This is a genomic window from Priestia sp. JSM ZJ58 (genome assembly GCF_044383985.1).
GTDB lineage: Bacteria > Bacillota > Bacilli > Bacillales > Bacillaceae_H > Priestia > Priestia zanthoxyli.
Genome location: NZ_JBISEM010000001.1, coordinates 2,235,315 through 2,292,985, shown reverse-complemented (window position 1 = coordinate 2,292,985; position 57,671 = coordinate 2,235,315). Strand labels below are relative to the sequence as shown.

Below are 57,671 nucleotides of genomic sequence, written 5' to 3'. Positions count from 1 at the left end.
TTTAAAAGAGCTTCTTTTACATGATCTATACTTTCTAGCTGATGACTAATCTCTTCTTTGCTATAACGTTCAGTCAAGCGTAAATCCTCCTCATAAAACAAATTCCATTTTTACCATTATACCATGTATAATGCCCATAGAAAAATGAACAACACCGCGAAAATTGTCAGAAAAATTTTAAAATAATTACCATAATTCGTTAAAAAATCCTTGTTTTCGTGCTATTATATATAAGAATAGTAATAACAGGAAACGCATACAACATTTGTTTTCTATTGAGTTCATAAGAAAAAATGGGGTCTATGAACATCATTCCGCTTTACCTCATGTGTTGAATAAAGAAAAAAATATAAAAAATGGTGAGTATTCACTTTGGCAGATCGTCTTTTATAAGATGTTTGTATAAAATGAATGTATACATATTTTTATAGAAAAAACATATTGAGGTAAAGCCGAGATATGGGGGGATTCAATTACATGAAGAAAGTCTTAGGGGCGCTCTTGCTTGGCGCGACAATTGTTAGTGCGTTTATTGCGTACGGCATGTATACAAATCATTCCGCAAAGCAAACAGCTGCGATAGAACAAAAACAAGCGGCTAAAAAACCAGAAAAAAAGGCTGAGAAAAAGAAAAAGCCAGTCCTTAAAGTCGAAGAACTGACGTATCAGTTAAAAGATTCCCGTACAGGAGAAGTAATGAAAGAATTCAAGCCGGTTCATTACAAGGATAAAGGTGTATATGATCAAGAAATTAAACAGTTAGCGTCTGAGCTGGCAAAAGGGATCGATACACCTATGCAAAACATAAAAATAGATGAAAATGGATCGTTGACTGGCGGATCCAAGCAAATCATCTTAAAAGAAGCAGAACTTGTTAAAAATCTGCAGAACTTAAATACGAAACAATTGGAGGTAAAGGTTCCGATATACGAAACCGCTCCAAATGTCACGGCAGCATCTGCTCAAGGGATCGCCGATGTATCATTAGCTTCGTATTCTACACGTTTTCGTCCAAGTGATACAAGCAGAAATAGAAATGTTCAGCTATCAGCAGAAGCAATTAATAACGTTGTGTTAGGACCAGGAGATTCATTTTCTTATAATCAAACAGTTGGGGAGCGCACAGCAGAAAGAGGCTATCAGCCTGCTCCTGAAATTATCAATAAACAGCTGGTGATGGGAATTGGCGGAGGTATTTGTCAAACATCTTCTACGTTATTTAACGCGATTGACGGCGCTGGTCTTCAAGTGACAGCTAGGTCTCACCATTCAAAACATGTAGGTTATGTACCTGCGGGAAGAGATGCGACCGTATCGTGGGGAGGACCTGATTTTAAGTTCACAAACAACAAAGATTATCCTGTCATCATTAAAGCATATGCAAACGTAAATACAGGTGTTTTAACGGTAGATGTTCGTACTTCACAGCGTGCTATCTAATAAAAAAAGACGTATCCTAACAGATACGTCTTTTTTTCATTTATTATGCTTTTTGTTGCTCGCGTTCACGAAGTTCCACACGTCGAATTTTACCTGAATTAGTTTTTGGTAATTCATCAATAAATTCAATTACGCGAGGATACTTGTAAGGTGCAGTAAGAGTTTTTACGTGATTTTGCAGCTCTTTAATAAACCCTGCATCTGTTATTTTTGCATGATCGACAAGAACCACATACGCTTTTACAACATGGCCGCGATCAGCATCTGGGCTAGCTATAACGGCACATTCTTTCACCGCTGGATGCTTAATTAATGCATCTTCAACTTCAAATGGCCCAATTGTATAGCCGGAACTGATAATGATATCATCTCCGCGTCCTTGGAACCAGTAATAGTTATCTTCATCTTTAGAAGCGCGGTCGCCTGTTAAATAGTAGTTTCCTTTATACGTTTTCTCAGTGCGCTCCATGTCTTTATAGTAGTGCTTGAAAAGAGAAGGGAGGTCTCTACGAACGGCAATGTCTCCAACTTCTCCAGGCTTACAAGGCTCGCCGTCTTCATTAATGATTTCTACAAACCCTTCAAGCATCGGTTTACCCATTGAACCAATCTTCGTTTTTACACCTTTTAAGGTACCAATCAAAAGGGTATTTTCCGTTTGGCCGTATCCATCACGTACTTGGATATTAAAATATTTTTTAAACACATTAATTACTTCTTCATTTAGCGGTTCTCCGGCAGATACAGCGCTATGAAGGTGAGACAGGTCAAAACGTTCAAGCTCATCAATTTTAGCCATAAAGCGATACTCTGTTGGCGTGCAGCACAGTACGTTTACTTGTTCATCCTGTAAAATTTCTAAAAACTTTTTAGGTTCAAAACGTCCGTTATAAATAATGCCTGTTGCACCTTGTCCAAGTACAGATAAAAACGGAGTCCAAATCCATTTTTGCCAACCAGGACCTGCTGTTGCCCAGACCGTATCGCCTTTTTTAATATCTAACCATTCAGCAGCAGCGATACGAAGGTGAGCATAAGCCCATCCATGAGTATGAACAACGCCTTTTGGCTGTCCTGTTGTACCAGATGTATAAGGAAGGAATGCCGTATCATCCTTAGTTGTGTTAGCTGCTTGGAACTGTTCTGATGCATCCGCTGTAAGTGACTCTAAGCGCGTCCACGACGTAACATCAGCACCAAATGTAATTTTATGTTGTAGAGAAGTAGGGAAGTTTTCAATCTTATCGATCTCATTGCAGAAAGGATGGTAAGAAATAATCGCTTTTGCTTCAGCGTGATGTAAACGATATTGGATATCTTTTGCGCGTAATAGTTCTGAAGAAGGAATTACAATAATACCTGCTTTTAAGCATGCTAAGTAAATAGCATACGATTCAATAAGGCGAGGTGCGATAACCAACACGTGATCGCCTTTTGTTAATCCTAGCTCCGTTAGCCCGTTTGCCACCTTATTTGCTTTTGCTAACAGCTGGTTATATGTAATTTCCTCACGCACACCGTCAGCGTCCTGCCACTTTAGCGCAAGTTGATCGGATGCATGTTTTTCAATTTCCTCTGTTAAGTTGTAATGTTCACTTGGAACTAAATCTTTTAGTTGAATCATAAAAACGACTCCTTATATTATAGATATCAATGATTTTTTATCATTACTATTATTATATTACTAACTATTAGTACTTGCTACTAATTTGTTTTGGGTTTTAGTAAAAAAGCAAAAAAAGACCCGCTTGTCTTATTACGACAGCGGGTATAACATATGTTATTTAAATAAGCTCCATTTTGTATGAATAGGTACTAGCTCTTCTTCAGACTCGTCCTCTTCGTATAAACCACGTTCTTTTAAGTATTCCACAAAATATAAGTCTGCTTCCTTACGTTCATCATAAGGCTTAATCGATAAAACAAACCCTACTTTATGCTGATCTTCATTTTCAACGCCTGAGAGATACGCTTTTACATTATGCTGCAAGAATAGCTCTTTAGCGGGAATAATTAAGTCCTTGACAAACTTCGACAGTAATTCTAACTCAAAGTCGAAGGTGAACTTAGCAATTTTTTCTAGATCTGCAAATACCACGCCGATAAAACTCGTATTATGTATTTCGTAGTCTTTCGTTTTTTCATCCCATTCAATATGTCCGATTTCCTTTAAGTAATTAATAAAATACCCAATGCCTTCATCGCGGCCAAAAGGTTGTTTAGAAAGAACCAAACCGATCTTTTTGTACTTAGGCAGATACACGCATGAGATAGCGGCTTCAACTTTATGCTGTTGAAATAAGTGTGTTGCCCCTTGAAGCAAAGCATCTAAGACATGATGGGTAATTTTCATTTGTTTACGAGGAAAGTGATATTCGTTGCGTGCTAATTCATCTGTATCAGCAAACGTTGCTCCAATAAAGCCTGTGTTGGATAGGGTAGGAGGGAGCTTCTTTCTTTTTCTTTTTCGTACCGTCATTCAAAAACACTCCTTGTGATCATCAATACGATAAAAAATAAAACGAACATATGTTCTTATCTAATGATACAAAAAATGTGTCGAAAAGTAAAGAGGAGTTAACGGAGAATTTGAAATTTTATAATAAAAGTAGCTAATGATCTTAAAACGTAGCGGTCATTAAAAGATGGAAAAGAAGAGGGGGAGCAAAAAAAATAAAAGGCTGCAGATGAAAAGCATCCACAGCCTTTTATATATTCATTAACGAGCTTCTGTTAAAGCTACCATATCTTCATCATCTAAATCGATATCTACGTGACAATCCATTGTATGAATTGTTTTATCTTCATGATTTCCATAATAAATTGTAATGTTCATGAGTATCGCTCCTTTAAAACTGGATAATGACATCCAATTTATACCGTCATCTATTTGTTTAATATTATACCCGATGAAAAAGGAAACTACAACTAAAATCACTAAAAAGCTGATAGGAAAGGGGTTTGCTGTAATTTTAACACAGAATTTTATAGAATAAAAATACTAAATGATGTATTTTATTGCAGAAAATACGAGGTTTTGACTTTTATAAATGAATAAAAATCCATTTAATGCAAACATATGTACTAAATGAAAAATATACGTTCAGTAGCAAATAAATCCTTAAGATATTAAACGCAAACAGATTTCAACTTTTTGCAAAATGTTCATTGAGAATACGATGAGAAAAAATGAATGAGTGTAAAACTTAATTTCTATAAGTAAACTCATTCATTTTTCAAACTCTCTAATTATAATCTAAAAATCAATCGAACTGATCAATCCTAAAAATAAACTGGTGAAATTCATATGTATTTCTATAAAATCATATCTGCAATTGTTCAATTAGAACAAATCTTGATGCTAATTAGTTTAGTGAGTTAGATCATATAAATACGAACCCTATCTCATTTTTAAATCTTGTCTCACTATCATAAGTATACTTTTATAATGAGACAAGATTTGTGTTTTATCAATTGGTTCCTAGAATATATATTATGTAAACTAGAAAAAGAAATAAAATCATTGAGGTCTCCCTTACTCTTAGATCCTTAGAATACCTATCGTCTTTTACTTTTTCCTTAAAGTGTGTAAGTTCTCTTTCAAGTCAGCTAGTTTTTGCTTTTATAAGTTTAATTTGCTGGCTGTAAACAGAACTCTTAAAAATCGCCTAAATGACGAACTTTAAGTCAAATGAATTAAATTATGTACAAGCTATGGATTATATCTTAGAAGTGGTTAAAATGGCCGCTCACTTAATCGCAATTGCCTGAATACGCCAGTACGTATCATTTTATATGTAATTAAGGAATTTCCTTATGGTTTATCCTAGAACTTTACAATTTTGCATCACAAGTTTACAGTAGCTATGAATCAGTGTGATAGTAGTTGATTTAATGTAGAAGCGCAAAAAAAGGAAAAAGAATAACTTCTTCCCCTCCATCCGCTTGTCATACAAACTTTTCAAGTTGCTAGTTTCAAGGCTTCACTCACTAAGGTATGTTTCCCAATCGTAGTCATGAATTTTATCAAATTGCCCAAACTCATTTCTTTCGTAAGCACATAGCGGTGTTTCATTTATAAAAGCTAAAATTGAGTCATCAACATTTAAAACAACTCCTAGAGCTACAATTTGAAAATTATCTGGATTACTGTTGAACTCATCTTCTTCGTATCCGCTAAAGATAACCCATCCTGAATCATTCGGTTCATTTGGTTTATCCTTTAACAGGAAATTAAACTCGTTTCTTTCTAAAACATCATTGCTAACTGTTACGAGAGCATTAAAGTAATAGTCCATCTTTTCAGCGTCATCGTCTTCATATTCAGTATCACAAATATGTTCAGTGCCAAAATGCAGGATTTGACCAAGTTTTAAGCTCTTTAAATGATAAGGTTCATTATCAAGCTTTCCAACAAAGTTCTCTTTGTTTCTATCCGTAATTTCCACCCACATTCTTTCTCCTTTGTAACCATCTGTATCTGAATCACTAAAGAAAACTAACTTCACCAGGTCTCCCGCTTTTAATTTATCCGTCACCGCTTTGCTTGGCTTGTAAAATGTATAAGGAGATTCTTTGTTTCTTTTGTAAACGTTATCTAATTGCCAAGGTGTATTATCCTCAATTTTTTTATTGTTAGCATGTTTTTTGAACCAATTTTTCATACAATACATTACCTCTTTGATTTATATAATTTAAATTTCTTTAATTGGATACTGAATTAAAATGGATTCTAACCCTTGAATAAACGCATCTATGTAAGTTAAATCTGTTTCAAATTCAAACTTTAGTTCTGTTCCCCAGCCAGCGGGATACTGTATAAACCCATCTACACTAACATTTTTTTCTTCCATTCATAGTCAATGTGAAACCAAAATAGGGTTCAGTGGTTAGAAAAATAATTTTGTTCCATGGAAACTCCTTCGTTTTATAAATAAAATTTTTAGATAATCTAAACTTATGTTTTAATACTCTTTTGGGTTCATGATGGTGTAAACTTTTATGTTCTTTTCCTCAATCCCTATAAAATGAGCTTTTTGCCTTGTATCTAGCCCTCTAAGGGTTCCGCTTAACTTACCTATTTTTTTAAAACTACTCTCTCCTGCTTTCCAACTGTATAATGCTCCTCTCTTATTGTATGGACTGTAAAAATAGCTATATTCTCCTCTAATACTTATTGCTTGTGATCCATGTAACGTTTCAGGAGTTTGATGTACAATGAAGGAATTTTTCTCGGGATTTACTTGAATTAACTCAAAATCTGTATATGGATATAGCCAAAGTGTCATATTTTTACCTCTGCAAATTGCATAGCAATCTGCAATGGACGGAGCATCTGGTAAATGAGAATGATATTGAAAAGTTGGTGAACCTGTATTATCAAATAATACTAACCCTTCTGTTGATATCCCTTCACCAAAAACGCCTTCGTCAAAATAGCTGCACCATATTCCATCTTTACTAACAGCTATGTCTTGTACAGCATCTCCACAATAAAATGACCGAATGACTTCTCCAGCAATATTCATAATAAAAAGATTGTGCTCTTCTCCCTTGGTTCTGGCATTCATTATCAAAAAATGCTTATAATCAATCCATCTGACAAAAGGATAGTTTATTTTTAAACGTGGATAAAGTGTAGTACCGTTTACAGACAGTTCGAATTTATTATGACGTTTTTGAACTAAGACTAGTCCATATTTATCTCTATAATCTGCATCAATAATAGTTAAATAAGTGTCATCAGGTTCAATACTAAAAATAGTCGCCGCTTCAATGTTCAAACTTGGTCACTCCTTATATTATAAAAAAGAAAAGTAAATCTACTGTTTTTCTAACAAGTCTTCTAATTCTGTCAATAAATCATACGGCTCGACTTCTAACCCAATTAACTTGGCATTCCAGTTAACACCAACTAACAAATCGTCGTCATTCATTCCGTATAGCCAATTATCCATAAATTCCTCCAACGGTATAGATGCTGATTTATAATGTGACCATCCTTCTACTGCACATTGCTTTGCATATGCTTCATCCGACCAAAAAAGCATAACGACTGTCTGTTCATATTTATTCGATTCACATACGCACCAGCCATCTTCACTTTTTAATCCCCAGACCACAGTGCTTTCTGAAACTCTTTTAACAAAATTTGCGTAGCGTCTCTTCGAATTTACAGTTAGATCAAGTTCCATTGCTAATCTCCTCGTTTCCTTGTTATGTTTTTAAGCAATAAAATATCCCTGATAACTTTAATTACTTTCTGCTGCCACTGCCTCCTGCTTTAACTGAATAATCCTAACTAACTTTATTTAGGTGATTATGGTAATATAAGTCTATCATAGGTTATCACCAAAATAGGTTATTTACCTTTTAAAATAGCTGATTTATCTAATTACTAGATAGAAAGGAATTAAAAGCATGTCAAACAATGAAGATAAATATGAATACACAGAATCAGGGGATGTTTTATACACTCATAAAGGTTCAGGTAAGGATTTTGATCCAAATGTTGACATAGATGAAGAAGCAAGAGAGATTATGGAAGCTCATATTGAACGTTATTTTGGACCTATTTATATGGTCTATCATGAAATTATGTCTCATCTTGTACATGTAGATGTCTATCATATTGCACCTAGTGAAGAACGTCCTTACCATACGCTTATTACTCAAGGAATGAGTGATAAGGCAATGAATACTCCGCCAGAAGTCGAAGGTGGTCGTTATACTGAACTCCTTTGTTTTTTACCACCAGAATGGGACCTTTCAGAAGAAGGATTTAAGCAAGAAGAAATATATTGGCCAATTGAAAATTTAAAATTTTTAGCTCGCTTCCCCCATGAATTAGATACATGGGTAGGGTTTGGTCACACGATTCAAAATGACAACCCAATTAAACCATTTAGCTCTAATACAAAGCTTTGTGCTTCTCTTTTGCTCCCTCCACTAACTGAAGAAGAAGCCTGGAGCGTTCATATCCGTGAAGGAAAAGATGTTGAGTTCTATAATGTACTTCCTCTTTACGAAAGTGAAATGAACTATAAAATGAAGCGTGGAACTGATAAGCTACTTGATAAATTTGATAAACACGGCATCAGCCAAATATATGACATTCATCGTAAAAACGTATGTAAAAAAATGTGGTTCTAAAAAAGCCTACTTAGTCAAGTAGGCTTTTACCATGTTACCGTTGTTTATTATTTTTCAATTCTCTTTTTAGTTTTCATATCAAATTTGGCTAACACCTGTTTTTCTTGCTTGACAACTAAAACTCCATCTAAAAGTTGTAGTTCTAGCTTTTTTAACTGTTGGTCAGATGCTTTCAAAGGAGAAGCTTGCTCTTTATTAGTTGAACCTTTAAACCCTAAATCATAATTCAAAGTAAAATTTCCTTGTTCATTATATCTGAGAATGCTAGGAGACGAAAAACCATATCCCAGTCCAGACCTATCTTGATTATCATCAGGATTAAATACATTGAAGCCAACGCTCTCTTCTAGTGCATTTTTTAATGGTATATGAGGCTGAATTTCCATTTCAATTCCTTTGTCCGGATGTTCTTTCCCAACGCGTTTTTTACCTGTGTTTTTTAAGTCGATTTCGTAATATAAACTAGTAGGCACGAGCTCTTTTCCTTTGTCTTTTCCTTCTGTGATAATGGTTGAACCAACTAAACGTTTATCCGTAACAATCGATACATCCACTTTCACAAGTTCAAGGTGATTTCCTAACTCGTGAGCCTCTTTTTTACTTAGTCTGCTCGTTTTATCCACAGGTGGAGAGGGATTTTGGCAAGCGGTCGTGAGTAGAAAGAGAGCAAGCAGTGCGAATATATAACGTTTTTTCATCTGATTTCTCCTTTTGTGCATAATTTAGAAATATATTCTATGAAATTATACCTTAAAAAAGAAGCAACTCCCTTTTAGTTAGGAACGCTTCTTTTAATAAACCTTTTTTCTTTTTATTAGTAACCATCTACCGTAACATCAGTAATTGACCCATCACTAGGACTTACTTGATACCAACCTTGTGTAGCTGTATGTTCCTCTCCTGTATCTTCATTATCCACAACATTTTCATAAACATGGATAATATAGTTTCCTGAGTCGTCAAGGTGATCGTATTCTACAAGAAGAGGTGAATCTTCAGATATGCCTTGTTGGTCACGAACTAGCTGGATAGCTTGCTCTTGGGAAACTGTTTGTTCGGCTGGTTCCTCTTCCTCAAGGGTTTCTGTATCTTCTTCTTGCTCTGATTCTGATTCTGTTTGCGCCTCATCTTCCGAATCAGCCTGAGTTTCCTCTTCCTCTTGCTGTTTCTTCTCTTCTTCTGCTAAACGTTCTTCCTCCGCTTTGCGATCTGCTTCTGCCTGAGCTTCAGCTTCTGCATCAGCCTTGGCCTTGGCCTGCGCCTCTTCTTCTTTTTGTTTGTCTTCTTCTAGCTGCGCGTAGTAATCATCTAATTCTTTTTCCATTTGCTGCTGCTCAAGGTCTGATAATTGCTTTTGTTGTTCTTGTATTTGGTTTTGAAGCAAAGCAATTTGTTCTTCTGAAGCATTATCAACAAAATTGATGTTTTCTACATAATCACCACTGGCGTCAAAATTAACTTCCATCATACAAAAAACATTTTGCTCTTGATTAATCCCGTAGTAAATATACTGATTGTCACCTACTTGGATATACTGATAACCATTCATTACGTTTAATAAGTAATCGCGATCAGCTTCTTTAGAATTAACGGCTTTTTTAATGGTTGATGCTTTTGTTTGTAATGTATTTGGCGATGATTCTTTTACAGCCGTTTTGTTGCCGTTTTCTTTCGTATGAACCGCTGTTGATTTCTCTGCAGACTCTTCTTTTTGCGATACCGTTTCACTGGACTCATCACTACACCCTGCTAGCAATACGGCTAACAACGGAATGCCAAAAGCAACTTTCAACATTTTCATAGACTATTATCCCCTTTTTTTATCTTTTTTTAGGTTTTATATAATTCTAAAGAACTATAAAACCTTAGGGGTTATTATACCAAAATTAAGAAAATATAAGAATATTTTCTTGTTTGATTTATGGTATTTTTTTGAAAAGATTATCTTTTTATGCATAAAAAACACAAAGCCATGTACTTTTCATAACACGGCTTTGTGTTTTTGTAATCGCTGTTAATGATGAAATCCATTGTCGTATTTCGTGTCTTTAAGAACAGGTCTATCCAATGAGTTAAGAAATTCAACGGCTTGTTTGAAATTAACCATAAATAAATGAGCAAGGTCTCTTGAAAATCCATTTCTAACAACAATGCGCATGATTGTGATTTCTTCCATGTCTGCTGGGAGTGGATAAGCAGGCACTTGCCATCCATACGTGCGCAGTTGTCTAGACAGGTCATAAAGAGTCCAGTTTGGCGTGTATCCTTCTTTTAGTTTCCAAGCAAGAACCGGGATATCTGAACCATCGGCGATAATTTCGAATGCGTCCATTTCTCCAATTTCTTGGCTGAGAAACAGCGCGTTTTCTTGGGAGGTTTTTTGCACGGCATAATAGCCCTCTTTACCTAAACGTAAGAAATTGTAGTACTGTAAAAGGACTTGTGCTCCTGGTCTAGAGAAGTTAAGCGCAAAAGTTGGCATGTTGCCCCCTAAATAAGAAACGCGGAAAATAAGATCTTCAGGCAAGTCTTCTTTTTCTCTCCAAATCACCCACCCTAAACCAGGATAGACTAAACCGTACTTGTGTCCCGATACGTTAATGGACTTTACTCGCGGCAAGCGGAAATCCCAGATAAGGTCTGGTTGAAGAAACGGAGCGATAAAACCTCCAGAAGCAGCGTCTACGTGGATAGGAATATCTAATCCTGTCTTTTCCTGCAACTCATCCAATGCTTTTGCAATAGCAGCAATTGGTTCGTAAACTCCTGTATACGTCACTCCAAGAATCGGTACGACACCAATTGTATTTTCGTCAACCGCATTAATGACGCCTTCTGGATCTAAATAAGGATGATCTGCATTAATGTTCACATAACGAGGCTCTACGTCCCAATAGTTTGCGAACTTCTCCCACACCACTTGAACGGATGAACTAAATACAATGTTCGGCCGGTCTGTTGATAGCCCTTTACTTTTACGCAGTTTCTGCCACCGTCTTTTTAACGCCAGTCCACCAAGCATACAAGCTTCAGATGAACCTGTAGTAGAAACACCCATCGTTGTATCAGGATTAGGTGAATTCCACAAATCCGCTAAAATACGTACACATCTCTCTTCAATAGCCGCTGTCTGCGGATACTCGTCTTTATCAATCATATTTTTATCAAAAGACTCTCCATACAAACGCTTTGCATCAGGCTCCATCCACGTAGTAACAAACGTAGCTAAATTTAAGCGGGCATTCCCGTCTAAAGCAATTTCATCATGAATGATTTGATAAGCTGTTTCGGGAAGCATACCTTGATCACCAATACGCAGCCTTGGAATCGTCACTTCTCCTTGTCGAGAAAAAAGCGGATTAACAGGAAATTCATCAGGTAAATTTTTTTGTTCACGATGCGGATGCCATTGAGGCATAAAGTATCATCTCCTTATGTATATCTAACAAATTGCTTTACGTTCCACCTGGTGTTGTAACAAGCAGGTCTCCTTTACACATTATGAGCTTTGAAACCTATTTTCATTCTTTTCATTATTCGTAGCACGTAAGGACGAACTTTATTTAATAATACCCATGAAAATAGTCTTGCCAAACTCAAAAGGTGTAAGATATGGTAATATATTCTAAAGGAGGTTTTTAGATGGAGAAACAAGGAATTATTTTGCAAGACAAGTTTTTCGAATTAGGTGAATCTCCTATCTATAATGAATCACAAGACATTGTTGGAAATGTCGCATATAAGTTATCTATTGCTAATAAATTTGAGATTTTAAAAAACGAAGAGATCGTGTTTACAGGTAAATCTAAAATGTTTGCCCTTATGCCAAAGCTGATTATTTCAGATCACCACGGAAATGAAGTTGGAATGATTCAACGGAAATTCACTTTTTTTAAAAAGAAGTATCTTTATATTAGAAACGACGGCGATACATATGAAATTACGGGGAATATAACAGATCGTAAATTTGACGTTTTACGTTCCGGCGTTCCTGTCATTCAAGTCCGCACACTTTCTTCGTTTCTGTCGTTACGTCCGCACACGTTTGCTTTAGAATTTCTTGAACCTGATCTTGATAAGTGGGAAGGAATTGCGGTTGTACAAGGTGTAAGGATGATGGTGAAAGACGAAAACAGCAGTACAGCTACTGCTCCGGCTCAATAGTGGTTATGTGATATCAAAAAACGAACAAACTTTATATTGAAGTTTGTTCGTTTTTTGATTAAGGACCGAATACTAATGTACCGATGACATGGTAGCCAATTGGTACAAGAAACAAGATGATATTTAAAATAATCGCCCATAGACAGAGCTTGTCTTTTTTTATAAAAAAACCAATAATTGCAGGGACAATCATGAGCGGAACTAAAAAGATAGGTGCGATAATAGGAAGACCTTGAAGCTTTTCAGCCTCAACAAGTCCTGTAAAAAAGTTAAGGATCAATAAAGTATTAATGATAACATATAAAAGTGAAATTCCTCCAAGAACCCCACCTATTATCCCGCTTTTAGTTGTTTTAACAGTAGCATCCACGTTTCTATCACCTCATTTTTTAGAAATATAAGTAAACTATACTATAATGTGGTTTTTATTGTAAAGGTAAGGTATGGAGAAAAAACACTGTAGCAATTGCTACAGTGTTTTTTTATAAACAGTGCATTTTTTCTTCTGCTTCTTTCCAAGGAACCGTATATCCCTGTCCTTTGGCGCAAAAGACAGAGGATGAGCTGTATTCCGGATCTGCCTCTTTATTGTAGCGGATTCGTTCAATAACTTCTTCTTCATTATGACAACGTTCATACCCTCCGAATAATAGAGACATCGCTCCTTTTCCGTGCGTAAAAGATGCTAGCGTCGAACCGTAGTTCATAAAAGTAGCAACAGGAACTTTCCCTGTAATAATCGCTTTGTTTTCGGTTGTTACAGGAGAATCAAAGCGGCCGTGTGCGCTTTGAACATCAGCTAATACCCTCCCCATTTGATCAATATCCACTTTAATTTTAAAGTCATAATACGGTTCTAGCACAATATTTTTGGCTTTTTCTAACCCTTGTCGTAATGCTCGGTACGTTGCTTCTCTAAAATCTCCTCCGCTTGTATGCTTGTTGTGAGCTCGTCCGGTACACAACGTCACTTTTAGATCAGTAGTAGGCGACCCCGTTAGCAAACCGTGATGCGGCTTTTCAAATATATGCTGACGGACCAGATTTTGATACCCAACGGATAAATCATCGGCGTGACAAGCATTTTCAAAGGTAATTCCGCTGTTTTGTTTCGCTGCTTCTATTCTCAAGTGAACTTCTGCATAGTGTTTCAACGGTTCAAAATGCCCGTAGCCCATCACTGTATTTTCAATAGATTCTTTGTACAAAATTTCTGGTTCTTCAAACTGTACGTTTATATTAAAGCGTTCTTTTATCAGTTTTTCGAGAACTTCAAGCTGAATGGCTCCCATCACATGAATATGAAGCTCTTGAGTCCTTTCTTCCCACGTCACATGTAAAGAAGGATCTTCGGCATCTAATAGTTGAAAAAGTTTAATTCCTTCTTTTGGATGAACAGAAGGATCAAAAACAACTTTTGATTTTAACGTAGGCAAAAGTTCATAGGAGCGGCTTTCTTTTAACGTTCCAAGACCGTCTCCAACGGATGCGGAAGTCAATCCTGTAACTGCAAAAAGTTCGCCGGCTGAACCTTCATTTACGTTTTTGAATGTGCTTCCGTTATAAGCACGAATTTGAGTGATTTTTTCTTCGTATAGCTCTCCGTTTTTTTCATAAGCCACTTCATCACGCACTTGCAGTGTCCCGCTTAGAGCTTTGATAAACGTGATGCGCATGCCGTTTTCATCGTGCCGAATTTTATATACACGCCCTGAAAATGCTTCTTCCTGCGAGTAGTGAGTTTCTGTTAGCAAATCGAGCTTTTCTAAAAAACTTTCAATACCGATGTCTTGCAAAGCTGAGCCACAAGCACACGGGAAAATCTGATTGGCTTGAAAAAGCTTTTGCATAGCCGCTTTCCAATAAGCTTGATCATTCTTGCCTTCCATAAATGCATCTAAAAGCTCTTCATCTTTTTCAGCTGTAAATTCAATAAGTTCCTCACTTAACGAGCCGTCTATAAGCTCTGAAGTTATGTCAAAAACATCAGGGGTTAAGTTATGTTTAATATCATTTATAACACGTTCAGGATCTGCTCCTACACGATCGATTTTATTGATGAAAAAGAATACGGGCACACGATGTTTTTGAAGCAGCTGCCAAACCGTTTCTGTATGCCCTTCCACTCCCTCGACTGCGCTTAAGATAACAATCGCATAGTCCATCACTTGAATAGAACGTTCCATTTCAGGTGAAAAATCGACGTGGCCAGGTGTATCAATTAAATAATAAGTAGAACCGTTATATGAAAAAGTTCCTTGGTCAGCAAATACCGTAATGCCCCGTTCTTTCTCAATCGTATGAGTATCAAGAAACGAATCTTTGTGGTCAACTCTTCCTCGCTGTTTAATACTTTTTGTGTGGTAAAGAAGCTGCTCGGAAAACGTAGTCTTCCCTGCATCCACATGCGCTGCAATACCGATTGTTTTGTTGAATTGTTTCATTGTTAAATACCACCTTACTGCTGTATGTATAGCTGTTACTTTCTATTTTATAATAATCGTAAGAAAAAGTGGATGACAAAGGCCTAGAGCTGCTTACATCAAAAAAGAATGCGTGATTAAACATCGCATTCCTTTTTTTTACGGTGTTTGATATCTTTTTTGCCTTTTGCTATAAAAATAGCTGCTATAAGGCACCCAATTCCAGATAAATGCATGATGTTATTACCTGTTGCGCCTAGACTGTTACTGGTCAAACCAACTAAAATACTACCAAGTATAATCAATAAAACAGCAAGCATGAACTTCATTTTTTCACTCTCCGTTAGCGTTAGTAAGTTATTAAATATGATTTGCATATGAATCATATAAAACAGTAAGTAGTACTAGATATTCAATTGCGAATGTATTAATCAACATCTAGTTAACCATAATATTATTATGAAAATAATAGTGTGGATTCAAACGCTCATGGTACCATATTCTAATCGATTTATATGTTATCATACATAAATTGTTAAAAGTACATTTTTTCACCTTTCACTATCAAAAAAGCAGCCTCTTTACTAAGAGACTGCTTTTTTAATGACAACTGATAAATCCTGATTAAGAAGCTTTTTTTAATCGTTCTTTTTGTTTCTGTTGATAAGAAGAAAAATAAATAAGGCCTACAAATACAGCTCCACCTATCATATTTCCAATAAAGGTAGGGATAATATTTGTCATAAAATCAATCCATGTAAAATGACCTGCAAAAATAGCAGCGGGAATAATAAACATATTGGCTACAACGTGCTGAAAGCCAATCGCAACAAATGCCATAATCGGAAACCAAATACCAAGAATTTTCCCCGTAACGTCGTCAGCGCCGTATGAAAGCCAAATAGCTAAACATACAAGCCAGTTGCAGCCCACGGCAGAAATAAGCGTTTTAAAAAATGAGTCGTCAATTTTAGCTTGAGCAATTGCTACCGTTTTATCTAAAAAAGGCCCCGTTTCTGTTAACCCGACAATATGTCCAAAGAAATACGCAATAAATACGGCACCTAAAAAGTTAGCAAGCGTGACCCAAAACCAGTTATGAAACAAGTGACGAAGCGAAATTTTTCTTGCATACAGGGCAATGGAGACAGACATCATATTCCCCGTAATGAGCTCTGCTCCCCCAAGTACTACCAGCATAAGACCTACAGGAAAGACGGCTCCTCCTAAAAGATTTGATAAACTTCCCCATTCAGCTGGTAAATTACCAATGACGCGCACATCTAGTAAAAAACCAAGCGCAATAAACGCGCCTCCTAGAAACCCAAGCATAAGAATAGAAGAAAGGGATAACTTCGTCTTTGAAACCCCCGATTCTAAAGCGATGTTTAACATTTTATCCGGCTTGTGAAATGCCATAAAACTCCTCCTTAATTAAAAAAGGCAGCACTCAAAAACACCTTTTACACAAGGTTTTTGAATGCTGCCTAATAATCCTGCACTTTCTTTACAGTATATCAGTCATCATTATTTATAATAAAATCAAATAAAAAACAAGCAGATCCTACTTCTCTTTCATTTAATTAAATTATGTATTTTGCGTTGTTCTACTGAATATTAGTTTCAAACACAAACACAGAAACAGCAATATCTTCTTCCACTTTGATATCAGAAAATAAGTACTCCAGCTTAGCTCCTAACAAGTCTTCAAGCCCCTCTGGAGGAGATGAAGCATAAAGGTTTTGAATAAGCTTCGTTCTTGCCATATGTACCGTCTCTTTACCTTCGGTTGTTCTCGCGATAAATTGTTCAGCTGGCGTTAAGTTGCCGTACAAAGTTGAAATAGCCATGTTTTGAACGAATACAGTATGAATTCGTTCTGGACCTTTTCCAAAAAGTTTTTTGCGCAGCTTTCGGATAATATCATTAAAATCATGTATTTTTTTAGACACCGGTGTATGCCTCCGCTTATCTCGAGTATGTCTGTCCTGCTCATTCAAGTTTTCAACTAAGAATAAGTTACATTATACATGACGACGTTTACATTGTATACAATGTATCTGTTTTATTCTTATTAATCCAAACAATTGCAAAACTTTTACGGAATGAAAAAAAATCCTTCACTTATTAAAGTGAAGGATTACCTTTATATCTCTACTTAAAGGTTACAAATGAATTCTCAGTTATCAAAGAAATAACCAAGAACTTTGACAAGATAGCATGTCAAAATAGTCAAGTGGTATGTTTGTACCAGTACTTAATGCTATCACGTTAAAGTCATGGAATCCACTTAGTTTACTTTCATAATACTTTATTTAATTTAAATATTCTTTTTTGATAGGTAGCCCTTAATCTTCATCACGATCTGCTCTAAATTCATCATCAGATAATGAATTTAGTTGATGGCTAAGCTTTTCGTAGTTATCTTGTTTTTGATTTTGTTGTACATCATTAGATATAGGAGTTTTACTAGAAACAGTAGATTTTTTTCTAGTCTCTTCGCTTCCGCTAACTCCAAACCCGACATTGTTATCTGTCATCGGATTCACCTCTTTAACTGTTATTATGGAGAATTGCTCTAAAAAAATAACAGGAAACAAAAGGGACTCCGACTTAGCTAATAGCGGTCCAAGCTTCCTTATTTAACCTAAACCGTATTTAAATAAGAAAATGACCTGCTTTAACTCCATAGACAATACCGATAAAAAAACTTGCTATACCTAGTGTTTGACTTTTACATACATACTTTATAGTTAAGCCTGGAATCAGACCCCATATAATGATGAAAATAGCGAACGATACTATAATAGAAGACCATGCATCTTGCCCTGATATACTTATACCTTGCATAAACGTTTCTCCTTTCAGTACTTATATCGGGAGAACATAAATTTTTTATAGTATCTTACTGTACGAACTAAAAAATTCAGGTGACCTGTCCATATATGCTTTTACAGCGAATGGTGGTGTTCAAGCTCGATTGTTTTTGGTTTTTGCCATATTAATACCCCTGCCGCTACGTACATAAACGAAGTGATGTAAAAAAGGCTTCCGATTGTCAGAAAATCAATGATATACCCTGTTGCAATAACGGCCAAGGCTGCCCATATAGAGGTCCATAAATGATAGTGTCCTACTTGTTTTCCTGTGTGAGCACGATCTGTCTGCCTAGATAACGCTATTTTTTCTGCTGTTTTTTGAAGAGCTCCAAGCAGACCCATTATAATTTGAATGATATACACCTGTGTGATCGTTGTTAAAACAGGAATCACAATCATAACAACGGCCATCCCAAACGTATATAAAAGAAGCAAGCGCTTTTCTCCTACTCTGTCACTCCATGAACCGATCAACGGATGACTCAAAGCTGCGGTTAAAGCAAAAATTCCGTAAGCTAAGCCAAATTGTGAATAGCTATCGCCAAGATTTCGAAGCAGTAAAAGGTAAAAAGGAAACACAATACTGCTTGCGGTAATCATCAGGCTTTGTGAATGTAAGAGTTGTTTGTACGTCATTTTCCATACTCCTTATAAAATAAATTAACGAACGTTTCGTTCCGGTCATATTTTCTTTTCAAATTAAAAAAGGCGGTTGTATGAGGGTAAGCCTCTTCTAACTGCTTCTTGCTTGGGTAGCCGTAGTAAGGCAAGTAATAGCTTCCCTGATGCTGCAGCGTCACATCCACCATTTTTCGGACAACTCTTTGTGTATCAGAGATGCCTTGATTGTCTCTTTTCTGGTTAATAAGTAAAACAAGAGCAAACATATCGTCTTTTGCATAAGACATGACGGCTTTATTATCCTTCTCTACATAGCGAACGGTAATGTTCAATAAATTTAATTCCTCAGTTGATAACACTTGACGTAAATCCTCGATGTAAGAAGCAAATTCATCAACTGGAACAAAGTATTCTTGTAAAATTTCCGTCCGGCTAGCACTTTCGTATTCCATAAAATCACTTTCAGAACGCATAACATTATTTCTTGTTTCAAGCCGTCCATTTTGCTTTAAGAAATAAGCCTTTTGTGTTTCCCACAGCATATCTTTTCCCCAGTCGCTGTATCGAGACAGTCCTAGCATAAATTTAGGAAGCGCCACTATTTTTTCTGTTTTGAGCGGTTCGTTTACAGTAGAAGTATTTTGAGAAGATAAACGGTAGTTTGTGACGTACATATCTGTTAGCAATTGATTAGGAGAAACAGAAATACGCGCCATATGCATACGAACGTCAGGATTATGCTGTACGTAGTTTTTAAAATACGCTGTATACTGCCTATAATCTAAGCGAATAATTTCATCTTCGTACCATTCATCATCCGTTAAACGAAGCGTCACATCTAAAATGACCCCAAATAACCCGTAGCCTCCGTTTACTAAAGAAAACAGCTCGGGGTGTTTCGTCCGGCTAATTTCGATAATAGATCCGTCCGCCTGCAGGAGACGCATAGATTTGACAGTATCCATTAAAGAACCGTATCGAATATCTCTGCCGTGTACGTTCACGCTAATAGAACCTCCAACGGTAAAAATATTTTGTGATTGCATAACTTTAAGAGCAAGACCGTCTTTATGTATATATTGCTGAATATCATTCCACGTTGTCCCGCTTTGAACCGTAATTTCTTTTTGACGGGGCTTGTAATCTATAATTTTATTGTACTGCTTCATATCAAGTAAAATAGCATTAGGATAGTATGTCTGCCCTCCTTGGCTGTGCTGCATGCCTGAAATCGCTATTTTTTCATGATGCTGTGAAGCGGTTTTCACCCAATTTTTCAGCTGTTTTTCAGTGGTTCCATGCTTTATTTCTTTGACTTTTGTAGGAAGAAGCTGCGCAACATCCTCCGTTACAGGACGGGTTTGCTGCTGTTTATAGATATGATATGAGGTATACGAACCTACTAGATAAAAAGATAAAGAAGATCCTAACAACAGGTTTTTCTTCATCACAAACTGTAAGCTCCTTTCTTTATTTCTGTGAAATTATACCATACAAAAAGTGGAATAACACTAATATAGTGTATTTTTACACTATATTATAACTTATTTTGAGAAAGTATATGAAAAAATCTTGTAATTTAATGTATGTTAACCTTATTGAAACAAAAAAAGAAAAGACACTAGGTCTTTTCTTTTTTTGTTTTTTTATTTTTCAGCTTCGTATGCAACTAAAGCTACTCTTTTTCCCAACGTTTGTTGAAACTGCTCTTCTAGTTGTTTAAGCTTCGCATGCATATCATCGTTAATTGAAGCTGGCTCAAAGGTCATTTTTGTTTGCTCCATCAGATACTTTCACCTCTTTCGTGTGTGTATGTTCTACTTTTTCCAATATAAAAGAGGTCTATGACGATTTGACGAAAGTTTACAAATTAAATTTGCTAATGAGTGCTGTTAATTGTTCTGCCATTTGAGACAGAGATTGTGCGGAAACAGCAATTTCCTCCATTGAAGCCAGCTGCTCTTCAGTTGATGCAGCCACTTCTTCAGATGTAGCTGCATTTCCTTTAGCAAGGATTGCCATTTCACCCGCTGTACGAGCCACTTCTTCAACCGCTGCTGAAATTTGCTGAGCAGTCGCAGCCACTTCTTCTACTTGCGGAGTCGTTTCATTCATGCTGCTTAGAATTTGTTCGAATTTTTGAATAGCCGTTTGTGATATCGTTCGTCCTTCTTCAACTTTGTTTGTAACTTGCTCCATTGTATGTACAGATTCCTGAGTGTCTTGTTGAATAGCTTGAATAAGCTCAGAAATTTGAGACGCGGACACTTGTGATTGTTCTGCCAGCTTTCTTACTTCTGCTGCTACAACGGAAAACCCTTTTCCATGTTCTCCAGCTCGTGCCGCTTCGATTGCAGCATTTAAGGCTAGTAAATTTGTTTGAGCAGCAATGCCGCTGATTACTTCTAAAATGGTTCCAACTTCTTTTGAACGTTGAAACAAAGTACGAATCGTTGTATTAGATAGCTCGACGGACTGAGAAATGGATTCCATTTGTTCGACCGTTTCTCTCACGGCTTTTCCACCTTCTACCGCTTCAGACGTTGTGTGATTTGATAGCTGAGAAACAGTTTCTGTACGCTTGGCAATGGTATAAACTCCTTGTACAATCTCATCTAAAGAAGCTGCATTTTGGTCAATAACAGACGTTTGTTTTTCTGCACTGGAAGCCACTTCTTGTATCGCAACCGATACTTGTTCAGTCGCAGCGCTCGTTTGCTGTGAACTGGCCGTTAGCTCTTCTGAAGAAGCAGCCACTTGTTCTGCACTCATTTCAACATTTTGAATTAATGTACGAAGGTTGTTTTGCATCTGACTAAAAGCATACCCTAACTCGCCGATTTCATCCTTTGAACTGACGGTAATCGCTGTTGTCAAATCTCCTTCACTAACGCTCAGAGCCTGATTCTTAAGCTGTTTGAGCGGTTTAATAATCGATTGTAACACCACAAAAATGGTAAGACTCCCGATTATCAGACAAACTACAATAATAAATAGTGTTTTGTAAAAAATAGGATGTGCTGCTTCACTCACTTCTGATGAATACATAGTGCCTGCAACTTTCCAGTTCGTTGTTTTATTTGTCGTAAAGACCATCTTTTTTTCATCACCGTTAAAGGTATATTCAAAGAATCCGGATCTCTTTGCATAAAGCTTGTCAAAAAGAGAATCTGTTGCTTTTGTACCTGCTTTTTCCGTAGGGTGAACAATATATTTTCTTTCTCCATCTAAAAGAAATGGATATCCTTTTTCTCCGATTTTCACTTTGCTGACAGCTTTATTGATGCGGCTTATATCTAAATTTAAAGCAATAACCCCTGTGCCATCAGCCGTTGTTTTTGCTACAGTAATAACGGTTTGACCTGTAGAGGCTGAGGGATAAGGTTCAGTGACAACTGTTTTCCCTTTGTTTTGCATGGCTAGCTTGTACCAATCTCGTTTTCTGGGATCATAGCCTGCTTGTGTCACTTTTTTAGGCGCTTGAATAAACTTCCCCTGCTGATTTCCTGTAAAAATGCTGACGGCTTCTGGATGAAGCGAAGCATATAAGTTAAAATCTTTGCTTAAAGTAGCCATATCTTTTTCATTGTAGCGCTCGTTGTTTACCACTGATGCAAAAAACTCTACATCATGAATTTTGGGTCCAATGGTATCGTCAATCACTGAATTAATGGACTGTACATTTTGCTGTGCTGTGTTAATAATTTGGTTTTCAATTTCATGTTTCGCTGTTATGTAAGCTGATACACCTATCGTAACAGATGGCACTAATAAGATCGCTGCAAATGCTAGCCCTAGCTTTATCTTGAAGTTATTAAGGGACCTTTTTTTTCTTACTCTCTCCATGCTATGTAGCCTCTCTCTCCGTAGTTAAAAGTAATCGTGCACTTCCTTTCTATCGGCAAGACTTCATATTCCTTTAGTCATCGAGTGTATACATAATTAACAATGGGAGTGAAAAGATAAGAGTACGATAAAAAAAGTAGGTGATTTTAATGGAAGAAAGTAAAAACAGCAAGTCTTTTTCAATGTTTGAAACAGAAAAGGTTCAGCGCGGAGAAGAAAAAGATATTTTTAATATCTATAAAGAAGGAGTAAAAATTGCGGAAGTAAGAGGAACGGATCCTCAAACTCAGCAGGTTATTCCGATGCATGACTTAAACGACTATGAAGAAAATAAGCTTCACGAATATATCGCTCATTTAGACCACACAACGTAAACGTAAAAGTGCTAAAACAAGAGTCCCCTCTTGTTTTAGTCTTTAGAATCATAAAAAACATGTTCAAAGTGCAGCGTGTCTTTTTGTATGTACAGCAGTCCAAACGAAAATTGCTTTTGACGCCGCTTGTCAGTAGCAGAACCTGGATTAAACAATGTAATATCACCAATTTGTTTATGAACAGGAATATGAGAATGACCAAAAATTACTGCATCGACTTGTTGATGTTCAAATGCCAAAAGTGCACGTTTTTCAGTCGTCTTTTCTTTTCCATGACCGTGGACTACGCCAATCATAACATCATCAAACGGAAGAAGTAATGAAGTTGGAAGTACTTGCTGAAGCTCTTCACTGTCTACATTTCCAATCACACCGTGTACAGGAGCAAAAACGCGCAGTTCATTGTAGACATCTATCGTTTGAAAATCTCCGGTATGAATCATCGCATCAGCTGTTTTCAGTTCGGCTAGGAGTCTTTTTGGAAAATGTTTCGCTCTTTTGGGGATATGAGTGTCACCTAAAATAACGATCTTCATTTATGATACGCTCCTTTTTCATTCAATATGGTGTAGTGTAGCGTATTATGTTGTAATGAAGCAACTCTATACGGAGCGTCAGGCAAAAAATTTCTCTTTTTCGTTTAAGTTTGCGAAAATACTTTACATACTAAGTTACAGAATGGAGTTTTCGAAATGGAAGTAAAAATTAATCGAAACGCAGCAAAAGTATTAAAAAATGCCTTGGCTAGCCCAGAAGGTCAAGGAAAAATGATCCGTGTATATGTAACTATCGACCACGGTGATCATGCGCATTATGATTGGAAATTCGATACGCCGACTGAACATGATGAAATCGTAAAAACAGATAAAGATATCGATATCATTTTAGATAAACGCGAGAAATTTTTAGAAGGCGTATGGATTCAATATTTCCACGTTCCAGAGCCTGAATTTGTGATTAGCAGCCTTCACCACGCGCATCACCATCATTAATACAAAAAACACACCTTGTTTTATAGGTGTGTTTTTTCGTTTGTGCAACAGGCAAAAATTTTATTGATGAAAGAAGAGATAAAATTTTGTTGAAGCAATAAAAATGAGCTATAGTGGAATTACGGATGAAAGAAAAGAGGTTAGCGTATGAAAGTAAGTGTGTTAGTAAGGTCTATTTTAGTTGTTATTTTATATAATTTATTCGTTCTGTACATCGGATGGAACGCTTGGGTGTGGCTTCACACAATGTTTGAAGTGGAAAACAAATGGATTCTTACGGTGATCGTTGTGTTTTTTGCTTATTCCTTTATCATCAGTCGCGCGTTTCAACAAGTGAGCATGTTTAAAATTGTAGGATCGTATTGGTTAGGATTTATTCAATATTCAGTTCTTTTGCTTCCTATAAGTAATCTAGCCGTATATATTCTCACTTTTCTAGGCGCTTCGCTTTCTACAGCTATCGATTCAATCGGACTTTTCATGATTGTTGCTTTTTTATTCATTTTTGCTTACGGTACGTATAATGCTTACAGTCCTGTAGTAAGAAAATATACAATTTCGCTTCCTAAAAAGACGAATCGGAAAAACCTTCGCATTGCCGTAGCATCTGATATGCACTTTGGCACATTGTCCGGCAAAAAACATTTACAGCGGCTAATCACTCATGTACAAAAGATACAGCCAGATCTTATTTTACTTCCTGGAGATATTATTGACGATGACCCCCACGTATTTTTTAAAAAAGAAATGGATTATATGATGAAGCAGCTCAAAGCTCCTTTAGGCACATATGGAATCTTGGGAAACCATGAGTATTACGGCGGGAAGATCCCTCAGTTTGTGGAAAGAATGAAAGAAATGAACATTCCTATTTTAATGGATGAAGTGTTAAACATAGGCGATAGCTTGTACTTAATTGGAAGAAAAGATAAGACGGATAAAAATCGAGACAGCTTTTTCGATTTAGCGAGTGAAACGGATCGTTCTCTTCCGGTCATTGCGATGGATCATCAGCCGCTTTCTTTAAAAGAAGCGGAACAAGCAGGCGTAGATTTACTTCTATGCGGTCATACTCACAGAGGACAAATGGCACCTAATCATTTGATCACAAAGCGGTTATTTGAAATTGATTGGGGCTACAAACAAACAAATCAGCTGCATACCATTGTCTCTTCAGGATTTGGCTTTTGGGGTCCTCCTCTTCGAATCGGAAGCCGGTCAGAAATTATTCAAATTGATATTTCATTTACAAAATAGAGAAAGCCTTAGGGCTTTCTCTATTTTAATGTACGCAGCAACTTCGGAAGTTCTGCGTAAATAGCCACTACTTCATCTATTTTCATCCGAACGAGCCCGCTTGAAGACGGGGCAACAAAATCCATTATTCCTGATACCATCGATTCTTCTTGTTTGCCCCACTTTACTTGCTTGCGTCCACTGTACTGCTGATAGACACCTTTTCCAACAAAACAAACGATTTTAGGCGTGTATGTAGCGATTTTTTTCTTTAGGATTTCTCTGCCTTCTGCATATTCTTCTTTTGTAATCTCATCAGCTGCCTTTGTAGGACGCTCCACAATATTTGTTAAACCGTATCCTAGCTGTAACAGCGAGTGATCTTCCTCGGGATGGTATTTACGATCTGTTAAACCTGCTTTATGAAGAATCGTCCAGAAACGATTGGTTGGATTAGCAAAATGATGACCCGTTTCACCGGAACGGATGCTTGGGTTAAAACCGACAAATAAAATATCTAAGTTGGGCTGTATATGATCAAAAATAGAGTTCATAGTCATACGCTCCTTACAATGTAAAAAGAAAACATCCAAATTGGATGTTTTCTTTTTACTATACCCTATTAAATACGAACTACGCGTCCGTTGAATTTTTGTTTCCAGTAGCCGCTGCTCATGTTTGCAATTGCAACACCTGTTGAGCTTTGAGCACCGATGAATTTGCCGCCGCCTACATAAATACCAACGTGTCCGTCTTTTTTATATGTATCGAAGAAAACAAGATCTCCAGGCTGCATTTGACTAGAAGACACTTGCGTTCCAGCATGCTTTAACGTTTCTGTACTTACAGATCCAAGAGGCCCAAGGTTAACACCAACTTGAGAATATGCCCAGTGTACAAATGACGAGCAGTCAAATAAACCGTGGTTAATATCAGACTGGCTGCGTCCTCCGCCAAATACGTAAGCAGAGTTTCCAATCCAGCGGTTTCCTACCGTTACAACATTGCTAGCTTTTGGAGCCGGAGCGCTTGTAGGTGCAACATCATTGCTGCTTGCTTTTGGTGCTGCTTTAGGAGAAGGCGAATCAGCTTTTTCAGCTGGTTCCGCCGCTGCTTTTTGAGCTTGTTCGGCTGCTTTCTTAGCTGCCTCTTTAGCTGCTTGTTCAGCTGCTTTTCTTGCTGCTTCTTCCGCCGCTTTTTGATCTTTAATATTTTGTTCAAGCGTAGACTGTTCATTCGCAAGAGAGCTGTCTTTTGATTGTAGAGAAGCTTTTAGTTCTTCATTTTTTGCTTCTTTATCTTTTAGTTCTTTTGCCAACGCATCTTTTTGTTTCTTTTGAGCTGCTAGCTGGACAGTCATTTCATCCAGTTCTGCCTTCATATCTTCTAAGCTGGCAAGCTTAGATTTAACATCTGCTTGTTTTGTTTTTAGTTCGTCTTGCATATTTTTAGTTTCTTTTAAAATACCGCGGTCTGCATCTACAATAGTCGAAACAGCTAGCGCGCGGTCTACAAAATCACCAAAACTTGAAGAACCGAGTAAAACTTGTAAATACTCTACGTTACCGCCGCTTTCTTGCATGGAACGTGCACGATCTTTTAAAATATCATTTCGCTTTTCAAGTTTTTCTTGAAGCAGCTTAATTTCTTTTTCAAGCTGGTCTACTTGTTTAGACGTTTCTTTAATATCCGCTTCTGTTTTTTGGGCTTTTTTATTATTTTCTTCTTCTGCTAATGTTAATCGCTCAAGCTGTGCTTTCATTTGATCTTGTTCTGCTTGAAGGCGTGTTAATTCATCAGAAGCTGCTTTGATGTTAGATTGCACATCTTGGCGTTGATTTTGAATTTGAGATTTTTGTGATTCCATATCCTGAATGGTAGAGGCATACGCTGGAGTTGATAAAACTCCTCCTAGGCCTAATAAAACCGTTGTGTTAAGTAAAAGCATTTTCTTTTTCAATATGAATTCCTCCGCTTTCTCGCTCTGTTAAACTAGTAATTTCTAATTATGTATCAATATGTATAAAATTCTGACAATTTATGTAAAGTTCACTGTATTTGTCGATAAATAGCTAAATATGCTAATGAAAATCTACGAAAATTATACCACGATAAACGTTCAAAAAAAGAATAACAATATTACAATTGTATTTCAGTAATGTAACATTTAACGCTTGTGTATACATTCCCTTCTTGCCTGCAAAAATATACCTTTATTTCCCCATACAAGCGAAAAATCTATCAAGCTTCAAACAGCAGTGCTTTTAGCGTTATAAAGTAGATAATTATTATTGTTTAAGCTGTTTAGATTTAAGATATTTCTAAAAGAAACGTAACAACTCTTTAACATATTCGTCTATTTTTACCCTTTATCTACCATTTTTACAATATTTGAAAATGATTTTCTGGAATAACAATGAATTTATTTCTATTCGATGTTTGAAGAAGTTCAAAAAGAGGACAATAGGCAATTTTCAAACAATATTCGACAACGCTTGGATGAAGCCATACAAAAAACCTTCTCGCCATGAGGCGAGAAGGTTTTTTTAATCACGCTGCTGATAATAGTGTTCTAAAGCTACAATTGCGCTTCCCATTCTTTCTTGGTCAGGAATAACAATACGATCTACTCCTTCTTCTTTTAAAGCAGCAGCGGTTACTTTCCCAACGGCCACAGCTACTACAGAGCTTTCAAAGAGTTCTCGAATGTGATCAGCTTGTCCGTGTTCTTTTGCAAACGAAAATAAAAAGCGGGCTTGGGGAGCGCTTGTGAAATTAACAGCATCGACTTTCCCGCTTGTTAATTCGTTTATAAGCTGTTCCATGACTTCCGCTTTTGGAGGAATATGCTGATACGGTAAAATCTCTTTAAATTGGGCTTTTTGATTCGAAAGAAAATCAATCAATTTTGGTGCAGGATCTCCGTGAAGCTGAAGCGCTACATGCTTTCCTTCAAAAGAAAACGAATGAAGCGCTCTGACTAGGCCCGCTGTACTTCCATCATCATCTCGAACGGTTGGAGTAACACCGAGCTTTTTTAACATATTTACGGTTTTATACCCACGTGCAGCAATATTAGCTGCTTGTAAAGAAGAAAGGAATTCATCAGCTAGTCCTAGCTTATCTGCTGTTTTATATAAAATTTCCGTCCCGACGCCTGTCGTAAAAATAAACCAATCATAATTTCCTTTTACCAGTTCTTTAATATCTGCTTCTAAGTGTGTGTCATCTAAAAAGATGGTTCCTTGTGCAGGTCGTACAAGCGGGGTCCCGCCAAGGTTTTCAACAATTTTGCTGATTTCTTCTACTTTGCGCTGACCTACGAGTGCGACTGTTTTACCTTCTAATCGTTTCAATGGTTTACCTCCATTTTTCTATGTATGCTACTTTAATGAACCTTGATAACCGAGTTTTTCAGAAATTAGGCTCGCCGCTTCTGTTACTTTTTGAATAATGAACGGCAGTCTGTCTCCTTGAAATCTCGCTTCAATTCCCGCTACGCTAATGCCTGCAACCACTTCATTTTGATGATTTACAATCGGCGCGCTCACGGATGTTGTAAAGTTTTCTAATTCAGAGGTGCTAATGGTATACCCTTTTTCTTTTGCTTCTTTTAATACATTTCTTAGTTTCTTTTGATCTGTAATGGTTCCAATACCTATTGGAGTTAGCTCCGTTTGAGTAATATATGCCTCTTGTTCTTTTTCGGATAAATGCGCCAAAATAATGCGTGAACAAGCTCCTGCATAAAGAGGCGAACGCCTTCCAATTGATGTATAAAGACGCACTGGATGAAGCGTATCTACTTTTTCAATATACATGGCTTCATCCCCATCTCGTACAATTAAATTCACCGCTTCTTCCACTTCATCTCGGAGCGTTTCCATTACGGGCTTTGCGATATTTCTAATATCTAAGCGATTAGCCACTAGCTGACCAAATTGCAAGAATAAAAGTCCTAGCGAATAGTATCCTTGCTCATCTTTTGTTAAAAATCCCATCTCTTCAAGCGAACCAACCATTCGATGCAAAGAAGTTTTCGGAACGCCTGAATATTCCATCATTTCTGTGAAGGTCAGCTTAGGGTGGTTGATAAAAAGCGTGAGAATCTGCATGGATTTAACGACTGTTTTATTGTTAGCTTGCATAAAACCTTCTCCCTTATTTGTGCGAATACATGTATTTGATAGAAGTATAGCTTACTAGCTAATCATATGTTCTTTTTATTATACATGAAGAAAAAAAGGAAAGCACTCCCTTATAAGAGCACTTTCCTTTCTTACACCGTTTCTAGTTCTTTAATTGAAATAGGGTTACTTTCTAGAAATTTGGTTGTAAAATCCCCTTCTTTAAAAGAAGGATGATTCAGTAATTCTAAATGAAAAGGAATAGTTGTGTGAATACCTATAATGATAAATTCTTCTAGCGCACGTTTCATTCGTTGAATCGCTTCATTTCGATCTCTCCCCGTTACAATTAATTTCGCCACCATTGAATCATAAAATGGAGAAATTTCATAGCCTGGGTAAACCGCGCTGTCTACACGAACGCCGTAGCCGCCGGGAGGTAAATACATCTCGACTTTTCCAGGAGAAGGCATAAAGTTTTTAGCCGGATTTTCTGCATTGATTCGACATTCAATTGCCCATCCCTTTAACTGAACATCCCGCTGAGCAAATGATAGCGGGTAGCCTGCTGCTACTGAAATTTGTTCTTTAATTAAGTCGATATTTGTTACAAGTTCTGTAACAGGGTGTTCAACTTGAATCCGTGTGTTCATTTCCATAAAGTAAAAATGTCCGTGTTTATCTAACAGAAACTCCACCGTTCCCACACCTGTATAATCGACTGCTTTAGCTGCCGAGACTGCCGCCTTGCCCATTTTCGCACGAAGATTTTCATCTACTGCAGGAGACGGAGCTTCTTCTACTAATTTTTGATGACGTCGCTGAATCGAACAATCTCGTTCACCTAAATGAACTACATTACCTTCCTCATCAGCAATAATTTGAATTTCGATATGTTTCGGTTCTTCTAAATATTTTTCAAGGTATACTCCGCCGTTTCCAAAAGCTGTTTCTGCTTCGTGCTGAGCTTGACGAATCGCTTTTTCTAGCTCCTCTTCGCTATGAGCTAGCCGCATTCCTTTTCCGCCGCCGCCCGCTGTAGCTTTTACAATGATTGGATAGCCTATTTCTCTTGCTACTGGAATAGCGGTGCTGCTATCTTCAATCAGTCCTTCCGTGCCAGGTACAATAGGCACACCGGCTTGTTTCATTGTTTCTCTTGCTACAGCTTTTGCTCCCATTTTACGGATGGCTTCCGCTTTTGGACCAATAAAGGTAATATCATAGGATTCACACATCTCAGCAAAATCAGCATTTTCAGCTAAAAATCCGTATCCGGGATGAACAGCGTCTGCCTTGGTTACTTGTGCTACGGTAAGCAAATTCCGAATATTTAAGTAGCTTTCTTTAGAAGATGTTTTACCAATACAAAATGACTCATCTGCTAGCTTTACGTGAAGTGCATCTTTGTCTGCTTCTGAATACACGGCCACGGTTGCAATTCCCATCTCTTTACAAGCTCGAATGATACGAACTGCAATCTCACCGCGGTTTGCGATTAAAACTTTTTTGAACATAGTGGCTCCTCCTGACAATATGTATACTTTAATATGATTTTACGGTAAATAGAGGCTGTCCAAACTCAACAACATCTCCGTCTTTCACAAGAATTTCAAGCACTTCTCCTTCCATTCCTGCATCTACTTCGTTAAACAGCTTCATCGCTTCAATTACACATACAACATCTTTACGTTCAATAGTTTGTCCTACTTGAACAAACGGATCAGCGTCTGCTTCTGGCTTGGCGTAAAAGGTTCCAACCATTGGTGATAAGATTTGTTTTTCATTATTCTCTGCTGCGTTTACAGACATAGAATCTTGAGGCGTTTGCTTAGCAGCAGCGGCTTTTACTTCCTCTGTTTTTACTTCTGTAACAGCTGTGTCTTCTAAAGGAATTCCCGCTTTATCAATGACAACTTTTGTTCCTTCATGTTCAATATGGAGCTTTTGAATACCAGATTCATTCATTAATGAAACAACTTCTTGCAATTCACGTACGTTTATCATTTCTTGTCACTCCCGTTTTATGTTATTTAGTTGACGCAAGGTTAATAGCAATCTTCAATTCTTGAAGCAGCTGTTCTTTTTCTAAATAGATTTTTTCTGCTTCATGAAGCGAAATGTGAGAAAAATAGATGGATTCTCCGGGCTTTACTTGAGCTAAAAGCGGTAAATCCGCTGTGATGACTTGAGCGATTTTAGGATATCCTCCTGTAGTTTGACGGTCTGCTAACAGGATAATGGGATTTCCATCTGGCGGGACTTGAACAGAACCTTGTGAGACGGCTTCAGACAATAGCTCTTTTTTTTCTTGAAGCTGAAGAGAAGGTCCATCCATTCGATAACCCATTCGATCTGATTGATTTGATACTTTAAAGGGTTCTTGAGTAAAATGACTTTGGCTTTCAGCTGTAAATAAATCAAATTGACCCCCATTTATAACACGGACACTTGGTTTCTTTGTAAAATGGACAAATTCTTTATAATTTACGGACCATGAAGAAGTATATACTCCGTTTATCAGTTCATTGGAAAGAAAAGCAGGCTTTGAAGCAGCAGGAACAGATAGAGGTAAAACGTCGTCTGTTTGTAATGCTCTTCCTTTATAGCCACCAATTTCGCCCCTCAAATACGTGCTTTTACTATTTAACACTTCATTAATAGAAAATCCTCCAGCTACAGATAGATAGGAACGACAACCAGTTCTACAAGGCCCAAATGATAAAGTGCCTCCTTTTGGAATAAATAAAGGTTTCCACATCGGGACTGGCTTTCCGTTGACCGAAGGAGTTAAATCTCCACCTGTGATCGCTACTAAACAATCACTTTCTATTTCAAGGGTAGGCCCCATTAGCGTAACTTCAAGTCCCGCTTCTTTTTCATCGTTACCAACTAGTAAATTAGCAATTCGGAGAGAATAAGAATCCATTGCACCGCTTACAATTACACCGTGCTGCTGAAATCCTTTTCTTCCTAAATCTTGAATGCTTGTTAATAACCCGGCTTTACTAACTCTTATACTCATTTTTCTCCCTCCTTTGCCTGTAGTTCTTGATACTCTTCTTTAGAGATAGGCTCAAATTTTACAATATCTCCAGCCTGCAGCAAACTTGGAGGATTTTGCTCCGGCAAAAACAGTTTAATCGGCGTTTGACCAATTAGCTGCCATCCTCCGGGAGTGGAAATAGGATACACTCCTGTTTGCATTCCTGCAATACCAACCGAACCTGCAGGAATAGAGGTGCGAGGAGACGAGCGGCGAGGCGTAGCAATTTTTTCAGATAGTCCTCCGAGAAACGGAAATCCAGGAGCAAATCCAATCATGTACGCTAAGTATTCGCCTTCAGAATGAATACTTATTACCTCTTCAGGTGTTAAGTTATGGTGACGAGCGACATATTCAAGATCAGGTCCATACTCTCCTCCGTAGCAAACTGGAATGGAAACCGTACGATGGTCTAACTCTTTTTCTGTCTGTTCGTTCTCTAATTTACTTTGAAGGATAGAAGACACTACTTCAAAAGGAGACACAAATTCTTTTTTCTCCTTCTTTTTCACGGCTGCTACCACTTCAAGAGGGTTATAAAAGATCGTAAGGTTCGTAAATGCCGGCACGCATTCAATAAACCCAGGGAAAGGATTTAATTCTATTGAATCTTTACACGTTTTGATTTGTTTATGAATGTCATACTGAATGCTATCTCCAAACGTTATAACAAGCGCTGAGTCGCCAAGCGGAGAAATAACAGCTGACGCTTTTGTTATGGTTTGATTCATATCTACACCTCTTTCTTTTATAAAACACCTAGTTTTTCATCTCGAATATCTGTAATAAACATATGTCCAGGAGCATGTGTAATCATAATAGAAGGTTTTGTTTCCATTGCTACTGCTTGAGGAGTTACACCACAAGCCCAAAATACGGGCACTTCTCCTTCCTTAATCGAAACAGCATCGCCAAAATCCGGAGAGTGAAGGTCTTCAATGCCTATTGCAGCGGGGTTTCCAATGTGAACAGGTCCTCCGTGCACAGCTGGAAAACGTGAAGTTACTTGCGCTGCCCGCACTACGTCTTGCTGAGGAATTGGGCGCATACTAACGACCGTCGAGCCGTGGAATATTCCCGCTTCAGCGCATGAAATATTTGTTTTATACATAGGAACATTACAGTTTTCTTCAATGTGACGAACAGGTATGCCGTTGTTTAAAAGTGCGTGTTCGAATGTAAAACTGCAGCCGATGAGAAAAGCTACCATATCTTCTGTCCAATAGTCTGTGATATCGGTTACTTCTTTTACCAGTTCCCCATTTTCATAGATTCGATACTTTGGAAGGTCTGTACGAATATCTCCGGACGGAGCCGCAAACTTTGAAACAGGAGATCCAACGTCCGTTACATCTAAAAGAGGACAAGATTTAGGATTACGCTGACAGAACAATAGAAAGTCAAAGGCTTGTTTCTTTGGTAAAATAGCTAAATTAGCTTGAGCATAGCCGTTTGCCATGCCTGCCGTTGGGTGAATAAGCTGGTTGTTACGGATTTGCTGACGAAGTTCAGCTGGAGTTAGTTGTGAAAGGTTTGTCATATTTCTATCTCCCATCATTGCCCGCACGCAACTTACGTGCGGGCACCTTGTTTTATTTAAATAATTGAGGAAGTTGATCCATTAACGTATAGCCACCCATTAAAGCCATCACAATAACGACAAGTACACCAGAAATGGTAAGCCATAAAGGATGCTTATATTCGCCAACGATACTTTTTTTGTACGCAGCAACTAGTAATGTTCCAAGGGCGATCGGAAGAATTAATCCATTAATTGCTCCAACTAACAGAAGAACTTTTACAGGTTTTCCAATTAAGACAAACGACAGAGTTGAAATAATAATAAATCCAATAATAATCCAGTTTGAGTTTTTATTAAGTTTTTCACTAAACGTTTGAATAAACGAAACGGATGTATAAGCAGCTCCCACTACAGACGTAATAGCGGCAGACCACATGACAATACCAAAGATTTTATAACCGACGTTTCCTGCTGCGAGCTGAAACACGGATGCTGGAGGATTGGCCGGATCAATTTGTAACCCTTTAGATACAACGCCAAGTACAGCTAAAAACAAAGCGATTCGCATAACGGAAGTGATAAGAATTCCTGTTACAGAACTTTTAGTTACTTGAGGTAAAGAATCGATGCCTTTTACCCCGGCATCTAAAAGACGATGTCCGCCTGCAAAGGTAATATAACCACCAACAGTACCTCCAACAAGCGTAACGATCGCAATGATGTCGATTTGATCAGGTTTAAAAGATTTCACTACAGCTTCTCCAACGGGAGGTGAAGTAGTAGCTGCTACATATAGCATTAGCCCAATCATGACAAAACCTGCAATTTGCGTGAAGCGATCCATTGCTTTTCCAGCTTCTTTTACAACGAAGATTAGCACGGCAATAACTGCACTAATTGCAGCTCCGGCTGTTGGAGAAATACCTGTAATCGCATTTAATCCAAGACCGGCACCGGCAATATTTCCAATATTAAATGCAAGTCCTCCAATTACAATTAAAATAGCGAGCACGTATCCTAATCCGGGAAATACCATATTGGCGATTTCTTGTCCGCGTTTTTCAGAAACGGCAATAATCCTCCATACGTTGGTTTGAGCAAAGATATCAAGAATAATTGAAATTAAAATAACGAATCCAAAGCTTGCGGCTAAATTTTGTGTAAATACGGTAGTTTGAGTTAAAAAGCCTGGTCCAATAGCCGATGTGGCCATTAAAAAAGCGGCTCCAAGCATTAACGTCCAGTTTACTTTAGGTGCAGCCGAAAGCTTTTGCTGAGGTGTTGATTTTTTTATTGGCTCCAATATCATCTTCCTCCTGATTGTATGTAGTTTTTATTGTGAAATAGCCTTAACTACCACTTCTGATGCTTGTAAAGAACGGTTGACATGACGAGCAAATTCAAGTGCGTGAGCCCCGTCTCCGTGAATACAAATCGTGTCTGCCTGCAATTCTACATCCTTGCCTTGCTGAGATTTGACTTTCCCTTCTTTCACCATTGTAATAACTTGAGAAACAGCTTCGTCGTCATTTTCAATTAAAGCATTTGGTTCTGTACGAGGCGTAAGAGAACCGTCTAACTGATAGGTACGGTCTGCAAATACTTCGTTGGCCGTTTTCAAACCAATTCTGTTACCTGCTTGAATCAGCTCACTTCCAGATAATCCAAACAAAATCAGCTCAGGATTTACGTTGTAAACAGCTTTTGCTATTGCTTCAGACAACGCTTTATTTTTAGCAGCCATGTTATATAGTGCACCGTGAGGTTTTACATGCTGCATTGATAACCCTTCTGCTTGCAAAAAACCGTTTAATGCACCAATTTGATAGACTACGATATCGTAGGCTTCCTGAGGTGAAATATTGATGTTTCTGCGTCCGAAACCGATAAGGTCCTGTAGACCAGGATGAGCACCAATTTGCACTTTTTTTTCAGCGGCCAATTTTACCGTTTTTCTCATGACGCTTGGATCCCCTGCATGAAATCCACAGGCTACGTTTACAGACGTCACGTGTTCTAAAATGGCTTCATCATTGCCAATGCGATAAGCACCAAAGCTTTCCCCTAAATCACAGTTTAAATCCACTCTACTCAATGCGTTCTTCCCCCTTAAAAACTTCATTGTAAGCGTAATCATTTGCAGATAGTAAATAAAATCCAAGCTGAATTATCTGCATCAATACTTCAAGTTCCGTTTTTCGGAACTGTAGTACCGTTTTTCAGTTATATTTGGATTTTAGCACGAGATGATGAATTGAACAACAACATTGTCAGAATATTTGACATAGTCATTATTTTCATTTGGATAATACTCCCTTATTTTATTGATGTTTTCTATCTATAGCCTTAATATAATGCAGCTTCTTAATGCCATTGGACACAGTAAATAACTAGGTTGTCAGAATAATTACTAGTTCAAAATAATCAAAATAAAATTTTCGTTGTAATCGTTTTCAAAGAGGTGCTATATTTCAATTGTAGTCAATTTATGCAAACGATTGCAAAAAAAGGGGATGAAACGATGAAAGGGAAAAAATGGACAGCTTTAGCTCTAACACTGCCGCTGGCTGCTAGCTTATCAACAGGCGTTCACGCCGAAACCGTACATAAAGGTAAATCTCCAGCTGCAGATAAAAACGGTGTATTTTATGAGGTGTATGTAAACTCTTTTTACGATGCAAATAAAGATGGACATGGTGATTTAAAAGGTCTTACACAAAAGCTGGACTATTTAAATGATGGCAATTCTCATACAAAGAATGATCTTCAAGTAAACGGGATTTGGATGATGCCGGTCAACCCTTCTCCTAGCTATCATAAATATGATGTAACGGACTATTATAACATTGATCCTCAGTACGGAAATCTGCAAGATTTTCGCAAACTGATGAAAGAAGCAGATAAACGAGATGTAAAAGTTATTATGGACCTCGTTGTGAATCATACGAGCAGCGAACACCCTTGGTTTCAAGCTGCGTTAAAAGATAAAAACAGCAAGTACAGAGATTACTATATTTGGGCTGATAAAGATACCGACTTGAATGAAAAAGGATCTTGGGGGCAGCAAGTATGGCATAAAGCTCCAAACGGAGAGTTTTTTTATGGAACGTTCTGGGAAGGAATGCCTGACTTAAATTACGATAACCCTGAAGTAAGAAAAGAAATGATTAATGTCGGAAAGTTTTGGCTAAAGCAAGGCGTTGACGGCTTCCGCTTAGATGCTGCGCTTCATATCTTTAAAGGTCAAACACCTGAAGGCGCTAAGAAAAATCTCCTGTGGTGGAATGAGTTTAGAGATGCAATGAAAAAAGAAAAACCTAACGTATATCTAACGGGTGAAGTATGGGATCAGCCGGAAGTAGTAGCTCCTTATTATCAGTCGCTTGATTCCCTATTTAACTTTGATTTAGCAGGAAAAATTGTCAGCTCTGTAAAAGCAGGAAATGATCAAGGAATCGCTACTGCAGCAGCGGCAACGGATGAGCTGTTCAAATCATACAATCCAAATAAAATTGACGGCATTTTCTTAACCAACCATGACCAAAATCGCGTCATGAGTGAGCTGAGCGGCGATGTCAATAAAGCAAAATCAGCTGCTTCTATCTTACTTACGCTTCCTGGCAACCCGTATATTTATTACGGTGAAGAAATCGGCATGACTGGTGAAAAGCCTGATGAGTTAATCCGTGAACCGTTCCGCTGGTACGAAGGAAACGGACTTGGACAAACTAGTTGGGAAACACCTGTATACAATACAGGTGGCAACGGCGTGTCTGTAGAAGCACAAACCAAACAAAAGGACTCTTTGTTAAATCATTACCGTGAAATGATTCGCGTGCGTCAGCAGCATGAAGAGTTAGTAAAAGGAACGCTTCAATCTATTTCAGTAGACAGTAAAGAAGTTGTTGCTTATAGCCGTACGTACAAAGGCAACTCCATTAGTGTGTATCATAATATTTCAAATCAACCTGTAAAAGTATCTGTAGCAGCGAAAGGTAAATTGATTTTTGCTAGTGAAAAAGGTGCTAAAAAAGTCAAAAATCAGCTTGTAATTCCGGCGAATACAACGGTTTTGATAAAATAATTTAAAAAACCTCTAAGTGATTACCAGGTAGTCACTTAGAGGTTTTTTTACCTAGAAGGAATAAAAAAGCGTAACAATTTTTTTATTCCTTTCCACCTTACAACGTTCCCTATTCCAATAAATTAAAAATCCTTTGTCTATATAAGGCAAAGGATTCTTTTTATTTATCTATCAGTTAATATACAACGGGTTTCCTTCATTCGTTATCTCTTCAATTAATCGTTCATTGGTAATAAGGTAATCTTCTACTACCACGTACTGAGATTTTTTTTCTTTCGACAGTGATCGTAATATAAGTTTATAGCTACTTTAAAAAGCCATGATTTATATTTATCGGTATCAATCGATTCAAGATGAAGAAGTAGTTTACAAACAGCTTCTTGAACAATATCTTTAGCTGTTTCTTGGTTTGCACCTTGTTTAATTAAATATGAGTAAAGTTGATTCATTACAATTTTTAGTTGATCGTTTGATAACCGATTTTTCAAATGTTTTTCCTCCTTCCTGTCTTATAACGTCTGAACAGTGAAAAAGTATACAATTATTTCATATTTTTCTATAAAAAAAGAAAAGTAATTGCTTTTTAGGCAATTACTTTCTTAAACAAACAATCAATTTAGTTAATATAAAACAGAATATAGGTATCTACAAAAATAAAAAAGAAGATTATTGTAATCGACCTTGTATATAATTAGGGATCTATATTGAGCTCATTAACTGAAAAAAGTATTCAGACTTCTGAGTTTTATTTAAGCTATACCATGAATCTAATGTATTTGATGCGAATACATCTAATTTTTTTAATACGTCCCTCGCGAATTCTAGAGGTGCTATTCCTGAAGCAGTAATCATGTTATTATCGGATACTACAGGTCCACCCTCATACAACTTCTCCCCTTTATAGTTGGGACAGACCATTTTTGTATATTCTAAGTTATTAAGCGTATGCTTTCTAGAATCTAAGTATCCACTATTTGCAAGGGCATCAGTAGCACCACAAATTGCAGCTACAATAGTACCAAGCTCTAAAACTTCCCCAACTTTTTTCAATATAGGTTGATGAATCTCCTCACTCCATGTATTTCCTCCCGGTAGAATTAAAAGATCTTTATCCAAAAGAGTGCACTCATCAAGAGAAATATCCGGCTGTATACTCAGCCCCCCCATTGTTTTAATAATTTCTTTATTAACTCCTACCGTCATTACTTTTAAAGGGGCTAAACCTTGTCTAAAATATCTTCCTGAATTTAGTTCAGCAATTAAATATCCATACTCCCAATCTGACATTGTGTTAAATACATAAATATAAACTTTTTTAATTTGCATACTAAGCCTCCAGAACTGACGTTCTCTATATTATACCATTTCAAAGACATATATTTATAAAAAATTAAAATATTCAGAAAATAATTAAAAGGATTGAGAATCATTTGAAAGAAAACAAAATAGAAAAAGTCTTAATAGTAGGATTAACAACTCCACATTATGTATCAACTACTACTCCAATGAGTGATAATTTAGGATTTGAAACGTAGCTCGTATCAGATGCCACAGCTACATTTGCAATAAAAGGAGAAGATAATGCATATTATCCAGCTGAACAAATACATACTGTGTCATTAGCAACTTTAGATAATGAGTTTGCCAAAGTTTTAACAACTGAAGAATTGATCAAAAAGTTAAATTTGACTGAAGCAATACAATCATAAGATCTTTATTTTAACTGTATATCTTCTACAAGTGGAGTTACCATAATGTGACTTTTAGGAATAAAAAAAGAACCCTTGTAAAATTAGGGTTCTGATTAAGATTTATTATTTGTGGTATGCAGTCTTTTACAACCATATAGCTACTTAAGCCTAATTAATGGTTATTGTAAGTTACTTTTAACATGTAATAATAAATTTATAAATTCCCAAATCGCTAATACCACGCCTAATATCAACAAAAATAAACAAATTGAAGAGAAAAGTTGTTGTATCAATTTCACATCACTTTGCTCCTTTAATTAGATAAGTCCCGTATCACTTAGGTCTTTTATAAAACAAGTTTTTTCATGAGCAGTATGAAGTAGAAATAATATCACGACTCATTTTTATTTCTTTTCACCTTGTAGAAAATGAAGCATAAAAGGGGAATAGCGACTAATGGTAGTACGATAGACAAGTGTTGATGTAACCAAATTAACACTAATTTGATCCCAATTTTTTGGTTAAACTTATAAACCATAAAAGTCCAACCGCCCGAATATAAGGAAGATGCTAAAAAGTTAGCTAGCAAGTATTTTTTTATCGGAAACTTTAAAATTCCGGCTATATAATGAATAGGGTGTCGAACTCCAGGTACAAAAAAAGCTAACATAATCGCCCCAGCCCCAAAACGATCAAGTAGCTTTTCGGCTTTTTGTAACCATTTCTTCGCCATCCATTTTTCAATTAGAGGCACCTGTCTAAAGAATCTTCCTACTAGAAAGAACCATAGAAAAGCTATAAAGAGTGTAATCCAAGACGATATCCACACTACATAAGGGTTGATGCCCTTAGAAGCCCAGATACCGACTTGAGTTAGCATTAGAACATCATCAGAAATAGGCGTAAACATAATTTCTACTGATAGTCTAATTAGTTCATAAATCTTCATAAATGGTCTCTTTCTCCTTTATATCTTGGTGCAAAGGCAATGCAACATACATCGTTGTCTTGTTTTGCTCGCTTTCTGCCCATATTTCGCCTTGATGAAGTTCAACAATTCGTTTGGCAATGGAAAGGCCAATTCCCGACCCTACGACTTTGCTAGAGCGTGCTTTATCCATTCGATAAAACTTATCAAACAGATGGTTTAATTCCTCAGAAGCAATTTGATCAGTTGTATTAGAAATACGTGCAATGACTTGTTTTTCGTTAGTATAGAGGACTATCTCAATATCTCCACTTTCATGACTGTATTTTTCAGCATTCGAAAGTAAATTATCGAAAACGCGAATCATTTTCTCAATATCTATGGAGATAAAGACAGCATCATTGGGAATATCTACTTTTACAGAGAGCCCACGATTTTCAAACATAGGGGTATACTCTCCTACAAGCTGATATAACACCCCACTTAAATCGACTTCTTGAAATTGCATGTCTACGTCAGGTAGGGACAACTTCGTATATTCGAATAGTTCATCCAATAAATTTTTCAATTTGAATGAAATACCGTAGGTGGTTTGAATATATTGCTCCAGCTCTTCACTATTTTTATACTGTTTATCTTTCAAGAGTGTTAGATATCCAATAATAGAGGTCAATGGAGTTCGTAAATCATGCGAGAGATTTGTAATTAATTCATTTTTGGCTTGTTCCACTTTACGTTCTTTTTCAAAACGTTGCCTCATTTGTTCGGTCATCCAATTGATGTTTTTAGCTAAGAATGACAGTTCATTTTTTCCTTTCACCGGAATGGAATACGTCCAGTCCTTGTTCACAATCCTGTTGATTCCCTCTTCAATCTGCTTAATGTACCGTGTAATAGGCCTTGTCCATAATAAAAACAAGACAAAAAAGATGAGCACACTACCTCCAAGTCCCATATAGACTTGATAAATATATCTATTCGGACTGAAAATAGGATCAAAAGAAGGTCCTTCAATAACGAGGTATCCGATATCATCTTGAAGGGAAAGGAGCGATATAAAAGAAGAATAATGTGCATTAAATGATTGATTACCCGTAGATTCAGCTGCAAGCTTTTGTTTGAGTAAATACTTTATATTGGTACTTTTTATTTTTTTGTTATTTGAATGAAAAAGAACGTCTCCTTTGGCATTTGCTACTAAGAACCCTAAATTAGGATGAGCATCCGTTATAGGATTTAGCGTTGAAGCAATGTTATCTATATCATCTAAGCTCATGTGCTTCTCTTCGATTGAATGAGTGAGCTGAACAAGGAGCTTTCTAATCGTCTCTTCCTCTTTTTGTTGCTCTATTTGTTGGTTACGGATATCCCCAAATTGGGGATTTATGAAGATAAAAAGAAAAAAGCTAAGGATAGATACAATCAAGGAGATAATAAAAATAAGGAATAATTTTGTGTTCAAATTAACTGATGGTCGTCCAATTTTGTCTGCATTATTTCTCGTTTTCATGCTTTATAGCCTACGCCCCATACAGTCTGAATATAGATTGGCTTTTTAGGGTTCTCTTCTATTTTGTCTCTAATTTTTGTCATATGGACCATAATCGTATTATCCGACTTATAAAAAGGTTCTTTCCATACAGTTTCATAAATCTGTTGAATACTAAATACTTGTCCTTGATGCTGAAGTAACAAAGAGAGAATTTGAAATTCTTTAGGAGTTAAACGAACCTCTTGATCTCTTACAAACACTTCATTTGTCCTTCCGTCCACTTTTAAGTCTCCCTTTTCTAAGAAGTGGGAAGAAACCTCTCTTTCAGGCGCCATATAGTATCGACGAAGTTGAGATTTTACACGCGCCATCAGTTCTAATGGGTTAAAGGGCTTTGTAACATAGTCTTCTGCTCCACTGGCCAGACCGTGAATTTTATCCATATCTTCTGATTTAGCTGATAAAAAAATAATGGGCATGGTATATTCTTCTCTGATTTTTAAGCAAGTATCTATCCCATTCATCCCTGGCATCATCACATCTAGAATAATCAGGTCAATTTTTTGTTTTTTTAACATATCCATAGCTGTTGCAGCATCCGGTACATCTACTACTTGATATCCTTCATTATTTAAATAAATGGACATAAGATTTCTGATTTCGTCTTCATCGTCGACAATAAGGATGGTTCTTTCTGACATGTTTCTTCACTCTTTCTATTCTTAAATTCAATACAAACTAGAGAACAGGAGTAGGATTAGTTATTAAATACGAATACATAAGCTGGTGGAACATTTCTATACACTTTTTCATACTGAATCGTAGTAAAAAAGGATTCAAAGAAAGAGCGTTTTACTTTCGAATATTGGAATGTAATGAATTTGCCTTCTGGTCCCAGCAAACATTCTGTCTCATGTAAGATCTGTGTAGAAATAGTTCCTGGTAAGCTTGTAAAAGGCAATCCAGATACGATATAGTCTACTTTTTCAATGCCATATTGTTTTAAATAGGCACTTATATTTTCAGCAGAGTCATGAATAATGTACACATTCTATAACATATTTCTTCTTTAATATGTTATAGAATGTTTCATTGGCTTCTATCGCTAAGAAAATGGTTTCTTTCCGTTTATTTTGAACAATTTCTTCTGTAAATACGCCTGTTCCTGGACCATATTCAATGATACACGTTATTTCCTCAAATGGTATAGGCTTCATCATTTTCTTAGCTAATGATTTAGAGCTAGGCATAATAGCTCCAACTGCACGCGGGTGTCTCATATATTCTTGAATGAAATGCATGGCATTCATGTATTTCTCCTCGTTTCTTCAGGTGATAGGTTATAAACAGTAGTTTAATGCTAAAATCTTAATACGATACGAGGAAAAACCTTAACAATTCTTAAGAAATACTTATGAAAAGATAACTTTTATAAAGAATCTGAAAGCAAACGTTATTTGCTGGTCTTAAAAAAGGAGGGCATTAACTTAACCTAAACCTTCAGTCATTCAGAGAAAACAACCTTTTTAGCAAGTAAGAAAGGGGTGCTATTAGTTCTTATCCTTTAAGAACTGATAGCACCCCATTTCTTTGATTGTATACTTATTAAAATAATGTATTTTTTTTGGATGTATTTCTCAAATATTTTAAAAATCTTTTATAGTGCGTGATTTTTGACATTAAGAAATCTCAATATAAATTTCTTATCAGACTAATTTTACAATCGTTCTTCCTCTTACATGCCCTTTTAATATGTTAGGAAGAACAGTAGGAAGCTGATTTAAATTAATTTCTTGTGAGATAAAATCTTCAAAATTTGATGGTTTGAAATCTGTTGCTATGCGTTTCCATATTTTCAAACGTGTTTCCATTGGGCAGTATACAGAGTCAATGCCAAGTAAGTTGACGCCCCTTAAAATAAATGGAAAAACAGTAGAGGCCAGTTTTGTCCCAGCTGTTAACCCACTAACAGCAACTGAACCACCATATTGGATCTGACTTAAAACAGAGGACAGAGGATCTCCACCAACAGGGTCAACGGCTGCAGCCCATTTTTGTGCCCCTAAAGCTTTAACCTTTCCTCCATACGTCATATCCCTTGAAATAATGGTATGAGCTCCGAGTTTTCGTAAATACTCATACTCCGATTCTTTCCCTGTGCTAGCTTCTACTTTATAACCCAGAGAGTTTAAAAATGAGACCGCAAAACTGCCAACGCCACCGGTTGCACCTGTCACAAGAACTTTTCCTTTGTCTGGTGACACCCCATTCTCCTCTAGACGTTGTATAGATAGGGCTGCCGTAAAGCCTGCTGTTCCTACTACAATGGCTTCTTTAAGAGTCAAATTTTCAGGTAAAGGTACAATCCAATCACCTGGAATACTGGCATATTCGCTGTATCCACCAAAGTGGGAAACACCTATATCGTAACTTGTTGCAATGACTTCATCTCCTTCATGAAAGCGAGGGTCATTAGAAGAAACGACTACACCTACTAAATCTACTCCTGGTATAAATGGATAATTTCTTACGATTTTACCATCAGGAGTACCTGCTAGCCCATCTTTATAGTTAATCCCTGAATAATGTACCTTGATTAAGACATCACTCTTAGGCAAAAATTCTAGAGAAATATTTTTTACATTCATTGAAAATTCATCATTAACTTTGTCTACTACTAGCGCTTTGAATTGATCTTTCATTTTGTCATTCCTCCTTTGTGAAACTACTTCTAGTATACATTATTATTCTGACCGGTCAAACTTTTTTGGCCGGTCAGAATAATTTTTTGTTCAAATTTTATAAAATGTTGTATACTAATTTGTACGTTTAGTTTGCTGGAGGTTTATTATGAAGAAAAAAGCAGAAGAGAGAAAGAATCAAATATTAAGAGCAGCTTTCCAAGCTATGTCAGTACAAGGTTATAATTCGGTTACCTTACAGAGTATTGCTGATCATGCAGAAGTTAGTAAAGGAGTCGTCCATTATTATTTTGAGAATAAGGAAGATACCTTATCTCAACTCCTTGAGTGGCTTACAAATAAAATCTATAACTATGAGCTTGCATCAGTGAATTCAGAGTCTACTCCCTTGGGTAAATTAAAAGCTTATGTAAACTCAGTGTTTGTCGCCCCTGAGAAAAATGCAAAATTTTATAGAGTTTATTTAGATTTCTTGTCTCAGGCAGGTCAAAATGAAACATATAGAAAAATTAATCATCATTTTTATCAAAACTGTTGGGGCATTACATCTGACATTATTGCTTCTGGTCAGAAAACAGGAGTGTTTGAACAGAATATTAATATAGAAAACACTTCAAAAACCATGCGCGCTATTATAGATGGATTGCTCATTCAATGGCTAATGAACGAAGATATAAATTCCCATCAATATTACAAAGAGACTTGCTATCAAAGCTTTTTAGACTTGCTAAAAGTTAATTAGATGCTCTTTTTGACTTTTTAATCTGTCTGAACTGTCTACCTTCTATACTTTAAATGATAAACAAGAAGAACAAAGTCTAAAATCAAATGACGCTTTGCTCTTTTTTATAATATGTAATTTCCATAAAAATTGGATAACTAAGGATTTTTATCAGAACAAGCATATGTGTTATAAGCTATAGGTAGAAACAATCCAATAATCAAAGTTAGGCATATTATATGGAAAGCGAGTTAACATAATAGGTTTTATAAGAAGAAAAAAAACCTGTATTTTAAAATACGGGTTTTTTCATATTTCTCTTCAAAATATCTATTTAAAACTTATTATTTTTATTAAAAATCATTCATTTCCTACCTCTATAATACCATATTTTTGTACTTTTTTTCAGTCTAGTATTTAAATCTTTTTTCAATAAAATACAGATTAGAATTGGTATTCATATAAAAGAAATTGGGGAAGAATTTAAAGGTAGCTAGTGAAGTAGAAGTTATAGAATTAAAAATTGAAGCACTTGGTGACCAGATTGTATTAAATCCTACATCTGAAGGGGTTTCCTATAGTAAAAGTGATATAAGGTTATGCCACAAACGGTCCATTTTCTGGAATAACCCTTTAAAGGTAAAACAGTATTTGAATGTTAAAATCAAATGTAATTGCAAAAGGAGATTCATAGATGAAAGAAAACCAAATCAGTTTTACCGCGATGATGACAGCTTATATTCGAGGTATTCACTCAAAATATGCAAACCACAAAATTTTCAATGACTTTTTGGCATATGAACTAGTTCCTGAAGAACAAAAAAAATTAATAGAGAAGATTATGCCAAAAGAAGCCTTAATGAATTCTACAGCCTCTATCACCCGTTCTCGATACACAGAAGATTGTTTTATGAAGGCGATTGAAACTGGTGTAGAACAGTATGTAATCTTGGGTGCTGGCTTAGATACTTTTGCATTTAGATATCCTGATTTGTTAAAGAGTCTTAATGTATTTGAACTAGATCATCCTGCGACGCAAAGCTTTAAACGTCAACGTGTCGATAAGGTGGGTTGGGGTCATCCAGAAAACCTACATTACATTTCTATTGACTTCACTCGGGAGGATATAGTAAATAAACTCAATTCATCACTAAACTATTCTGCCTTATCCAAAAGTTTTTTTAGCTGGCAAGGAGTTACAATGTATTTATCCAAAAAAGAAGTATATAAAACACTAGCTAATATACCTAAAGTAACTCCCTCTGGGAGCATGATTGTATTTGATTACTTCAGTGTAGATGAATTTGATGAGGAAACTACTTCCACTGATTTGAAAAAGAAAGAAAAAATGATGAATAAGATAGGAGAGTCAATGAAAACAGGTTTTGATCCAGCTAGTATGAAGCAAGAAATGGCAGAACTCGGATTGAATTTGCTTGAGAATTTAAGCCCGACGGATATTGAGAAACGATATATGACAGGATTAAATGTGAGCTTAAAGGCGCATAAAAACGTGTACTTTGCACTAGCTGTAGTTGAATAAACTTTCATATTCTTTAATTTAGAAGTGTAATACTTTATAGAAAAATTGCTAATTTGCCGTCGATAAGAGTAAATAATAAAGGTAAATACTTTTAAATTTAATATCTAGTTAATATAACAGTTGATCAAAAGATAAGAGATACAATGTATTATCTGTCTGCAATATCTGATATTGATATTTTGTAATTTTTATGAAAGCTCACTCACAGGGCATACGTTTTAACACGTATGCCTTTTGAGGTGTTATATTCTTTAATTTTTAACTAATCTTAAGTCAGGAGCATGCGTATTAGTTTATTTACCATAGTACGCTAGTCATGACCTGCTTAAGAGTTAGATGAGGATTTGATTCGCCCTCTTTTGTACGCCATGCTACAAAACCATCTGGTCTTATTAATACAGCTCCTTGAGAGGTAACATCGTACACTGCTTCCCAGCTATCCTCATCCTCACACTCAACACAATCTCCTTGTAAACCGATCCCATAAACATTAATAGGAACACCTAAGTGAGAAGATACATTCCGGGTAGCAGTGCGCCAAAGGCTATTATCTTTTCCCGTAAATAAGACGAAATTTTCACCTATTAGATCTAAGGTAGATATACGCTTACCTTGGTACTTCAACCACATATGTGGAGCACGAGTACCTGGCCTTCCGTTTAGTTCTAATTGATCCATTCTATGCAGTGTATCGGAGTTTTCCTTGATAATTGCTGTTGAGTTATATTTATACCCTACAGTAACTGCAGTATGGTCCATACTATTGAGGGTGCTTACACCTTTCTTTATAACATTAAATAACAAATCACTGGCATATTTCGTTGTTACTTCTGCAGCATAGGGTCTTTCATTATGATAAGTTTGGAGCAATCGTGGATGAGCTTGTTTGTGTATCACTGCAGCAAGTTTCCAAGCTAAATTATGAGCATCTTGAATACCTGTATTCGAACCAAATCCTCCGGTAGGTGGCATAAGATGAGCTGCGTCTCCAATTAGAAAGACTCGACTATCTTGAAAACGAGTGGCTGTCTGTTCTGCAGCTGCCCAAGGTAAAATACTGAAGATGACAATATCAAGATTTGAAACTCCTATAGCTTTTTTTAAAATCTCACAGCATCGCTCTTCAGAAAAATCTTCTGGACTTTCTCCAGTTGAGGGATTATAGGCCACATGATAAATCCATTCATCACGATTGTTAACAGTGATGAGCGCACCAAATACTTCTGGATTTAGGATTTGAATCCAGCCAAACTGGCTAGGTTTCAGAAAGCGACTTAGATCAGCCTGAAAATAGATGTTGATATAATGTCCGCCGATCACTCCTCTTCCTGTAGTTGGAATTTTTGTATGTTGACGAATTGTGCTTTTAGCACCATCTGCCGCAATTAAATAATCACTTCGAATTTTTTCTTTCGTTCCTGTCTCTCTATTTATTATAGTTGCTGTAACTCCTAAATCGTCTTGTTGATACTCTATAAGTTCAGTATTATAGCGTATATGCCCTTTTCCCTCTTTAGCAGCTTGAAGAAGGATAGGTTCTAGTTCAATTTGATAACAAGATGCTGGCTTTGAAGGGCTCACCTTTTCAAAATTTTCTATTCTCTCTTTTTCAAGAGATTTTTGGGAATTCTCCGCAGTTTCTAATTTCTCAGGGTCTATGCTTTTGATTGTCTCTACAGCAATCCTTCCACGAATATTATCTAATGGTTTGCTAGCAGTCCGGATAGCTGCCTCCAATCCAAGTTGTCGAAATATTTCCATCGTACGAAATGTAATCCCTCCAGCTTTTGGATGGATAGCTGTACCAGTGTGTTTTTCAATCAGTAAATAATCAACGTTATGACGTGCCAAAAAGAGAGCAGAGGTAAGTCCACTAAGACCACCACCTACTATTAAAACAGGAACATGTTTGTGTATCATAGAAATTTTCCTTTCAAATTTAAATGTACCCATGGGTCTTACTGAATTCAGTAATCAAACTATAACCTAAAAAAAATGAAATTGTAGACTGTTTTTAGGTTATGTTTTATAATGATAATAGAGTACGCCCCAAATAAGGGGCGTTTTTTTCTATAACTTTTAAAAGAATATTCACTAATGTTAATGGAAACAACAAACACTTCCTGACTTTATACATGTGTTCTATTCTGTATTATCTTACTGTCTGTGTCCTTCTATTTTATACATGTTAAGTTCTCATAATGGATTTTATCGGTAGGAAATATAAAAGTAATCGTTTTCATTTTTTGCTTTCTCAAAATGATTTGATAGGTTATAATAAATGCCTACAAAAATATTAAATGATATGTAAGTAACAAGCAATTACACCCTTAATATTTAACTAAAAGAAAAATCCACCTCTCAAATTAGGTGGGTTTTTCTTCTTTAAATGTATGTGATGCACATCCTTAGTTAATATAAAACACATTCAGGAACCCAACCAAGAAAAGCTTGCAGGAGAAGAATTCTTGAGATAATAAGAATAACAGCTTTTCATTGATTACTCATTATCAGCAGGTTGTGTGGAAATTTGCCAAGTAACACCGAATTTATCTGTTACTTGGCCATATGATGGGCTCCAAAAAGTTTCTTGAAGTGGCATTCCTACTTGACCACCTTCTTTCAGTTTTTCAAATACTTCTTTTGATTTTTCTACACTGTCTATAGTGATAGCTACCGTTATTTGTGATCCAATTTGGTATGGTTGACCCGGGAATGTATCAGAAAGCATCAAATCATTATCACCAACTTTTAAGTGCGCATTCATTACACGGTCTATTGCTTCTATAGGAGTAGGGAATTCTGGATTTCCAGGCATTTCTCCGAACGTTTGAACTCCAATAACTTTTGCATCTAATGCTTTTTCGTAAAATTTAACAGCTTCTTGTCCATTACCGTTCATAACTAAATAAGGATAAATTCCTAAAACCATTAAAAACACCTCTTTTAAAATTTTAGTTAGACTTTACTAAATCACAGTTAGATGAAAAAAGAACTCACGTTTGATTTAGTCATAACTCTCACTACATATCTATACAACAAATTCATTGGGTTATCCTGCAGCGTTAGTTTATTAAGAAAAAAGATACACGTACATCTGAAAACGTAGATTTCTATGTACACCATATACAAATCTAGTTACCATAAAACCATTTATCGGTAGAAATGACACCTAAATAAATATTAAAACATTAGTTATCAATAATTGGTGATTCCTTAACATCTAAAACTTCAATACTGTTACAATAAAAATCGATATCTCGATTTTCTACATCACGCACTTGAAATCTAATATTTTCCCAACTCCTATCACGAAGATCTAATATTTGTAGTATAGATAGTTGTATAGCTCCACCATTTGCAAATAGTTCAAAATTCTCCACTCCATAAAAATTCATACTAATTTCATAAAAATCATGAGCACCTTTAGGTTGTAAAAGAAAAATTATATGTAAATTGGTCTGATTCTCTTCATCAAACAGAAAACTGTTACTATACTCTATAAAATACCTTACTTCTATAATGTATTTCATATCTAAAAACGAAAATTCTGGAGAAAGATTATTTAACAAATGAAAGTTCTTAATATTTAACACTTTAAGGATCTCCTTTTTAATAAAATATCTTTGTAGCTCACATATATAATAAGCTATTATAATAAGCTATTTAAGTTAACATAATGTAAATTATCGGAAATTACGTACTGAAACCCTTTTTTGTTAAGAAAAAATTCATATGTATTAATAATTTAGTGAATATTATCCAAGAGGTGATAATGTGGATAAGAATAAGTTAAAACTCACATCTTCCGAAATAGGGACACTATGGGGAGAGTATGTAAACGGAACAATGACGGATGTAGTAAATCGATATATGCTCTCTATTATTGAGGATGAGTCAATAAAGACCATTTTTGAAGATGCTATCCAGACCTTCGCAAAACAAAAAAAACAAATTGTAGCTTTTATAGAAAGCGAAGGGTTTCCGGTTCCAATTGGATTTACTGAGTCTGACCTTAATAAAGGTACCAAGAGATTGTTCACGGACATATTCTGCTTAAATTATTTACATATCATGACGTTACATGGCTTGCTAGGACATACAACCTCATTAGGTGTTTCTGTCAGAGAAGACTTACGCCACTTCTACGATTCATGTGATAATGATGCTAAAAGGATGTATCATCAAACGATTGAATTATTACTTGAAAAAGGGGAGTTTCAGAGGGACCCTTATTTTTATCCTGCTACGAACCCTGAATATATTTCTAGCCAGGATTTTACGGATGGGTTTTTCGGGAAAGGCAGACGGTTAACGGCATTAGAAATCATAAGTATTTCTTTCAACCTTAAAAAAAGCATTATGGCTAAAACTCTTTCTATTGGATTTAGCCAGGTCTCTCAATCAAAAGAAGTAAGAAAATTTTTAGAGGATTCGGAGAAAGCAGCTGATGATCAAATACAAGCCTTTTCAAAAATCATGCACGCAGATAATTTACCAGTTCCTAAATCGTGGGAGACAGAAGTAACAACTTCAACAGACTCTCCTTTTTCTGATAAATTAATGATGTATCATATTGGTTTCTTATTCCAAGCTGCACAAGCATATCACGGAACAGGTTTAGCATCAGCCATGCGAACAGATCTTGTAGCTGCTTATGAAAAGGTTATTCTAAAGAATTTAATGGTAACAAAAAAATGGTTTGATATTATGGTGAAAAATAAATGGTTAGAACAGCCACCACTTGCTCCTAATAGAAAAGAAATAGCAAAAGAAAAATAATAAAATCTAATATTTTGAGCAAACTACTCAAGATGTTTCAACGGCGTCTTCCACTGCAACCTTATCAGAAAGAAAGCTGTCCTCCCTGGCAGCTTTCTTTTTTGTTTTCTTGATGTATATCATATACATATTTAGTTAACATAATCACTCTTTCAGGAAGACATCATAAAAACGAGTCCTTGGCGCACAAGGGCTTTTTTGCTTTTTCTTTTTCTCGTTTATACATGATTTTATACATCGTTGATTTAACAAAGTTTTAGGAAAAACTGAACGCCGTATTTTTGTATAAAACCTTGTATCTTTTTCATCGTATTAGGGAGTCCGAAGATTTTAAAAGATAACCAAAACAACGTGTTAAATTTATCCTCATATTTCCTTGAATCAAGGGGAAAATAAGTTGAACTAAACTTAATTGGAGGAATAGCTATGAGAAAGTCTTTATTGTTGTTTTCATTTGCTCTTATGGTTTTCGCTTTCAGTACTACAATAAAAGCAAATGCACTAACGTTTGATCAACTCCCTACCACTCAAAAATCAGGCCAATGGACGGTCGAAATCGATAAAGTAAAAGACAGTCATCCAGAAGATATGAAACCTAAAAAAGGTGTTTATCAAACTTATGGATTAACCATTCAAAATACTAAAAATGATGCAACTGATGTGAAAGTTGAACTTTTTAGAGATGAAGAAAACACGACTACCAAATACGGAATTGTGAATACAGAAAGAGAAACCCTAAGTAAAAATGCCGAATATCCTTTCCAATTTGCGAATTTTCCACTTTCTGAAAAGGCCAAAGAGCTAGAAGTAGTGATCACATGGAAAGAAAAAGGCAGCGATAGAAACTATCAAGAACGATTTACGTTTAGTCAAGATTGATTAATCAGCAAGTCAAAGACCGTTCATAATTTATAAAATTATGAACGGTCTTTTTTATAAATTACTTCTTAAGATAAGATAACAGCCTTTTTATTGTTGGATCAATTCTAATAGAATTAATTTTCTTCATTGCAATTCCTTCGCTCTTTTTAGTATGTCATCAACAAACTTCTTTTTCTTATTCGTATATGAAACAACATCATTCGGGTATTTGTTTGCAAGTTCTTCCTTTATTTTTATATACGCTATCTTTGCATTAGGATCTGATCGTAAATAATCTCTAAAAGAAATTTGATCTATCCATAAATTCTGATTATAGATCATTACATGTAAAAAATGAGTGATTTTCTTTTCTTTGTACCTTGCAAAAACACGTTTACCATCCATACTCACTGGTACTTCAACATACCCAAGTGCCTTTATTTTTTCTTTTAATTTTATAATTACATCCAAAGAGCTAACACCAATTGCAATATCAATAATTGGTTTAGCAGAGAGGCCCTCAATAGACGTACTTCCTACATGTTCAATGGCGATAATAATTTTCTTTAGTCGAGAAGATAACATTTCCCTCTCTTCGTCAAATAACTTACTCCATTTATCATTATAAGGTTCAAGCTTTACTAAACCACGTTCGAGTCCTAACATTGTACTTCCCCCTTAGTACCAGAAAGATAAATTACCTAAGCATTTCTTTTTAAGACATATCTAGGCGGTGCACCATACCCTTGTTCGGACTCAAAGTATGCAAGCTTTCCTGGAATACAGGAAATGATCGAAGGCATACCAAGACCTACTATATGCTCCAGAGCAGATGATAGTGGCATATCTTTGCCATCTATATCTTCATCCCAGGAAATCACATAACACTGCTTAATAGGTCCATATTTCCTCAATAAGGTTTCTAAATCTTCTTTATGAAAGTTAGCTTTTGGAACTTCGATTAAGTATTTCTTTCTTAGAGTAGTACTATAGTTATGACAAAGTCGGCTTAGAGCATCTAGACGCTTCTTTGGAGAAGCCAATTCATGTAGGACTCTTTCCTGTATTCGTTTTTTAAAAAAAGCCTGAACAATTAGCTGTTCTTGTGTTCTGTTCATTTATTTGCCTCCCTGTAGCCGCAATTACATAAATTCTTATTTCTTCAGATAAAAGAAAACTCCTATATTGCTAAGCAACTTTAGCTAAAAGAAAACTGCTTATAGGAACTTATTTACATATCGACTATAATTGTACTTAAAATACACTTTAGGCATTGAAGGAGAATATATAATGGATATTGAAGTAGGGTTCCTTTCCAAAAGCTACATAAGTGATATTCCCTCAGGCGGTGGTTTGTTTCCCTTTGGAATAGATGGGAATACATCTTACATTGTAGAGTATGAAGGTCATGATGTAGATATAGAAACCTTTTTTAATAACTGGATGAAAGAGTTAAACAAGTTTCCTATATATACACTTTTTACATATATAAGCTATGATGCAGAAGAAATAGGTGATATATTTTCATCTGCTAATATTGAATATGTAAAACTAAAAGTAGACAGGGAGACTTTTATTAAGGCTAAAATTGAAGATTATAAACAATTTGAAGTCGTTATGCCTTTTTTATATAGCCAAGGAAGTATGAATTGCTTTGCTGCTTGGTCTCTTTCAGAAGATTTATTTAGCTTTGAAAAAAGAGATATGAAAACCTTATTTGGAAGAAGAAAAGTTCAAATGCCTATTATTACATTACGAAAAGATTGCACAATGTTTTGGATTTTTTACGATGGTGCATCTGTTATTTCGCTATCTAATGACAATCTATTTTCTTCAACTAATTCAATTATTAGCTCCTTTCCGGAGAATACTAAAGGGACAGAGGTTGAATATGAAGAGTGATCCTTATATTTTATAAGCTCTACAACTTTAGTTCACATAATGTGCGTTATTGATACAAGAAAAGGAACACTCTATGATGAGCGTTCCTTTTCTTTAATCTCAATTCTCTTTAAAATACTTGTCCATTCTTTGCTTTAAATCTTCATAATTTTCATCGGTGGCACGTTCGAGACCATATGTAAGAACATCTTTCGCTTTCTTTTTCTCATTAGCCATTAGATAAAAATCACATACTCTTTCATAAAATACATCTTCCTCATTCAAAGCCATCTCAGCTGCTGTATTCCAATCTATAATCTGTTCATAATGAGGAATACCTATATTTATTACATTTTGAACAAATTTACTAAACTCTTTTTTATCTGACTTTTTATTGTAAAGTGTAAAATGTTCTTCATTACCTTCTAACCAATTAGGAATATTCCAATCTGCGCTGGCAACAACTACATTATTAGCTAACTGAGTACCCCAAGTTTGCTCATACCATTTCCCATATTCATTTGACGATACATCCCACATAGTCCAAAAAATGCATTCATCTTGGGAGCTATACTGACTAATACAAAAAGATAAACTTAAACTGAAAGGCCCTGTCTTTCTAGAGAATTTAAGTGTGCTTTTGGCATATTTGAAGCCTAAAGGCTCTAAGAGAGGAAGGAGATCAGTTTTAATATAAAAATTAAGTAAGTCTTTTGGTTTCATAATTTCTCCTCAATTAGATGCTAAAGCTGATTTCCATTAGGTAGCAGCATGTAGCTAAAATATTCTTGAAAAACACCCGTCCCTTTAAGCATATTCTTAACAGTGGTAAAATGCTTTTCTACTGCGTTACTATAAGCCGGATTTCTGGATGGAGTTCGTCCGGAAAGGTAAATAAGCTCTATAAATGGATCTTCTTTGTTCAAATTGAAGGATTTATTAATCAGTGAGTCACCGAACTCTTTCGTTTTATCATAATCTTCTCCAAAGTATTCTGGAAACAACTCAATCATAAAACCAAAAACAACATTAAAAAATGCATCTTCTTTAAAATGGATGATTCCATAATGATAAAGTTCCTGCAGCAATTCTTCATAGTCATCATAATCACTTTCTTGTACTTTACTCGTGTTTTCTACGCCCCATTCTACAACTAAATACCAACACAAAAAGCTAAGTTTGAGAAAAACCTTTAAGTCCTGAGGATTTTCTTTCCAATTATGATATAACTTATTCCTTGCTGCGTTCCAATCAGATTCTTTTTCCAACTGATCGGTATCTTTCAGTTCCCAATTTTTCATAGATTACCTCCAATTTTCTTTTAGTCTCCTACTATAGATATTTTTTGGATTTCATGATTACTCAATATTTTTATTAATTCGCTCAATGCCGGATGATAATCTCCAGGGATAAATATTTTTATGTTCCCTAAATCCTTTATAAATTTATCAATTTCGTCTCGATCAAATTCTACATTAGTCAAATAGTAATCTCTAATTTTTCTTAAATACAAATAACTTCTCCAGTTATTATTTGTGTGAAACAGAGCATCATGTAATGACTCCTCAATTTCTTTAAAATCAAGATACCGATCTTCTTTATCGTACATCTCAATATCAAGTCCCATGTGCTTCCCTCGCTTTCTAATTAATTTATCCAACTAAAGTAATTATATCGCTTTATAGATAAGTATCCTCTAATTAAATTTAATAAGGATAGCCATGATAAAAAAGTCCGCAAAAGTATACTTTTGCGAACTTTTGATTTATATAGAAAATCTATCATTTTCACCGTTAGTTTAAGTTTTGAGATATTATACGAACGTTCTCTAAAACACATAAAACTTTGCGAACGTTCTTGTTAGAAAAAAATGATGGATTCAAATCGAATCTTGATAGTGCGTTAGAACAAAACACCCTTAATCATGTGGAAACCAATAAGTGCAAAAAAACTGCACCTAGATTTAAAATAATCGAAGGTACAGTTTTTATTAAACATTGTAATTTAATCTTCTTTATTCAATTCCCCAATAGAAAATTGATAGAAAATTGAGTGCATTCCATACTCATCTTCACTGATGAAAATGCCAAATTTCTCATCAACATTTATAAGTATGAACCAGAAATAAGCTTCAGAATTATTAGCTTCTGTATAATATAATACACTTTCTAAGTTTTCATAAAAATCTTTTAATTTAATTATTAAATTAGGCAATTGTTCATGTTTTCTACCATTGTAAATTACAACTTTTTGATTGAGATAACCCTTTATTTTGTTTTGAAATTCTTCTAATTCAACTTTTATTCTTTTCTTAAATAGTTATCTATTGTTCTTCCCTCGCTTTTTGTATCCTGAACGATTTTCTGGGTAATGGGTGCTTCTTTGATCATATCTACCTTTTTTATAAGGATTTAACCCATCTACCACGTGAAAATGCGGACCTCTTCCATTTGCATTCCAGTACAGTAAAAAATCCGCGGATATAATCCACGGATTTTCTTACAGTTCTTTTTCCAAGCAGTTAACTTGATTATGATGCAGCGGCTTAGTGGCATACTGTGTAAAACCAAGGCGCTCCCAAAACAGCTTGGCTCTAGGATTTTGAGACAGGACACCAAGGCGTAGAACAGAAATTCCTTCTTCTTTTAGCTTGTCTTCGAATGCTAAATATGCCTGCGTTCCGAAACTGAAATTGTGATAGGCGCTATGAATAATGAAAGCTCCAATCCACGGATGATCATCGTTAGGGTTTTGTTTCATGTAATCAATAACCCCTACGTAGGTATCGTCAGCTTTTATAAAATAACTGTCTGTTTTTTCATTCATGTATTCTTTAAAAAGCTCTTCTTCACTCCGCTCTTTCTTGCCGTTTTCTAACACGTTATAAGCTTCGTTTGAATTGATAATCTCCGACACAATATACATCGTGTCAGCTGTAACGGGTTCAAATGAGATCATATGTCTTCCCTTCTTTCTCTGCAAAGTAGCTGTATATCGTTGCTTTGTCAATTTTACCATTTTTCATTCGTGGAAAGGACGTTAAAACTCTCCATACGCGCGGGATTTTATAAGCAGATACTCGTTGTGTCAGCGCTTGTCTTACTTCAGAAAGAGAAATGTTCTCTAAGACAATTGCTGCACCTACGACTTCTGAACGTTCAGCA

63 protein-coding genes and 2 pseudogenes (2 of these 65 cut by a window edge) are annotated in these 57,671 nt (G+C 36.0%); 13 read left to right on the top strand and 52 right to left on the bottom strand.

The genetic code is table 11. The features are described 5' to 3' along the window. Positions 1-77 carry the beginning of a MarR family winged helix-turn-helix transcriptional regulator gene (locus ACH6EI_RS12225; protein WP_013057155.1) on the bottom strand. The gene continues 382 nt to the left of window position 1, outside the view, so the window shows 77 of its 459 coding nt (coding positions 1-77); its start codon is at positions 75-77; its stop codon lies beyond the left edge, outside the window. Positions 78-477: 400 nt separating this feature from the next. Between ACH6EI_RS12225 and ACH6EI_RS12220 the strand changes: the two genes are divergently transcribed. Further along, a complete protein-coding gene (locus ACH6EI_RS12220; RefSeq protein ID WP_033579048.1) occupies positions 478-1,440 on the top strand; it encodes a VanW family protein in 963 nt (320 codons plus the stop codon). A 43-nt stretch (positions 1,441-1,483) separates the two neighbouring features. On the opposite strand, the gene mbcS is transcribed toward ACH6EI_RS12220, so the two are convergent. The 6 genes from mbcS to ACH6EI_RS12190 form a co-directional block, all read right to left on the bottom strand. Next, a complete protein-coding gene (mbcS, locus tag ACH6EI_RS12215) occupies positions 1,484-3,064 on the bottom strand; it encodes an acyl-CoA synthetase MbcS (protein WP_098626523.1) in 1,581 nt (526 codons plus the stop codon). Between the two features lie 156 nt (positions 3,065-3,220). Further along, positions 3,221-3,919 (bottom strand): hypothetical protein, encoded by a 699-nt coding sequence (locus ACH6EI_RS12210; RefSeq protein WP_014459981.1) that lies wholly within the window; start codon positions 3,917-3,919, stop codon positions 3,221-3,223. A 1,504-nt stretch (positions 3,920-5,423) separates the two neighbouring features. After that, complete coding sequence (locus tag ACH6EI_RS12205; RefSeq protein WP_051418568.1) at positions 5,424-6,104, bottom strand: immunity protein Imm33 domain-containing protein; 681 nt, start codon at positions 6,102-6,104, stop codon at positions 5,424-5,426. 30 nt (positions 6,105-6,134) lie between these two features. Next, positions 6,135-6,293 carry a hypothetical protein gene (locus ACH6EI_RS12200; protein ID WP_155916280.1) on the bottom strand — a complete coding sequence of 53 codons (159 nt, stop codon included), beginning with the start codon at positions 6,291-6,293 and terminating at the stop codon, positions 6,135-6,137. 111 nt (positions 6,294-6,404) lie between these two features. Continuing rightward, entirely contained in the window at positions 6,405-7,223 is an 819-nt protein-coding gene (locus tag ACH6EI_RS12195; protein WP_099331018.1) for a TetR family transcriptional regulator, read from the bottom strand. A gap of 39 nt (positions 7,224-7,262) precedes the next feature. Next, complete coding sequence (locus tag ACH6EI_RS12190; protein WP_028413274.1) at positions 7,263-7,634, bottom strand: DUF2750 domain-containing protein; 372 nt, start codon at positions 7,632-7,634, stop codon at positions 7,263-7,265. Positions 7,635-7,860: 226 nt separating this feature from the next. Here ACH6EI_RS12190 and ACH6EI_RS12185 point away from each other — a divergent pair, with 226 nt between their 5' ends. After that, the gene (locus ACH6EI_RS12185; protein WP_028413273.1) at positions 7,861-8,592 is read left to right on the top strand and encodes a suppressor of fused domain protein; all 732 of its coding nucleotides are present in this window, start codon (positions 7,861-7,863) and stop codon (positions 8,590-8,592) included. Positions 8,593-8,639: 47 nt separating this feature from the next. On the opposite strand, the gene ACH6EI_RS12180 is transcribed toward ACH6EI_RS12185, so the two are convergent. From ACH6EI_RS12180 to gad, 3 genes are all read right to left on the bottom strand, one after another. Beyond that, on the bottom strand, positions 8,640-9,290 hold the full coding sequence (locus ACH6EI_RS12180; RefSeq protein ID WP_397377364.1) for a hypothetical protein: 651 nt from the start codon (positions 9,288-9,290) through the stop codon (positions 8,640-8,642). 116 nt (positions 9,291-9,406) lie between these two features. Next, a complete protein-coding gene (locus tag ACH6EI_RS12175) occupies positions 9,407-10,393 on the bottom strand; it encodes a hypothetical protein (protein ID WP_108674724.1) in 987 nt (328 codons plus the stop codon). 213 nt (positions 10,394-10,606) lie between these two features. Further along, entirely contained in the window at positions 10,607-12,010 is a 1,404-nt protein-coding gene (gad, locus tag ACH6EI_RS12170; RefSeq protein WP_028413270.1) for a glutamate decarboxylase, read from the bottom strand. A 224-nt stretch (positions 12,011-12,234) separates the two neighbouring features. Here gad and ACH6EI_RS12165 point away from each other — a divergent pair, with 224 nt between their 5' ends. Next, positions 12,235-12,756 carry an LURP-one-related family protein gene (locus ACH6EI_RS12165; RefSeq protein ID WP_098999351.1) on the top strand — a complete coding sequence of 174 codons (522 nt, stop codon included), beginning with the start codon at positions 12,235-12,237 and terminating at the stop codon, positions 12,754-12,756. A 58-nt stretch (positions 12,757-12,814) separates the two neighbouring features. Here ACH6EI_RS12165 and ACH6EI_RS12160 read toward each other — a convergent pair whose 3' ends face one another. The 11 genes from ACH6EI_RS12160 to ACH6EI_RS12110 all read right to left on the bottom strand — a co-directional run bounded on the left by ACH6EI_RS12160 (position 12,815) and on the right by ACH6EI_RS12110 (position 22,525). Further along, positions 12,815-13,126: a hypothetical protein gene (locus ACH6EI_RS12160; RefSeq protein ID WP_034327748.1), complete on the bottom strand. Its 312-nt coding sequence runs from the start codon at positions 13,124-13,126 to the stop codon at positions 12,815-12,817. A gap of 112 nt (positions 13,127-13,238) precedes the next feature. After that, positions 13,239-15,200: a GTP-binding protein gene (locus ACH6EI_RS12155; protein WP_099331020.1), complete on the bottom strand. Its 1,962-nt coding sequence runs from the start codon at positions 15,198-15,200 to the stop codon at positions 13,239-13,241. A gap of 116 nt (positions 15,201-15,316) precedes the next feature. Beyond that, positions 15,317-15,508 (bottom strand): hypothetical protein, encoded by a 192-nt coding sequence (locus ACH6EI_RS12150; protein WP_028413266.1) that lies wholly within the window; start codon positions 15,506-15,508, stop codon positions 15,317-15,319. A 295-nt stretch (positions 15,509-15,803) separates the two neighbouring features. Next, complete coding sequence (locus ACH6EI_RS12145) at positions 15,804-16,598, bottom strand: formate/nitrite transporter family protein (RefSeq protein WP_028413265.1); 795 nt, start codon at positions 16,596-16,598, stop codon at positions 15,804-15,806. Between the two features lie 188 nt (positions 16,599-16,786). Next, positions 16,787-17,131 carry a Na-translocating system protein MpsC family protein gene (locus tag ACH6EI_RS12140; protein ID WP_013057171.1) on the bottom strand — a complete coding sequence of 115 codons (345 nt, stop codon included), beginning with the start codon at positions 17,129-17,131 and terminating at the stop codon, positions 16,787-16,789. A gap of 396 nt (positions 17,132-17,527) precedes the next feature. Then, positions 17,528-17,719 (bottom strand): hypothetical protein, encoded by a 192-nt coding sequence (locus tag ACH6EI_RS12135; RefSeq protein ID WP_033579060.1) that lies wholly within the window; start codon positions 17,717-17,719, stop codon positions 17,528-17,530. A 118-nt stretch (positions 17,720-17,837) separates the two neighbouring features. Further along, positions 17,838-18,029 carry a hypothetical protein gene (locus ACH6EI_RS12130; RefSeq protein WP_028413263.1) on the bottom strand — a complete coding sequence of 64 codons (192 nt, stop codon included), beginning with the start codon at positions 18,027-18,029 and terminating at the stop codon, positions 17,838-17,840. A gap of 101 nt (positions 18,030-18,130) precedes the next feature. Continuing rightward, positions 18,131-18,694 (bottom strand): MFS transporter, encoded by a 564-nt coding sequence (locus ACH6EI_RS12125; protein ID WP_028413262.1) that lies wholly within the window; start codon positions 18,692-18,694, stop codon positions 18,131-18,133. Then, complete coding sequence (locus tag ACH6EI_RS12120) at positions 18,691-20,127, bottom strand: FAD-binding oxidoreductase (protein ID WP_189643504.1); 1,437 nt, start codon at positions 20,125-20,127, stop codon at positions 18,691-18,693. Before ACH6EI_RS12120 ends, ACH6EI_RS12125 begins: the two co-directional genes overlap by 4 nt. Before the next feature lie 198 nt (positions 20,128-20,325). Beyond that, the gene (locus tag ACH6EI_RS12115) at positions 20,326-20,463 is read right to left on the bottom strand and encodes a hypothetical protein (protein ID WP_014459963.1); all 138 of its coding nucleotides are present in this window, start codon (positions 20,461-20,463) and stop codon (positions 20,326-20,328) included. 79 nt (positions 20,464-20,542) lie between these two features. Continuing rightward, the gene (locus ACH6EI_RS12110; RefSeq protein ID WP_098999355.1) at positions 20,543-22,525 is read right to left on the bottom strand and encodes a methyl-accepting chemotaxis protein; all 1,983 of its coding nucleotides are present in this window, start codon (positions 22,523-22,525) and stop codon (positions 20,543-20,545) included. Positions 22,526-22,674: 149 nt separating this feature from the next. On the opposite strand from ACH6EI_RS12110, the gene ACH6EI_RS12105 reads away from it, so the two are divergent. Next, positions 22,675-22,899, top strand: a complete 225-nt coding sequence (locus ACH6EI_RS12105) for a hypothetical protein (protein ID WP_014459961.1) — start codon at positions 22,675-22,677, stop codon at positions 22,897-22,899. A gap of 35 nt (positions 22,900-22,934) precedes the next feature. On the opposite strand, the gene ACH6EI_RS12100 is transcribed toward ACH6EI_RS12105, so the two are convergent. After that, positions 22,935-23,435, bottom strand: a complete 501-nt coding sequence (locus ACH6EI_RS12100) for a metallophosphoesterase family protein (protein ID WP_098999356.1) — start codon at positions 23,433-23,435, stop codon at positions 22,935-22,937. Positions 23,436-23,591: 156 nt separating this feature from the next. On the opposite strand from ACH6EI_RS12100, the gene ACH6EI_RS12095 reads away from it, so the two are divergent. Both ACH6EI_RS12095 and ACH6EI_RS12090 read left to right on the top strand, forming a co-directional pair. Then, complete coding sequence (locus tag ACH6EI_RS12095; RefSeq protein WP_013057177.1) at positions 23,592-23,891, top strand: hypothetical protein; 300 nt, start codon at positions 23,592-23,594, stop codon at positions 23,889-23,891. Between the two features lie 147 nt (positions 23,892-24,038). Continuing rightward, positions 24,039-25,148, top strand: coding sequence for a metallophosphoesterase (locus ACH6EI_RS12090; RefSeq protein WP_108674727.1), 1,110 nt, complete (start codon positions 24,039-24,041; stop codon positions 25,146-25,148). Positions 25,149-25,168: 20 nt separating this feature from the next. Here the strand turns inward: ACH6EI_RS12090 and mug are convergent, their stop codons facing one another. From mug to pxpA, 11 genes are all read right to left on the bottom strand, one after another. After that, complete coding sequence (gene mug / locus ACH6EI_RS12085; RefSeq protein ID WP_033579067.1) at positions 25,169-25,681, bottom strand: G/U mismatch-specific DNA glycosylase; 513 nt, start codon at positions 25,679-25,681, stop codon at positions 25,169-25,171. 68 nt (positions 25,682-25,749) lie between these two features. Further along, on the bottom strand, positions 25,750-27,087 hold the full coding sequence (locus tag ACH6EI_RS12080) for a coiled-coil domain-containing protein (protein WP_033579068.1): 1,338 nt from the start codon (positions 27,085-27,087) through the stop codon (positions 25,750-25,752). Positions 27,088-27,673: 586 nt separating this feature from the next. Further along, the gene (locus ACH6EI_RS12075) at positions 27,674-28,483 is read right to left on the bottom strand and encodes a uroporphyrinogen-III synthase (protein WP_099331026.1); all 810 of its coding nucleotides are present in this window, start codon (positions 28,481-28,483) and stop codon (positions 27,674-27,676) included. Positions 28,484-28,510: 27 nt separating this feature from the next. Next, entirely contained in the window at positions 28,511-29,275 is a 765-nt protein-coding gene (locus ACH6EI_RS12070) for an IclR family transcriptional regulator (protein WP_108674728.1), read from the bottom strand. A gap of 131 nt (positions 29,276-29,406) precedes the next feature. Further along, complete coding sequence (gene accC / locus ACH6EI_RS12065; RefSeq protein WP_108674729.1) at positions 29,407-30,771, bottom strand: acetyl-CoA carboxylase biotin carboxylase subunit; 1,365 nt, start codon at positions 30,769-30,771, stop codon at positions 29,407-29,409. A 28-nt stretch (positions 30,772-30,799) separates the two neighbouring features. Then, entirely contained in the window at positions 30,800-31,261 is a 462-nt protein-coding gene (accB, locus tag ACH6EI_RS12060; RefSeq protein ID WP_108674730.1) for an acetyl-CoA carboxylase biotin carboxyl carrier protein, read from the bottom strand. Positions 31,262-31,283: 22 nt separating this feature from the next. Beyond that, positions 31,284-32,279, bottom strand: a complete 996-nt coding sequence (locus tag ACH6EI_RS12055) for a 5-oxoprolinase subunit C family protein (RefSeq protein ID WP_028413252.1) — start codon at positions 32,277-32,279, stop codon at positions 31,284-31,286. Further along, the gene (gene pxpB / locus ACH6EI_RS12050; RefSeq protein ID WP_108674731.1) at positions 32,276-33,031 is read right to left on the bottom strand and encodes a 5-oxoprolinase subunit PxpB; all 756 of its coding nucleotides are present in this window, start codon (positions 33,029-33,031) and stop codon (positions 32,276-32,278) included. Before pxpB ends, ACH6EI_RS12055 begins: the two co-directional genes overlap by 4 nt. A gap of 17 nt (positions 33,032-33,048) precedes the next feature. Beyond that, on the bottom strand, positions 33,049-33,840 hold the full coding sequence (locus ACH6EI_RS12045; RefSeq protein ID WP_108674732.1) for a putative hydro-lyase: 792 nt from the start codon (positions 33,838-33,840) through the stop codon (positions 33,049-33,051). Positions 33,841-33,892: 52 nt separating this feature from the next. Then, positions 33,893-35,131, bottom strand: a complete 1,239-nt coding sequence (locus tag ACH6EI_RS12040) for an NRAMP family divalent metal transporter (protein WP_033579076.1) — start codon at positions 35,129-35,131, stop codon at positions 33,893-33,895. A gap of 24 nt (positions 35,132-35,155) precedes the next feature. After that, on the bottom strand, positions 35,156-35,917 hold the full coding sequence (pxpA, locus tag ACH6EI_RS12035) for a 5-oxoprolinase subunit PxpA (protein WP_098999362.1): 762 nt from the start codon (positions 35,915-35,917) through the stop codon (positions 35,156-35,158). Between the two features lie 393 nt (positions 35,918-36,310). Between pxpA and ACH6EI_RS12030 the strand changes: the two genes are divergently transcribed. Further along, entirely contained in the window at positions 36,311-37,906 is a 1,596-nt protein-coding gene (locus tag ACH6EI_RS12030; protein ID WP_099331033.1) for an alpha-amylase family glycosyl hydrolase, read from the top strand. Positions 37,907-38,154: 248 nt separating this feature from the next. Here ACH6EI_RS12030 and ACH6EI_RS12025 read toward each other — a convergent pair whose 3' ends face one another. Both ACH6EI_RS12025 and ACH6EI_RS12020 read right to left on the bottom strand, forming a co-directional pair. Further along, positions 38,155-38,394, bottom strand: a complete 240-nt coding sequence (locus ACH6EI_RS12025; protein ID WP_099331034.1) for an RNA polymerase sigma factor — start codon at positions 38,392-38,394, stop codon at positions 38,155-38,157. 211 nt (positions 38,395-38,605) lie between these two features. Then, complete coding sequence (locus ACH6EI_RS12020; RefSeq protein WP_028413244.1) at positions 38,606-39,232, bottom strand: type 1 glutamine amidotransferase family protein; 627 nt, start codon at positions 39,230-39,232, stop codon at positions 38,606-38,608. Between the two features lie 92 nt (positions 39,233-39,324). On the opposite strand from ACH6EI_RS12020, the pseudogene ACH6EI_RS12015 reads away from it, so the two are divergent. Then, a pseudogene (locus tag ACH6EI_RS12015) lies at positions 39,325-39,615 on the top strand (isochorismatase family protein); the annotation flags it as partial. A 373-nt stretch (positions 39,616-39,988) separates the two neighbouring features. Here the strand turns inward: ACH6EI_RS12015 and ACH6EI_RS12010 are convergent. From ACH6EI_RS12010 to ACH6EI_RS11990, 5 genes and pseudogenes are all read right to left on the bottom strand, one after another. Further along, a complete protein-coding gene (locus ACH6EI_RS12010) occupies positions 39,989-40,546 on the bottom strand; it encodes a DedA family protein (protein ID WP_028413243.1) in 558 nt (185 codons plus the stop codon). Beyond that, positions 40,533-41,801, bottom strand: a complete 1,269-nt coding sequence (locus ACH6EI_RS12005; protein WP_165573463.1) for a sensor histidine kinase — start codon at positions 41,799-41,801, stop codon at positions 40,533-40,535. The genes ACH6EI_RS12010 and ACH6EI_RS12005 overlap by 14 nt, the downstream gene beginning before the upstream one ends. A gap of 230 nt (positions 41,802-42,031) precedes the next feature. Continuing rightward, positions 42,032-42,718 carry a response regulator transcription factor gene (locus ACH6EI_RS12000; protein ID WP_099331035.1) on the bottom strand — a complete coding sequence of 229 codons (687 nt, stop codon included), beginning with the start codon at positions 42,716-42,718 and terminating at the stop codon, positions 42,032-42,034. Between the two features lie 56 nt (positions 42,719-42,774). Continuing rightward, positions 42,775-43,327, bottom strand: a pseudogene (locus tag ACH6EI_RS11995) (class I SAM-dependent methyltransferase). 396 nt (positions 43,328-43,723) lie between these two features. Then, complete coding sequence (locus ACH6EI_RS11990) at positions 43,724-44,719, bottom strand: NADPH:quinone oxidoreductase family protein (RefSeq protein WP_028413239.1); 996 nt, start codon at positions 44,717-44,719, stop codon at positions 43,724-43,726. Between the two features lie 148 nt (positions 44,720-44,867). On the opposite strand from ACH6EI_RS11990, the gene ACH6EI_RS11985 reads away from it, so the two are divergent. Both ACH6EI_RS11985 and ACH6EI_RS11980 read left to right on the top strand, forming a co-directional pair. Next, positions 44,868-45,461: a TetR/AcrR family transcriptional regulator gene (locus tag ACH6EI_RS11985; protein WP_028413238.1), complete on the top strand. Its 594-nt coding sequence runs from the start codon at positions 44,868-44,870 to the stop codon at positions 45,459-45,461. Between the two features lie 673 nt (positions 45,462-46,134). Continuing rightward, positions 46,135-46,983 carry a class I SAM-dependent methyltransferase gene (locus tag ACH6EI_RS11980; protein ID WP_108674734.1) on the top strand — a complete coding sequence of 283 codons (849 nt, stop codon included), beginning with the start codon at positions 46,135-46,137 and terminating at the stop codon, positions 46,981-46,983. 297 nt (positions 46,984-47,280) lie between these two features. Here the strand turns inward: ACH6EI_RS11980 and ACH6EI_RS11975 are convergent, their stop codons facing one another. From ACH6EI_RS11975 to ACH6EI_RS11965, 3 genes are all read right to left on the bottom strand, one after another. Beyond that, a complete protein-coding gene (locus tag ACH6EI_RS11975; RefSeq protein ID WP_108674735.1) occupies positions 47,281-48,903 on the bottom strand; it encodes an FAD-dependent monooxygenase in 1,623 nt (540 codons plus the stop codon). 580 nt (positions 48,904-49,483) lie between these two features. Continuing rightward, entirely contained in the window at positions 49,484-49,915 is a 432-nt protein-coding gene (locus tag ACH6EI_RS11970; RefSeq protein WP_028413235.1) for a VOC family protein, read from the bottom strand. 259 nt (positions 49,916-50,174) lie between these two features. After that, positions 50,175-50,579: a hypothetical protein gene (locus tag ACH6EI_RS11965; RefSeq protein ID WP_099331036.1), complete on the bottom strand. Its 405-nt coding sequence runs from the start codon at positions 50,577-50,579 to the stop codon at positions 50,175-50,177. A 181-nt stretch (positions 50,580-50,760) separates the two neighbouring features. Here ACH6EI_RS11965 and ACH6EI_RS11960 point away from each other — a divergent pair, with 181 nt between their 5' ends. Together ACH6EI_RS11960 and ACH6EI_RS11955 are read left to right on the top strand one after the other, a co-directional pair. Next, positions 50,761-51,765 (top strand): DUF3231 family protein, encoded by a 1,005-nt coding sequence (locus ACH6EI_RS11960; RefSeq protein ID WP_099331037.1) that lies wholly within the window; start codon positions 50,761-50,763, stop codon positions 51,763-51,765. 426 nt (positions 51,766-52,191) lie between these two features. Continuing rightward, positions 52,192-52,644: a hypothetical protein gene (locus tag ACH6EI_RS11955; protein WP_099331038.1), complete on the top strand. Its 453-nt coding sequence runs from the start codon at positions 52,192-52,194 to the stop codon at positions 52,642-52,644. A 126-nt stretch (positions 52,645-52,770) separates the two neighbouring features. Here the strand turns inward: ACH6EI_RS11955 and ACH6EI_RS11950 are convergent, their stop codons facing one another. Together ACH6EI_RS11950 and ACH6EI_RS11945 are read right to left on the bottom strand one after the other, a co-directional pair. Next, the gene (locus tag ACH6EI_RS11950; protein WP_099331039.1) at positions 52,771-53,292 is read right to left on the bottom strand and encodes a GrpB family protein; all 522 of its coding nucleotides are present in this window, start codon (positions 53,290-53,292) and stop codon (positions 52,771-52,773) included. Between the two features lie 35 nt (positions 53,293-53,327). After that, positions 53,328-53,744: a hypothetical protein gene (locus tag ACH6EI_RS11945; protein ID WP_099331040.1), complete on the bottom strand. Its 417-nt coding sequence runs from the start codon at positions 53,742-53,744 to the stop codon at positions 53,328-53,330. A 172-nt stretch (positions 53,745-53,916) separates the two neighbouring features. On the opposite strand from ACH6EI_RS11945, the gene ACH6EI_RS11940 reads away from it, so the two are divergent. Beyond that, a complete protein-coding gene (locus ACH6EI_RS11940; protein WP_099331041.1) occupies positions 53,917-54,528 on the top strand; it encodes a hypothetical protein in 612 nt (203 codons plus the stop codon). Positions 54,529-54,627: 99 nt separating this feature from the next. On the opposite strand, the gene ACH6EI_RS11935 is transcribed toward ACH6EI_RS11940, so the two are convergent. The 7 genes from ACH6EI_RS11935 to ACH6EI_RS11910 form a co-directional block, all read right to left on the bottom strand. After that, the gene (locus ACH6EI_RS11935) at positions 54,628-55,230 is read right to left on the bottom strand and encodes a hypothetical protein (RefSeq protein WP_099331042.1); all 603 of its coding nucleotides are present in this window, start codon (positions 55,228-55,230) and stop codon (positions 54,628-54,630) included. A 20-nt stretch (positions 55,231-55,250) separates the two neighbouring features. After that, positions 55,251-55,808, bottom strand: coding sequence for a hypothetical protein (locus ACH6EI_RS11930; protein ID WP_108674736.1), 558 nt, complete (start codon positions 55,806-55,808; stop codon positions 55,251-55,253). Between the two features lie 20 nt (positions 55,809-55,828). Further along, on the bottom strand, positions 55,829-56,134 hold the full coding sequence (locus ACH6EI_RS11925; protein WP_099331044.1) for a hypothetical protein: 306 nt from the start codon (positions 56,132-56,134) through the stop codon (positions 55,829-55,831). A gap of 377 nt (positions 56,135-56,511) precedes the next feature. Further along, the gene (locus ACH6EI_RS27840) at positions 56,512-56,811 is read right to left on the bottom strand and encodes a YxiF family protein (RefSeq protein ID WP_419150228.1); all 300 of its coding nucleotides are present in this window, start codon (positions 56,809-56,811) and stop codon (positions 56,512-56,514) included. Between the two features lie 15 nt (positions 56,812-56,826). After that, positions 56,827-56,973, bottom strand: coding sequence for an HNH/endonuclease VII fold putative polymorphic toxin (locus ACH6EI_RS11920; protein WP_226313327.1), 147 nt, complete (start codon positions 56,971-56,973; stop codon positions 56,827-56,829). A 33-nt stretch (positions 56,974-57,006) separates the two neighbouring features. Further along, complete coding sequence (locus ACH6EI_RS11915) at positions 57,007-57,465, bottom strand: GNAT family N-acetyltransferase (protein ID WP_098113012.1); 459 nt, start codon at positions 57,463-57,465, stop codon at positions 57,007-57,009. Then, positions 57,452-57,671: the 3' portion of a class I adenylate-forming enzyme family protein gene (locus tag ACH6EI_RS11910; protein WP_108674737.1), read on the bottom strand. The gene runs 1,214 nt beyond the window's last position; only the last 220 of its 1,434 coding nucleotides appear in the window; its start codon lies beyond the right edge, outside the window; its stop codon occupies positions 57,452-57,454. The genes ACH6EI_RS11915 and ACH6EI_RS11910 overlap by 14 nt, the downstream gene beginning before the upstream one ends.

Coding starts and splice junctions, on each gene's coding strand:
- ACH6EI_RS12180 (WP_397377364.1), bottom strand. CDS start 9,290: ATGAAAAAACGTTATATATTCGCACTGCTTGCTCTCTTTCTACTCACG.
- ACH6EI_RS12005 (WP_165573463.1), bottom strand. CDS start 41,801: ATGAGCTTAGATGATATAGATAACATTGCTTCAACGCTAAATCCTATA.
- ACH6EI_RS12205 (WP_051418568.1), bottom strand. CDS start 6,104: ATGAAAAATTGGTTCAAAAAACATGCTAACAATAAAAAAATTGAGGAT.
- ACH6EI_RS12070 (WP_108674728.1), bottom strand. CDS start 29,275: ATGCAAGCTAACAATAAAACAGTCGTTAAATCCATGCAGATTCTCACG.
- ACH6EI_RS11980 (WP_108674734.1), top strand. CDS start 46,135: ATGAAAGAAAACCAAATCAGTTTTACCGCGATGATGACAGCTTATATT.
- ACH6EI_RS12100 (WP_098999356.1), bottom strand. CDS start 23,435: ATGAAGATCGTTATTTTAGGTGACACTCATATCCCCAAAAGAGCGAAA.
- pxpB (WP_108674731.1), bottom strand. CDS start 33,031: ATGAATCAAACCATAACAAAAGCGTCAGCTGTTATTTCTCCGCTTGGC.
- ACH6EI_RS11930 (WP_108674736.1), bottom strand. CDS start 55,808: ATGAAAAATTGGGAACTGAAAGATACCGATCAGTTGGAAAAAGAATCT.
- ACH6EI_RS12055 (WP_028413252.1), bottom strand. CDS start 32,279: ATGAGTATAAGAGTTAGTAAAGCCGGGTTATTAACAAGCATTCAAGAT.
- ACH6EI_RS12155 (WP_099331020.1), bottom strand. CDS start 15,200: ATGAAACAATTCAACAAAACAATCGGTATTGCAGCGCATGTGGATGCA.
- ACH6EI_RS12130 (WP_028413263.1), bottom strand. CDS start 18,029: ATGCAAGGTATAAGTATATCAGGGCAAGATGCATGGTCTTCTATTATA.
- ACH6EI_RS12040 (WP_033579076.1), bottom strand. CDS start 35,131: ATGATATTGGAGCCAATAAAAAAATCAACACCTCAGCAAAAGCTTTCG.
- ACH6EI_RS12175 (WP_108674724.1), bottom strand. CDS start 10,393: ATGAAAATGTTGAAAGTTGCTTTTGGCATTCCGTTGTTAGCCGTATTG.
- ACH6EI_RS12115 (WP_014459963.1), bottom strand. CDS start 20,463: ATGGAGCAAACAAAAATGACCTTTGAGCCAGCTTCAATTAACGATGAT.
- ACH6EI_RS12020 (WP_028413244.1), bottom strand. CDS start 39,232: ATGCAAATTAAAAAAGTTTATATTTATGTATTTAACACAATGTCAGAT.
- ACH6EI_RS11925 (WP_099331044.1), bottom strand. CDS start 56,134: ATGGGACTTGATATTGAGATGTACGATAAAGAAGATCGGTATCTTGAT.
- ACH6EI_RS12185 (WP_028413273.1), top strand. CDS start 7,861: ATGTCAAACAATGAAGATAAATATGAATACACAGAATCAGGGGATGTT.
- ACH6EI_RS12010 (WP_028413243.1), bottom strand. CDS start 40,546: ATGAAGATTTATGAACTAATTAGACTATCAGTAGAAATTATGTTTACG.
- ACH6EI_RS12200 (WP_155916280.1), bottom strand. CDS start 6,293: ATGGAAGAAAAAAATGTTAGTGTAGATGGGTTTATACAGTATCCCGCT.
- ACH6EI_RS12150 (WP_028413266.1), bottom strand. CDS start 15,508: ATGAAGTTCATGCTTGCTGTTTTATTGATTATACTTGGTAGTATTTTA.
- ACH6EI_RS12210 (WP_014459981.1), bottom strand. CDS start 3,919: ATGACGGTACGAAAAAGAAAAAGAAAGAAGCTCCCTCCTACCCTATCC.
- ACH6EI_RS11935 (WP_099331042.1), bottom strand. CDS start 55,230: ATGAAACCAAAAGACTTACTTAATTTTTATATTAAAACTGATCTCCTT.
- ACH6EI_RS11945 (WP_099331040.1), bottom strand. CDS start 53,744: ATGAACAGAACACAAGAACAGCTAATTGTTCAGGCTTTTTTTAAAAAA.
- ACH6EI_RS12030 (WP_099331033.1), top strand. CDS start 36,311: ATGCAAACGATTGCAAAAAAAGGGGATGAAACGATGAAAGGGAAAAAA.
- ACH6EI_RS12145 (WP_028413265.1), bottom strand. CDS start 16,598: ATGGCATTTCACAAGCCGGATAAAATGTTAAACATCGCTTTAGAATCG.
- ACH6EI_RS12190 (WP_028413274.1), bottom strand. CDS start 7,634: ATGGAACTTGATCTAACTGTAAATTCGAAGAGACGCTACGCAAATTTT.
- ACH6EI_RS12120 (WP_189643504.1), bottom strand. CDS start 20,127: ATGAAGAAAAACCTGTTGTTAGGATCTTCTTTATCTTTTTATCTAGTA.
- ACH6EI_RS12105 (WP_014459961.1), top strand. CDS start 22,675: ATGGAAGAAAGTAAAAACAGCAAGTCTTTTTCAATGTTTGAAACAGAA.
- ACH6EI_RS11990 (WP_028413239.1), bottom strand. CDS start 44,719: ATGAAAGATCAATTCAAAGCGCTAGTAGTAGACAAAGTTAATGATGAA.
- mbcS (WP_098626523.1), bottom strand. CDS start 3,064: ATGATTCAACTAAAAGATTTAGTTCCAAGTGAACATTACAACTTAACA.
- ACH6EI_RS12000 (WP_099331035.1), bottom strand. CDS start 42,718: ATGTCAGAAAGAACCATCCTTATTGTCGACGATGAAGACGAAATCAGA.
- accB (WP_108674730.1), bottom strand. CDS start 31,261: ATGATAAACGTACGTGAATTGCAAGAAGTTGTTTCATTAATGAATGAA.
- ACH6EI_RS12045 (WP_108674732.1), bottom strand. CDS start 33,840: ATGACAAACCTTTCACAACTAACTCCAGCTGAACTTCGTCAGCAAATC.
- ACH6EI_RS11975 (WP_108674735.1), bottom strand. CDS start 48,903: ATGATACACAAACATGTTCCTGTTTTAATAGTAGGTGGTGGTCTTAGT.
- ACH6EI_RS12220 (WP_033579048.1), top strand. CDS start 478: ATGAAGAAAGTCTTAGGGGCGCTCTTGCTTGGCGCGACAATTGTTAGT.
- ACH6EI_RS11940 (WP_099331041.1), top strand. CDS start 53,917: ATGGATATTGAAGTAGGGTTCCTTTCCAAAAGCTACATAAGTGATATT.
- ACH6EI_RS12095 (WP_013057177.1), top strand. CDS start 23,592: ATGGAAGTAAAAATTAATCGAAACGCAGCAAAAGTATTAAAAAATGCC.
- ACH6EI_RS12125 (WP_028413262.1), bottom strand. CDS start 18,694: ATGACGTACAAACAACTCTTACATTCACAAAGCCTGATGATTACCGCA.
- mug (WP_033579067.1), bottom strand. CDS start 25,681: ATGAACTCTATTTTTGATCATATACAGCCCAACTTAGATATTTTATTT.
- ACH6EI_RS11985 (WP_028413238.1), top strand. CDS start 44,868: ATGAAGAAAAAAGCAGAAGAGAGAAAGAATCAAATATTAAGAGCAGCT.
- ACH6EI_RS11950 (WP_099331039.1), bottom strand. CDS start 53,292: ATGTTAGGACTCGAACGTGGTTTAGTAAAGCTTGAACCTTATAATGAT.
- ACH6EI_RS12090 (WP_108674727.1), top strand. CDS start 24,039: ATGAAAGTAAGTGTGTTAGTAAGGTCTATTTTAGTTGTTATTTTATAT.
- ACH6EI_RS12110 (WP_098999355.1), bottom strand. CDS start 22,525: ATGGAGAGAGTAAGAAAAAAAAGGTCCCTTAATAACTTCAAGATAAAG.
- ACH6EI_RS12165 (WP_098999351.1), top strand. CDS start 12,235: ATGGAGAAACAAGGAATTATTTTGCAAGACAAGTTTTTCGAATTAGGT.
- ACH6EI_RS11970 (WP_028413235.1), bottom strand. CDS start 49,915: ATGGTTTTAGGAATTTATCCTTATTTAGTTATGAACGGTAATGGACAA.
- accC (WP_108674729.1), bottom strand. CDS start 30,771: ATGTTCAAAAAAGTTTTAATCGCAAACCGCGGTGAGATTGCAGTTCGT.
- gad (WP_028413270.1), bottom strand. CDS start 12,010: ATGCCTCAATGGCATCCGCATCGTGAACAAAAAAATTTACCTGATGAA.
- ACH6EI_RS11955 (WP_099331038.1), top strand. CDS start 52,192: ATGAGAAAGTCTTTATTGTTGTTTTCATTTGCTCTTATGGTTTTCGCT.
- ACH6EI_RS12135 (WP_033579060.1), bottom strand. CDS start 17,719: ATGACAGATAACAATGTCGGGTTTGGAGTTAGCGGAAGCGAAGAGACT.
- ACH6EI_RS11915 (WP_098113012.1), bottom strand. CDS start 57,465: ATGATCTCATTTGAACCCGTTACAGCTGACACGATGTATATTGTGTCG.